Here is a 57,671-nt window from a genome sequence, read left to right on the forward strand (position 1 = left end):
CATGTCTATATGTTAGTAAGTATGATTAAAGAAAAATTTTGATACATTATTATTCAGGCGGTCATTAGACAGGAGCTATCTATGAAAACCGGCATTTTGACCACCTTGATTGCATTATGTTTGCCGGTATCCGTTTTTGCCACCACGCTACGACTGTCCAGCGATATTGATCTTCTGGTACTCGACGGCAAGAAGGTTTCAAGCTCTTTGCTGCGCGGTGCGGACAGCATTGAACTGGATAATGGACCGCATCAGTTAGTGTTTCGCGTCGAGAAAACTATCCATCTTTCCAGTAGTGAAGAACGGCTTTATATCTCCCCGCCGCTGGTGGTGAGTTTTAATACCCAGCTCATTAGCCAGGTGAACTTTCGCCTGCCACGCCTGGAGAATGAACGGGAAGCCGATCATTTCGACACAACGCCGCGCCTTGAATTGTTAGATGGCGATGCGACGCCGATTCCGGTAAAGCTGGATATTCTGGCTATTACTTCAACCGCAAAAACGATTGATTATGAAGTCGAGGTCGAGCGTTATAACAAATCCGCGAAACGCGCTTCTCTACCGCAATTTGCCACCATGATGGCAGATGACAGTACACTGCTTTCTGGTGTTTCCGAACTGGATGCTATTCCGCCACAGTCCCAGGTGCTCACTGAACAACGGTTGAAGTATTGGTTTAAACTGGCAGATCCGCAAACGCGCAATAACTTCCTGCAATGGGCGGAAAAACAACCATCTTCCTGAGATTTTTGTGCCTGTGCGCAGGCTTTTTCGGTCTTTATCTTGCAGCGATAAGTGCTTACAGTAATCTGTAGGAAAGTTAACTATGGATGTAAATTATGGAACTGACGACTCGCACTTTACCAGCGCGGAAACATATTGCGCTGGTGGCACACGATCACTGTAAACAAATGCTCATGAGCTGGGTGGAACGGCATCAACCATTACTGGAACAGCACGAGCTTTATGCGACGGGCACCACGGGTAACTTAATTTCCCGCGCTACCGGTATGAATGTTAACGCCATGTTGAGCGGCCCAATGGGCGGTGACCAGCAGGTGGGCGCATTGATTTCGGAAGGGAAAATTGATGTGCTGATTTTCTTCTGGGACCCACTAAATGCCGTGCCGCACGATCCTGACGTAAAAGCGTTGCTGCGTCTGGCGACGGTGTGGAACATTCCGGTCGCCACCAACGTGGCAACGGCTGATTTCATTATCCAGTCGCCGCATTTCAACGACGCGGTAGATATCCTGATCCCCGATTATCAGCGTTATCTCGCGGATCGCCTGAAATAATATTGCACAGGTGGCAAACGCCACCTGTTTCTTACGGTTTTCTCGCCACCGGCACATCCAGATTTTTCAATATTTCCACAAAGGGTGAAGGATTGTTTTTGTTGAACAGCGCCCATACCCGATGTCGTGCGCGGGTCAACGCAACGTACATTAACCGTCGTTCTTCGGCGTCCGGGAAATCCTCAGCCGGTGGCAGTAGCGCCTCTTCCATAATCGACTCACGTGCCACGGCCGGGAAGCCATCACTCCCCTCCTGCAAGCCAACAATAATCACGTAATCCGCCTGTTGCCCTTTGCTGGCATGAATAGTCATAAAATCGATTTGCAACTTCGGCCAGCGCGTTGCCGCTTTTTCCAGGCTGGCGGGCTTCATGTGGTGGTAACGCGCCAGAACCAGGATGCGCTCTTCCGGTTTAGCGTAACCAGAGAGCTTATCCAGCAACGCATCAAGCTGGCTCTCATCCAATAACGTGACGGCCTTTTTATCGCCAGCGATTAAACTATTTAGCGGCTTTTTCAACTGGCTCGGGTTCTGCTGAATAAACCGATTAGCCACCTCACCGATACGACTGTTAAAACGGTAAGTCGTGTCTAAATCACAGCGATCGCCGTCACCAAAGTTTTCATGGAAAGCCGTGGTGAGCGACATTTGTGCACCGCTGAAGCGATAAATCGCCTGCCAGTCATCGCCAACGGCAAACAACGTCGTCTGACTGTTTTGCTTGCGTAATGCCGCTAACAACGCTGCGCGCTGCGGCGAGATATCCTGAAACTCATCAACCAGAATATGTTTCCACGGGCTGATAAAGCGACCTTTCTCAAGGAGAGCAATCGCCTGATGAATAAGGCCAGAAAAATCGACGGCGTTTTCTGCTTTCAGCGCACCTTTCCAGGCTTTCAGCAATGGAGCCATTAACTTGATTCGTTTGCTGAACAGATCACGGATTTCTTCGGGCGTGCTGGCAATCATTTCTGCCTGTGCACCGCCGTGCATCCGCATCAGACTTACCCAGCGATCGAGGCGAGAGGCAAGACGACGCTGTAATTTTTCATCATCCCAGAAGTTACCTTCTGGCACTGACCACTGCATTTCTTCCGTCAGCCATTGCCGCCAACCCTTCGCCTGCGCTTTCTTCTCGCTGCATTGCTTACGCCACTCAGCAATAAAGAGTTCATGCCGGGCAGCGGTGTCATTTTCCAGTTTGCTGACTGTGGGTACTTTTTTGCTACATTGCTGAATAATATGCAGCGCCAGTGAATGAAACGTGCGTGCGGTAATGTCTTCGGTATGCAGCCGTTCGCGAATACGCTCGTCCATCTCTTCAGCGGCTTTGCGACCAAACGCCAGCAATAAAATTTGCTCAGGGGACGCTTCACCACGCGCCAGCAACCAGCCTGCACGCGCTACCAGCACCGACGTTTTACCGCTTCCTGCGCCTGCCAGCACTAACAGGGAATGTTCGCCATTAACGACTGCCCGAGCCTGTGCCGGATTAAGTGGTGAAGATTCAACCTGACGGAAAAAATCCGCATACTCGTTAAGCATGGCTTCGGTATACGCCTGATTATGCTGCAACCGAGCGCCTTCAATATCTTTCAACCAGGCCTGACATTTGCGCCACGCCTCACGGCAGTTATCGAATTCTTCCAGTCGATTGACCGGCAACGGCAACGCCGACAAAGCCTGGCGGATTTGTTGCTGCGCGCCAGAAGTTTGCTCCCGCGTCAGCCATTTATTATCGTTGGTGCGCGCGGCAATAAGATCCAATTGCTGCTGTAATACACCAGCCGCAATTTCGCTCATCTCTTCGCTCCAGCACCGCCAGAGAGCATCAAGATGACGGTGAAAACGCTGCGTCTCACCCCATTCGGTGCCGTGCAGACGCACTACTTTTTCATCAGACAGTACAAATTCCAGTTCACCCCATACCAGACCGCGTTTACAGTGAATCGCCAGTAATTGATTGAAAGGAATGAGATATTCGTGACGATCGCCGGAGACTTTTATCCCGGCATTGAGGATCACCGCCCGATCGTAAGGGTGCTGTGCCAGACGTTTGCCAAGAGTTGTCGCTTTCAGTTCCATGACTCTGTAGATCCACACGATGTTATTTCTTATCAGTGTAACCGTCAGAGAAAACGTGCTCCAGCCCAAAAAAACGTTACAATTGCCGCCCATTACTGAAAACCACAGTAAAGCGAGGTTTTATGCGTACCGTTTTGAACATTCTGAACTTTGTGCTTGGCGGATTTGCCACCACTCTGGGCTGGCTGTTGGCGACCCTGGTCAGTATTGTGCTGATTTTTACCTTACCGCTGACACGATCCTGCTGGGAGATCACCAAACTGTCTCTGGTGCCTTATGGCAATGAGGCCATTCATGTCGATGAACTGAATCCGGCAGGTAAAAATGTGCTGCTGAATACTGGCGGTACGGTACTGAATATTTTCTGGCTGATTTTCTTTGGCTGGTGGTTATGCCTGATGCACATTGCGACAGGTATCGCACAATGCATTTCCATCATTGGCATTCCAGTTGGCATTGCAAACTTTAAAATTGCCGCTATTGCACTGTGGCCGGTCGGTCGCCGCGTGGTTTCTGTGGAAACAGCTCGTGCTGCGCGTGAAGCCAATGCGCGACGTCGTTTTGAATAACCTAACATTATGGCTTTTATGCTAAGTCCTTTGCTCAAACGCTATACCTGGAACAGCGCCTGGCTGTATTACGCGCGTATTTTTATTGCGCTTTGTGGTACTACTGCATTTCCGTGGTGGCTGGGTGATGTAAAACTGACGATTCCGCTGACCCTGGGGATGGTGGCAGCGGCGCTGACCGATCTCGACGACCGACTGGCTGGGCGTCTGCGTAACCTTATCATTACGCTATTCTGCTTTTTTATCGCCTCGGCCTCGGTAGAATTGCTGTTTCCCTGGCCCTGGCTGTTTGCCATTGGCTTAACGCTCTCCACCAGCGGTTTCATTTTGCTCGGCGGCCTGGGTCAACGCTATGCAACAATCGCTTTTGGCGCGTTGCTGATCGCTATCTACACCATGTTGGGAACGTCTCTGTATGAGCACTGGTATCAGCAGCCGATGTATCTGCTTGCCGGTGCCGTCTGGTACAACGTCCTGACGCTTATCGGTCACCTACTGTTCCCTGTCCGCCCATTGCAGGACAATCTGGCGCGTTGCTATGAACAACTGGCGCGTTATCTGGAACTGAAATCACGCATGTTCGATCCCGATATAGAGGATGAAAGCCAGGCACCGCTGTACGATTTGGCTCTCGCCAACGGGCAACTGATGGCGACACTGAATCAGACGAAACTCTCGTTGCTGACTCGTTTACGCGGCGATCGTGGTCAGCGGGGAACACGTCGCACATTGCATTACTACTTTGTGGCGCAGGATATCCACGAGCGTGCCAGCTCTTCCCATATTCAGTATCAAACGTTGCGGGAACATTTTCGCCACAGTGACGTGCTGTTCCGTTTCCAGCGACTGATGTCAATGCAGGGACAGGCCTGCCAGCAACTGTCACGCTGTATTTTGCTGCGTCAGCCTTATCAACACGATCCACATTTTGATCGCGCTTTTACGCATATTGATGCTGCGCTGGAGCGAATGCGCGATAACGGCGCACCCGCCGATTTACTCAAAACACTGGGATTTTTGCTGAACAATTTACGTGCCATTGATGCCCAACTGGCAACAATTGAATCAGAACAGGCTCAGGCGCTGCCCCATAATAATGACGAAAATGAACTCGCAGATGACAGCCCGCATGGGTTGAGCGATATCTGGCTGCGTCTTAGCCGTCACTTCACGCCGGAATCCGCCCTCTTCCGTCATGCGGTAAGAATGTCACTTGTCTTGTGCTTCGGCTACGCCATCATTCAGATAACCGGGATGCATCACGGGTATTGGATCTTGCTGACAAGTTTATTTGTCTGCCAGCCAAACTATAACGCCACGCGCCACCGCCTGAAGTTAAGGATTATTGGTACGCTGGTGGGTATTGCGATTGGCATTCCTGTGCTGTGGTTTGTGCCGTCACTGGAAGGGCAACTGGTGCTGCTGGTCATTACCGGTGTTCTATTTTTTGCCTTCCGTAACGTGCAATACGCTCATGCAACAATGTTCATTACGCTTCTGGTGCTACTGTGCTTTAACTTGCTGGGTGAAGGTTTTGAAGTGGCATTGCCTCGCGTAATCGATACGCTGATCGGATGTGCCATTGCATGGGCAGCGGTAAGTTACATCTGGCCAGACTGGCGGTTTCGTAATCTGCCCCGAATGCTTGAGCGCGCAACCGATGCTAACTGCCGTTATCTCGATGCTATTCTCGAACAATACCACCAGGGGCGCGATAACCGTCTGGCATATCGTATTGCTCGTCGCGATGCACACAATCGTGATGCAGAGCTGGCGTCGGTGGTGTCGAATATGTCCAGCGAACCGAATGTCACACCGCAAATTCGCGAGGACGCGTTCCGGTTACTGTGCCTTAACCATACGTTTACCAGTTACATTTCTGCCCTCGGTGCACACCGTGAGCAGTTAACTAACCCTGAAATTCTGGCGTTTCTTGATGACGCAGTTTGCTATGTGGATGACGCGCTACATCATCAACCAGCCGATGAAGAACGCGTCAATCAGGCATTAGCTGACCTGAAACAACAGATGCAGCAACTTGAACCACGGGCAGACAGCAAAGAACCTCTGGTTGTACAGCAAGTCGGATTATTGATTGCATTACTACCAGAAATTGGTCGTCTGCAGCGCAGAATTACTCAAGTTCCGCAGGAAACTCCTGTTTCGGCGTAATTGAATCTGCCCATTCTGCAAGCTCCTGGCGGCGTGCCACCGGGAGCGCAGCTTCATGAATACCGAGAATTGCGCCTTCAAGCATAAATAAGATTTTTTCTGTCACCAGACTGTTCTGTTGCCGCAGTCGCAACCAACACATTTTCGCCCCAAGAATACGTAACGCCCGTACATCCTTAATCCCCACTTCCCCAAGAATAGCCTCAAGATGGTAAGACATATTGGGTAAATCTTTCAGCCGTTGCCGGATATTGCGCGTACTTTTCTCTTTAAGCGCAGCGTCCAGAGAATATTTCGACAGGCGCACCAGCTTTTGTTGATTTCGCCATAGGCTTTCATCGACCCGGTAGTAATTGAGGGTAACAAACCGCCCACACTTTTTATATGTCAGCCATACTGGCGGATGTTTTACACAGTATTGTGCACTTTGTTCACAAGCCCGAAGATACAACTCGCCATCAGAAACCATTGCAAATACCGTGTCATCAACGGTCAGACTGTAACTACCAAACAATGATCGATATTCAATGGTGCCCAGCGTAGCCAGGTATTCTTGTGACTTATAGATCCGCTTATAAGAGAAGCTTTTCATAAAATTCCTTTTAAAATCATAATATAAAAGAATGATTCACATTAACGGATCCGTTAAATACGAAAATAGGCAACTTATTATCAAGGGGCAAGATTAATTTAAGTTTTCAGGTCACCAACGACAAAATTTGCGAGGCTCTTTCCGAAATTAGGGTTGATCTTTGTTGCCACCGGATGTACTGTATATTCATACAGTAACTCACAGGGCTGGATTGATTATGTACACTTCAGGCTATGCACATCGTTCTTCGTTGTTCTCATCCGCAGCAAACAAAATTGCGCGTGTCTCCACGGAAAACACAACAGCCGGGCTAATTAGTGAAGTTGTCTATCGCGAAGATCAGCCCATGATGACGCAACTGCTGCTTTTGCCATTGTTGCAGCAACTCGGCCAGCAATCACGTTGGCAACTATGGTTAACACCAAAACAAAAACTGAGTCGTGAATGGGTTCAGGCTGCTGGACTACCTTTAACGAAAGTGATGCAGATAAACCAGCTTTCCCCTTGCCATACAGTGGAATCAATGGTTCGCGCTTTACGCACGGGAAATTACAGCGTGGTGATCGGTTGGTTAACAGATGATCTGACAGAAGAAGAACATGCAGAGCTTGTGGATGCCGCTAATGAAGGTAACGCAATGGGGTTTATTATGCGTCCAGTGAGCACATCCTCTCACGCCACGAGACAACTTTCCGGGGTAAAGATTCACTCTAATTTGTATCATTAAGTAAATTTAGGATTAATCCTGGAACTTTTTTTATCGCCCGTCTGACGATTTCACTCATGGCTAACTTTCCCTGCGGAGGCTTGTCTGAAGCGGTTTCCGCGATTTTATGCTGTAAAGTGTCGTTAACAAAAAAGGTTAAACGCGCCTTATACAAATCTTTTTTTTCATATGCCTGACGGAGTTCACACTTGTAAGTTTTCAACTACGTTGTAGACTTTACATCGCCAGGGGTGCTCGGCATAAGCCGAAGATATCGGTAGAGTTAATATTGAGCAGATCCCCGGTGAAGGATTTAACCGTGTTATCTCGTTGGAGATATTCATGGCGTATTTTGGATGATAACGAGGCGCAAAAAATGAAAAAGACAGCTATCGCGATTGCAGTGGCACTGGCTGGTTTCGCTACCGTAGCGCAGGCCGCTCCGAAAGATAACACCTGGTACACTGGTGCTAAACTGGGCTGGTCCCAGTACCATGACACTGGTTTCATTCCTAACAATGGTCCGACCCACGAAAACCAACTGGGTGCAGGTGCTTTTGGTGGTTACCAGGTTAACCCGTATGTTGGCTTTGAAATGGGTTACGACTGGTTAGGTCGTATGCCGTACAAAGGCGACAACATCAATGGCGCATACAAAGCTCAGGGCGTTCAGCTGACCGCTAAACTGGGTTACCCAATCACTGACGATCTGGACATCTACACTCGTCTGGGTGGTATGGTATGGCGTGCAGACACCAAGGCTAACGTACCTGGTGGCGCATCCTTTAAAGACCACGACACCGGCGTTTCCCCGGTATTCGCAGGTGGTGTTGAGTACGCGATCACTCCTGAAATCGCTACCCGTCTGGAATACCAGTGGACCAACAACATCGGTGACGCACACACCATCGGTACTCGTCCGGACAACGGTCTGCTGAGCCTGGGTGTTTCCTACCGTTTCGGTCAGGGCGAAGCAGCTCCGGTAGTTGCTCCGGCTCCGGCTCCGGCTCCAGAAGTACAGACCAAGCACTTCACTCTGAAGTCTGACGTTCTGTTCAACTTCAACAAAGCAACCCTGAAACCGGAAGGTCAGGCTGCTCTGGATCAGCTGTACAGCCAGCTGAGCAACCTGGATCCGAAAGACGGTTCCGTAGTTGTTCTGGGTTACACTGACCGCATCGGTTCTGATGCTTACAACCAGGGTCTGTCCGAGCGTCGTGCTCAGTCCGTCGTTGATTACCTGATCTCTAAAGGTATCCCGTCTGACAAGATCTCCGCACGTGGTATGGGCGAATCCAACCCGGTTACCGGCAACACCTGTGACAACGTGAAACAACGCGCTGCACTGATTGACTGCCTGGCTCCGGATCGTCGCGTAGAGATCGAAGTTAAAGGCATCAAAGACGTTGTAACTCAGCCGCAGGCTTAAGTTCTCGTCTGGTAAAAAACCCCGCTTCATGCGGGGTTTTTTTCGTCTTCAGTAAAGTAAATAACCCTGGCAAGTTATTCCTTACCCAGTAAGGCCTGCAAATCCTGCTTCAAAGAAGACATTTTATTTGCATATTTCTCTTTGTTTTCCGCATCTTCAATCAGCTGGACAATCGTTTCGGAAAGTGTTTTACCGCGCCGCTGTGCAAGACCTGCCAGCCGTTGCCAGACAATAAATTCCAGATCGATTGATTTCTTACGCGTGTACTGATGTTCCGCATTAAAATGGCGTTTCCGTCTGGCCCGAATTGTCTGCTTCATGCGATTGACCAGCTCTGGATTCATATGCTTGTCAATCCAGCCATTTACCAGCACGGGTTCATTTTCCAGCGATAGCAACACGTCAACGGCTTCCTGGGCGGCACTGGCTTCTACGTAACGGGTAATTAACTCCCCTTCACGGTGTTTCTTCACCAGATACTTCCATTTCCAACCGCTTTCCAGATTTTCAAGTTGTTGATATTTCATAGCGATCTCAATGTTACCGTGTAACTCTTTACAGAATATCAGTTTTTTAACTGTGTGATGAAAAGAATCTCCATCCTGTGAGCTTTCGCGCGCACGACAGGTCTTTTGTCATCGCTTTCCACGTGTGCTGAAGTGCCGGTTACGGTATAATCGCATCTTTGACAACAGACTAAAAAACATCAACTTTGACCATTACGAAACTTGCATGGCGTGACTTAGTGCCTGATACCGAAAGCTATCAGGAAGTATTTGCACAGCCACATTTGATTGACGAAAACGATCCTTTATTCAGTGATACTCAACCGCGACTGCAATTTGCGCTGGAACAGCTACTGCATACGCGAGCATCCTCCTCTTTTATGCTGGCAAAGGCCCCGAATGAGTCTGAGTATCTGAATCTTATTGCCGATGCCGCACGTGCGCTACAAAGCGATGCAGGCCAACTGGTGGGCGGTCATTATGAGATTTCCGGCCACACCATTCGCTTACGTAACGCAGTTAGCGCAGATGATAATTTTGCGACTTTAACGCAGGTTGTCGCTGCCGACTGGGTAGAAGCAGAACAACTCTTTGGCTGCCTGCGCCAGTTTAATGGCGACATTACCTTGCAGCCAGGCCTGGTGCATCAGGCAAATGGCGGTATTCTCATCATCTCTTTGCGTACTCTGCTGGCGCAACCTCTGCTGTGGATGCGGCTGAAAAATATCGTTAACCGCGAATATTTTGACTGGGTAGCGTTTGATGAGTCGCGTCCTCTCCCTGTCTCCGTTCCTTCAATGCCACTGAAGCTGAAAGTCGTTCTGGTCGGCGAACGCGAATCATTGGCCGATTTCCAGGAGATGGAGCCAGAACTCTCTGAGCAGGCTATTTATAGTGAATTTGAAGATACCCTTCAAATTATCGACGCCGAGTCAGTAAGCCAGTGGTGTCGCTGGGTGACGTTCACCGCCAGACATAACCACTTGCCTGCGCCGGGAACTGATGCCTGGCCGGTACTTATCCGCGAAGCCGTCCGCTACACCGGTGAACAAGAAACGCTGCCGCTTAGCCCGCAGTGGATCCTCCGCCAGTGTAAAGAAGTCGCTTCCTTGTGCGATGGCGATACCTTCTCCGGCGAGCAGCTAAACTTAATGCTACAGCAGCGTGAATGGCGCGAAGGTTTCCTCGCCGAACGGATGCAGGATGAGATCCTTCAGGAGCAGATCCTGATTGAAACCGAAGGCGAACGCATCGGGCAAATTAACGCCCTTTCGGTCATCGAATTTCCGGGCCATCCGCGCGCTTTTGGCGAACCTTCTCGCATTAGCTGCGTTGTGCATATAGGCGATGGCGAGTTTACCGATATCGAACGCAAAGCCGAGCTTGGCGGCAACATACACGCTAAAGGGATGATGATCATGCAGGCGTTCCTGATGTCGGAGCTTCAGCTTGAGCAACAGATCCCTTTCTCAGCATCGCTAACTTTTGAGCAGTCATACAGTGAAGTGGACGGCGATAGTGCCTCGATGGCTGAACTCTGCGCCCTGATAAGCGCCCTTGCCGATGTGCCGGTGAATCAGAGTATCGCTATTACGGGTTCAGTCGATCAGTTCGGTCGCGCCCAACCGGTCGGTGGTTTGAATGAGAAAATCGAAGGCTTCTTTGCGATTTGCCAGCAACGTGAGTTAACGGGGAAACAAGGTGTCATTATCCCTACCTCTAACGTTCGCCATTTAAGTCTTCACAGTGAACTTGTGAAAGCGGTAGAGGAAGGCAAATTCACCATCTGGGCAGTAGACGATGTGACTGACGCACTGCCGTTATTATTAAATCTTGTGTGGGATGGCGAAGGCCAGACAACGCTGATGCAAACTATCCAGGAACGTATTGCGCAAGCATCGCAACAGGAAGGACGTCACCGTTTTCCATTGCCATTACGTTGGCTGAACTGGTTTATTCCGAACTGATCGGACTTGTTCAGCGTACACGTGTTAGCTATCCTGCGTGCTTCACTAAAATAAGGCTTACAGAGAACATGGTAGATAAACGCGAATCCTATACAAAAGAAGACCTTCTTGCCTCTGGTCGCGGAGAACTGTTTGGCGCTAAAGGCCCGCAATTGCCAGCACCAAACATGCTGATGATGGATCGAGTGGTCAAAATGACCGAGACCGGCGGTAACTTCGACAAAGGCTATGTCGAAGCAGAACTGGATATCAATCCAGACCTATGGTTCTTCGGCTGCCACTTCATCGGCGATCCGGTAATGCCGGGATGTCTGGGTCTGGATGCGATGTGGCAGCTGGTAGGGTTCTACCTTGGCTGGCTGGGCGGCGAAGGTAAAGGCCGCGCACTGGGTGTAGGCGAAGTGAAGTTCACTGGTCAGGTTCTACCTACCGCGAAAAAAGTGACCTACCGTATTCACTTTAAACGCATTGTTAACCGTCGCTTGATCATGGGTCTGGCAGACGGCGAAGTGCTGGTAGATGGTCGTCTAATCTATACCGCCAGCGACCTGAAAGTCGGTCTGTTCCAGGATACTTCTGCATTCTGATTTAAATCAGGCTACATATTAAAGGCGAAACCTCCGCATTGCGGAGGTTTCTTTTTAAAGAGACAGAATCAGGCCATTACTACCCTGTCCGCCATGGCTTCTCGCCAGCCTCCCAGCCATTGTGACCTTTGATTCAGCGTCTGATAGGGACACATTTCTTTTGAGCGTCCGGCGATGCCGGCCTGATAACCACGTTGATGTGCCCGTTCCAGGCGATCTCGTTTTTGTCTCTTCATGCCTCGTTTCCCTCATACTGGTTTCTGGTGGAAAAGAAAACAGTGATTACTAAATGTGCAATCACAGTTAAGCAATACCGCGAATCATAACTGCCGTCAATGCGCAAAATTCACGCCACTGTCATATTTGTGAGCCATACAGGCATGTTGGTTGTACAAAAAATGTGAAGCGGAACAAGTTTTTCTCGATGGATTAAACAAAAAAACCGCCTCAGGCTACATGCCGGAGACGGTTATATTTACAAATATTTATAATTAAGGTAGACGCTTTATCTCTTGCGCAATAGCAGTGGCTTCCTGACTCCAGACACTGGCCAGCACTTTGACCATTTCATCGTAGCCATCCTGATTTTGCACCCCTTCCAGACGGAACGGTCGTTTGATCAATTGTCCCTGGTGGTTCAACAGCCACTCGCCACTGACAATGACCTTGCCATCATAGCGACCGTTAAACTCCGTTACGGTTACGTTGAGCGTGTCCTGGGCGCTTCCCAGAGGCTGGGAAGCAACCACCCAACCGGGGAGTTGCGTACTCAGATTAGCAACCAGGGTGTTGCGCAACTGTTGATCCAGCGGGCTGGCCCACAGGTTGTTGTTGGCAATCACATACTTCACATCACTGGTCTGATAAACCACCCCATTCCCCGCCAGATAGTCTGGAACAACGACTTGCTCTACCCATAACAGGCGATTGCCCTGGCTGGCGGTACTTTGCGTACCGCTCTGCACAACAGGTAACTGGTAATAGTTTTTATTGATCTCGCCGGAGCTGCATCCGGCCAGCCACAGTGCCGCAATCGTCACTAGCCACTTTTTCATTGTTTCGCCCTCTTCGGCTCTGGATCTTTTTTGTCCTTCGCTTCAAATACCAGCGCGTTACTCTTCTCATTAAGCGTTTTCAGCACCGGTTGCAGTTCACGCAACACCTGATCAAGCCGCTGCATATCCGCCACCATCTTGTTGTAGGCTGCGGAGCCAGGCTGGAAGCCCTGCATACTGCGATTCAGCTCACGCAACGTTGACTGCATATCCGTCGGCAACTGCTGCATCGACTGGCTGGCAAGGATCTTGTTCATACTATCCAGCGTCGCTTGCAGGTTTTTCATCGTGCGCTGGCTTTCAGACAGCGTACTGGTCGCCTGCTCAATCATCGGATTCAACGGCAGCTTGTTGATCTTATCTAATGCTTCCATCAGACGTTGCTGGATTTGCGCCAGACCGCCGCTAACGGTCGGGATAATCTGATAACCATTAAATTCACGAATACCGGTTATTGCTGGCGTATTTGGATAGAAATCGAGATCAACATAGAGCGCGCCAGTGACCAGATTTCCGGTCTTCAGCGATCCGCGTAAACCACGTTTCAACAACTCTCCAAGGTGCTTAACGACATCCGCATTTTCGCCAAGCTGCATTTTCAGCCGTTCCGGTTCAATGCGAATAAGTACCGGAATACGGTAATCATCATTAAATGTCTGACGCATATTCGGCGCAAAGAAAGGTACTTTACTTACTGTACCCAGGCGAATACCCCGGAATTCTACCGGAGCGCCAGGCTGCAAGCCTCGTACCGAATCTTTAAAGAACATCAGATAGTCAATGTGATCGGTGTATAGCGAATCCTGAATGCTCTTCTGGTCGTCATACAAAACGAATGCGGTTTTCGGCGCAACAGGCTGCCCTAAATCCAGACCTTCCGGCACGTCAAAGCTGACGCCGCCGCTGAGTAGCGTTGTCAACGAGCCCATCTCTACGCGCATTCCCGCTGACGTCAGATCAACCGCAATGCCACTATCTTTCCAGAAACGAACATTGCCGGTCACCAACCGGTCATAAGGCGCATTGATGAACAGTTGATAGCTGATATTGCGTTTTTGCGTATCGAAGGTGCTGGTTTCAACCGAACCTACCCGATAGCCACGGAACAGCACCGGATCTCCCGGCGAGAGTTGTCCGGCTTTTTTGCTATCAAGAATCACACGAATACCTTTCGCATCAGGCGGTGCCAGCGGTGGCGAATCGAGCAAATCATAACTTGCCTGTTTGCTGCCTTTCGCCCCCGGTTGCAGTTCGATATACACACCGGAAAGCAGTGTGCCCAGGCCACTAATACCTTCTCGACCTATCTGCGGTTTTACCACCCAGAAGACGGTATCTTTATGCAGCAGCTTCTCCATACCGGCATTCAGGCGCGCTTTGATTTCAACGTGCGTCAAATCATCGGCTAGCGTTGCGCTCTCGACCACGCCGACGTCAACACTACGGCTTTTAATGGTAGTCTTGCCGCCCTCAATCCCTTCCGCATTCGCGGTGATCAGGGTAACTTCCGGCCCCTGATGACTGTAATGATAAAAAAGAACCCACGCCCCTATAAGCGCCGTGACGATAGGAAATATCCACACGGGAGACCAGTTCTTCACTTTCTGGATTTTGGCTTCCCCATTATTAGATTCCATACTGTCAGGACTCCTCATGCACTGATTCAGGTTGACGATCCCACGACAAGCGTGGATCAAACGTCATCGCAGAAAACATTGTCATTATGACGACTAAAGCAAACATTAACGCACCCATTGCCGGATAAATACTCATTAAACCTCCCATACGCACCAGCGCCGAGAGCACCGCAATCACGAAAACGTCAATCATCGACCAGCGGCCTACAAACTCAACAACTTCATAAATTAAATGCATTCTTTCGCTGTCACGCTTGCCGTGCCCTTTGGCATCCCAGCACAACCATGCGATGGCGATCATCTTTAACGTTGGCACCATGATACTGGCTAAAAAGATAACCGCAGCAACAGGGTAAGAACCTTCACTCCACAACAGGATGACCCCGGCGAGAATCGTCGACGGCATCTTCGAACCTAATAAATCGGTCACCATGATGGGTAATAGATTAGCCGGGAGATACAGCATGATGGACGTAACAAGCAGCGCCAGCGTCCATTGCAGGCTATTTCTGCGCCGAACGTATCCTTTCGTGCCGCAACGCGGGCACACCGTTTCATCGGCGGGAAGGATCGCCGTACAGCAAGAGCAAGAGCGCAATCCTTGTCGGATACCCGTAATGCCCGGTTTTAACGGCTTAAGTAGTTCTGGCATCGGCGCAATATCATCCCACAACCAGCGACGATCAACGCACTGGAAGGCGCGCAGTTGCAGCACACAAAATAAACACCAGGGGAGAAAACTGCTGCCCACACCAATACTGCCGTAGGCCATCAGTTTGACGAAACTGACCAGCACACCCGCGAGGAAAATCTCTGCCATTCCCCAGGTTTTGAGTTGAAAGAGCACCCGTGCCAGTTGCTCTTTCAGACGTACCGGTAATTCGGCGCGATTCACCAGAAGCAGAATGGTAATCAGGCAAAATGCAGGAACCAGTTGCACAAACAACAAGAAAAAAGTGCCGAGGCTGGCGTAGTCCTCAGAAAACAGCACGCCCGGAATTTCCAGTAATGTAATTTCACTGGTAACTCCTGCGACGTTCATATTCACAAAAGGGAATAAGTTGGACAGCAACAGCATGAACAGTGCGGCCAACGCATAGGCGGTAGGACGCTGCCGGGGCGCGTCCCACGCAACGGTTAACGTTGTACCACACCGAGGACATGCCGCTTTCTGACCATGCTCAAGGTGGGGTAATTCCACCAGCATGTCACACTGCGAGCATAAGATATGCTTCGCGGCATGATGATGTTCGCACATTGGTACTCCTTAATGATGCGCTATTCTACAGATTGCTGACAAAGTGTCCTTTTTTCATGCCGGATGCAGCATAGGTGCCTTTACCGGTCTGAGAGAATACAAATAGTTTCCCCCATGCCTGATAAGCGTAGCGCATCAGGCAATTTTACCTTTGTCATCAGCCTCTATATCAATCAACTGTTTTGCGATCAGCCACCATTTTTTAACGCTTCAAGATACTCCCAGCGTTCAAAAGCCTGCTCCAACTCCTGCTCCGCAGCAGCCAGATCAGCGAGCACTTTTTGCGTATGTTCATGAGACTGGCTGAAGAAGGAGGCATCCGCCACCTGCGCCTGTAAGGCTTCCAGCTTCGATTCCAGATCTTCAAGCAATTGAGGAAGCTGTTCCAGTTCGCGCTGCAATTTATAGCTTAGTTTGCTAGTGTTGCGTTTTACAGTTTCTGTTTTTGGCGCTGCCGCTTCTTCGGTTTTTTTCACCACAGGCTGTTTAAGCGCCACATACTGTTCTTGCTGACCACGGGCATCATGATAACCGCCAACATAACGACCAATTTTGCCGCCGCCTTCGAAAATCCAGCATTCTGTAACGGTGTTATCGACAAACTGACGATCGTGGCTTACTAACAACACTGTCCCCTGGTAGCTGTCGATTAGCTCTTCAAGCAGTTCGAGCGTTTCGACGTCAAGGTCGTTGGTCGGTTCGTCGAGGATCAGTAAATTGCTTGGCTTAAGGAACAAGCGCGCCAGCAGCAGACGGTTACGTTCCCCGCCAGAAAGCGCACGCACCGGCGTCATCGCTCGTTTCGGATGGAACAGGAAGTCCTGCAAATAGCCCAGCACGTGGCGTGGTTTACCGTTAACCATCACCTCTTGCTTACCTTCTGCCAGGTTATCCATTACCGTTTTATCGGGATCGAGTTCCGCGCGGTGTTGGTCGAAGTAAGCCACTTCCAGTTTGGTGCCGACATGAATACGCCCGCTGTCCGCTTGAAGTTGACCGAGCATCAGTTTCAGTAGCGTGGTTTTACCACAGCCATTCGGGCCAATCAGGGCAATTTTGTCGCCACGTTGAACCTGGGCAGAAAAATCTTTCACCAGTTGCTTGCCGTCAACCTGGTAGCAAACGTCTTCCATTTCGAAAACGATCTTACCGGAGCGGCTGGCCTCTTCCACCTGCATCTTTGCCGTACCCATTACCTCGCGGCGTTGGCTACGTTCACGACGCATCGCTTTCAATGCACGCACGCGACCTTCGTTACGGGTACGACGCGCTTTGATCCCCTGACGGATCCACACCTCTTCCTGCGCCAGTTTGCGGTCGAACTCGGCGTTTTGCAGCTCTTCCACGCGCAGGGCTTCTTCTTTTTCCAGTAAATACTGGTCGTAATTCCCTGGATAGGTCACCAGCTTGCCGCGATCGAGATCAACAATACGCGTCGCCATATTGCGAATAAACGAACGATCGTGGGAGATAAAAATAATCGTCCCGTTAAAGGTTTTCAGGAAACCTTCGAGCCAGTCGATGGTTTCGATATCCAGGTGGTTCGTCGGTTCGTCAAGCAGTAACACGCGCGGATTGCTCACCAGCGCGCGTCCCAACGCCGCTTTACGCAACCAACCGCCGGAAAGTGACGACAGCGCAACGTTAGGATCTAACCCCAGTTGCGCCAGCACTTCGTTGATGCGGTTTTCCAGCTGCCACAGGTTGTGGTGATCCAGCTGTTCCTGAACCTTCGCCAGTTCGTTGAGATTTTTCTCGCTCGGGTCGTTCATCACCAGGCGCGAAATATCGTGATAGCGTTTCAGATATTCCGCTTGTTCTTCAATGCCTTCGGCAACGAAATCATAAACGCTGCCCTCGACGTTACGCGGCGGATCTTGTTGCAAACGCGCAACGATCAAATCTTGCTCATAGATTATCCGACCGTCATCCAGCCCCTGTTCACGGTTGAGGATTTTCATTAACGTCGATTTGCCTGCGCCGTTACGGCCCACCAGACAAACACGTTCGTTATCTTCGATGTGCAATTCTGCGTTATCGAGAAGCGGCGCGTCGCTGAACGACAGCCATGCGCCATGCATACTGATTAATGACATTACTATTCCTTTCAGGCTGCGGTAATCAGCCAGCAGTTGTGGATCTGGCGGTTACGGGCGAAATCCTGGGAGAGCGTTTTTTGCGTAATTTCTTGTGCTTTCAGCCCCAGTTTTGCCAGACCGTCGAGATCCATACGGAAGCCACGTTTGTTGTTCGAGAACATGATAGTCCCACCTGCGCGCAGCAGGCGCTTCAGATCTTTCATCAGAGCCAGATGATCGCGCTGAACATCAAACGCATCTTCCATTCGTTTTGAGTTAGAGAAGGTTGGCGGATCGATAAAGATCAGATCGAACTGTTCATTAGCTTCACGCAACCACGCCAGGCAATCGGCCTGAATCAGGCGATGCGCACGACCGGTTAAGCCATTCAGACGCAGGTTGCGTTCTGCCCACTCCAGATAAGTACGCGACATATCCACCGTGGTGGTGCTGCGCGCACCGCCTAAGCCCGCGTGCACGGTGGCGCTACCGGTATAGGAGAAAAGGTTGAGGAAATCTTTGCCTTTACTCATCTGACCGAGCATACGACGGGCGATACGGTGATCGAGGAACAAACCCGTATCGAGGTAATCCGTCAGGTTCACCCACAGGTGCGCGTTATATTCGGTGACTTCAATAAACTCGCCCTTCTCGCCCAGTTTCTGATACTGATTTTTGCCTTTCTGGCGTTCACGGGTTTTCAGCACCAGTTTGTTTGGCGCAATCCCCAGTACCGAAATGGTCGCAGCGATAATATCGAACAGACGTTGACGCGCTTTGTGCGCATCGATGGTCTTCGGCGGCGCGTACTCCTGCACGACCACCCAGTCGGCGTAGCGGTCAACAGCGACGTTGTATTCCGGCAAATCGGCGTCATACAGACGATAACATTCAATCCCTTCCTGACGCGCCCATTTTTCGAATTTCTTCAGGTTCTTACGCAGACGGTTGGCGTAATCTTCCGCCACCATCGCCGGTTTGCTGTCCGGAGTACTTTCAGCAACGTGGTAATTTTTCTGCACGCAGTCCAGCGGGCCATTTTTCGCCTTGTACTGTTTGTCTGCGCGCAATTGCAGACAACTTAACAAATCCGGTGAGGCGCTGAATAAAGAGAGATTCCAGCCACCGAACTGGTTTTTCATGATTCGACCCAACAGACTATGCAGCGCAATCAGCGCCGGTTCGCTGTCCAGACGCTCGCCGTACGGCGGGTTGCTCAGTACTGTACCATACGGTCCTTTTGGCAGCGGATTGGTCAGTTGCGCGACATCTTTCACGTCAAAAGTGATCAGTTCGCCAATCCCCGCCAGGCGGGCGTTAGTACGCGCACGTTGAATCACCCGCGCATCGCTGTCGGAACCGTAGAAATGAGAGCTGTATTCTGCCAGACCTTTACGAGCACGAGTTTGCGCTTCCGCTTTCACTTCCTGCCAGATGGCTTCGTCGTGCTGCGCCCAGCCGCTAAAGCCCCAACGCCCACGGTGCAAGCCCGGCGCGCGGTCGGTCGCCAGCATCGCTGCTTCAATCAGCAACGTACCGGAACCACACATCGGGTCAAGCAGTGGTGTTCCTGGCTGCCAGCCGGATCGCATCACAATGGCAGCCGCCAGTGTTTCTTTGATTGGCGCAATACCGGCATGGTCACGATAACCACGCAGATGCAAACCATCACCACTTAAGTCGAGAGCGATACTGGCGGTTTCTTTATGTAGCCAGACATTAACGCGGATATCCGGCGCATCGCGATCAACATTTGGTCGCGGCAGATTTTTACGCGTGAAAGCATCAACAATTGCGTCTTTAACTTTCATCGCGCCGTACTGGCTGTTGCGGATAGTGTCATTCAGACCGCTAAAGTGGACAGCAAAGGTCGCGCCAGGATTAAACATCTCTGTCCAGTTGATCGCCTGAACGCCGAGATAGAGGTCTAAATCGCTGTAAACCTTACACTCGCCCAGCGGCAACATAATACGCGAGGCCAGGCGGCTCCACATCAGGCTCTGGTATACAAGCCGCGTGTCGCCCTTGAAATGGACCCCACCCTGAACCACCTGGCATTCAACGGCCCCCAGGTTTTCCAGTTCAGTTTTTAACAGCTCTTCCAGCCCACGGGCCGTACTGGCAAACAGAGAATTCATATCGTCACTTTTACTCTAAGAAAATTGTTGCGCATTATAGCTAATAAGTCCGTCATGTCATAAAGTTGAGGGCTTATTTTCATTTGGGGACCGCACCGTGGCGACATTAACCCGGCTTTTTATTCATCCTGTTAAATCCATGCGTGGCATCGGTCTGACACACGCTCTTGCAGATATCAGCGGGCTGGCCTTCGATCGCATTTTTATGCTGACAGAACCTGACGGTACGTTTATTACCGCTCGTCAGTTTCCGCAAATGGTACGGTTTACCCCTTCTCCCGTGCATGACGGCTTACATCTCACCGCGCCCGATGGTAGCAGCGCGTGGGTCCGCTTTGCCGATTTCGCCAAACAGGACGCACCAACGGAAGTGTGGGGTAACCATTTTACTGCGCGCATTGCGCCAGATGAGATTAACAAATGGTTAAGCGGATTTTTCTCCCGCGACGTGCAATTGCGCTGGGTGGGGCCGCAGATGACGCGGCGCGTAAAACGCCACAACACTGTACCCCTGTCATTCGCTGATGGCTATCCGTATCTGCTCGTCAATGAAGCTTCATTGCGCGATCTCCAACAACGCTGTCCGGCAAGTGTCAAAATGGAACAATTCCGCCCCAATCTGGTTGTTTCTGGCGTAGCCGCGTGGGAAGAAGACACCTGGAAAGTGATTCGTATTGGCGATGTGGTGTTCGATGTGGTGAAACCGTGTAGCCGTTGTATTTTCACCACCGTTAGCCCGGAAAAAGGGCAAAAGCATCCGGCTGGCGAACCATTAAAAACGCTGCAATCTTTCCGTACAGCCCAGGATAACGGCGATGTCGATTTCGGTCAAAACTTAATTGCCCGTAACAGTGGTGTTATCCGTGTTGGCGATGAGGTGGAAATCCTGGCGACAGCACCGGCAAAAGTCTACGGTGCGGCCGCAACGGACGATACTTTCCCTGCGCCCCAACAACCGAATGCGAATGTTGATATCAACTGGCAAGGGCGGGCATTTCGCGGTAATAACCAACAGGTACTGCTGGAACAATTAGAAAATCAAGGGATTCGTATTCCCTATTCTTGCCGTGCCGGCATATGTGGAAGTTGTCGTGTTCAGCTTCTCGAAGGCGAAGTCACCCCGCTGAAAAAATCAGCTATGAGCGACGATGGAACAATTCTTTGCTGTAGTTGCGTACCGAAGACTGCATTGAAACTGAAAAGTTAAACGGCTTGTTCAAGGCTGACGCTGTCATAACTCACATGCGGTCTCAGCCTGTCATTCATAATTTTGATGGCATCACCCAGTTGCATGGCGCGCCCGGCGATAATGACGCAAGGTTGCGCCAGCAGGCACAGTGCGGCATTTTCGCCAGATTCAATAACCAGTAAATTGACCTGCTCATTGGTGTCGCTTAACCAGACACAGGCAGCATCACCTGACGCTGGTGCCCACATTTCGCCATGAGAAACAAAATGCCAGCTTTTCGGCATTTGCGGTTTGAGATAACGAATCGCTACCAGTGCATTAAGCACCAGTTCAGCTTTTTGTTCTTTTGATAAGTTAAGATCGCGGCATTTTTCTTCAAACGTGAAATAGAGCGCGGCGTCATCAACGCAAAATCCCGCAGGAGAAAAAGCATCCGGCGTCAACATTTTACGTGCAAAACGTGAGCGAAACAGCATACCATTGGCTAAATCAAGCATCATTCGATCATGCTCTTCATCGTAATACCAACGCCAGTTATCGTCTGGTTTAATTCGCATATGCCTCTCCTCTACCCTATAAATTCACTGCAACACATTCCATTGTCGCTTTGCTTAATAACCTCAACAAGAAAAGTACAAAATGTCTAAATAAGTAACAGGAATGAATATAAAACAACCAGGGCTGAAAATAAAGCCCTGATTATCTTATAAAGAGAAAGTGAAAGAAATAATTAGATATGAGTAACGATTTCTTTAATCAGCGGCGGCCCTTTAAAAATAAAACCAGAATAAATTTGCACCAGTGAGGCCCCTGCGGCTATCTTCTCACGGGCAGCGATAACCGAGTCAATACCACCAACACCAATGATCGGTAAACGACCATTTAATTCCTGCGACAAGCGGCGAATAATTTCTGTGCTTTTTAATTGTAACGGACGACCACTTAAGCCACCGGTTTGCTCGCAATTTTTCATTCCCTGAACTAAAGAACGATCGAGGGTGGTATTAGTCGCAATAACGCCATCAATATTATGGCGTACCAAACTATCGGCCACCTGGATCAACTCCTCTTCAGAAAGATCCGGCGCGATCTTCACTGCGATCGGCACATATTTATGGTGCATCGCTTGCAAATCATTTTGCTTATTTTTAATTGCCGTTAATAAATCATCCAGTGCTTCGCCATATTGCAGAGTACGTAATCCTGGGGTATTCGGTGATGAAATATTGATGGCGATATATCCTGCATAGGCGTAGATTTTCTCCATACAAATCAGATAGTCATCTTTGCCTTGCTCAACCGGTGTATCTTTATTTTTACCGATATTAATTCCCAGAACGCCATCATAATGTGCTTTTTTAACGTTCTCAACGAGGTTATCAACGCCGAGGTTATTAAAGCCCATACGGTTGATCAAACCTTCAGCATCCACCAGGCGGAAGAGACGTGGCTTGTCATTTCCTGGTTGTGGACGAGGGGTGACAGTGCCGATCTCGATCGATCCAAATCCCATTGCGCCTAAAGCGTCAATACACTCCCCGTCTTTATCAAGACCGGCAGCCAGACCAAGCGGATTTTTAAAGGTCAGTCCCATGCAGTTAACCGGTTTCGCTGGAACGTTCTGTCGAACAAGTGCTTCAAACGGCGTTCCGGTAATGCGACGTAATTGCTGAAAAGTAAACTCATGAGCGCGCTCAGGATCGAGCTGGAAAAGGGCTTTACGAACGAAGGGGTAGTACATGAACTCTCCTGGATTCCCGGTGTGCAAACCGGGTGCGTATTATGTGCGAGTTCGGATCAAAAGGGAATTGACCTGTGGCAAAAAAAGCGCAAACGTTTTCTGAACCTGTTTTAGGGCAGATTTTGCTCCTTCTTTTCACTCAAACCGCCGTAATCATTTATCGTCCGCCAGGAGACCTGGCACTGTGCCACTGACTGGCACCAACTTGTCTGACGCTGACTTTTAGGAGCCACAACCCCCGCGTTGCTTAGCGGTTGACCATTTACGCTAACCTGAATCAAGTTGATGTAGTAAGGCGTGGGGTTAATCAGTTGCACCCCCTGCGAAGTCCGTGACCAGCGTAATTGTTGATAAGCCTCCAACGGATCGCCTTGCAAACCTTCGGGTCGCCAGAACAGTTTAAATACTGAACGCATCGCCACTTTCACGCTTTGATTTTCCACTTTGCCAGAAGGCACGCTGGCAATGCTTAATTCGAATAGCGTTTCACGATCCGCAGGTAATAAATTGCTTTCAGTTTTCAGCAAGCGCAACGTTCCTGTGGTTCCCGGCTTCAACAGAAAAAGCGGCGGAGCTGCCAGTAATGGTGCTGATGTGGCAGGTGCATCTCCCCCCGCCCAGCGTACAGGGCGATTAATTTTACTGTTGATAAGCCAGGATTCCTGACTGGTATTGGTCAGTGAAATCGAAATCGATTCTCTGTCAGCAGGAAAGACAAATCGCGTTCCCCCAACCACAACCCCCGCCTGTAACTCTCCCGCTACCAGCAGGAGTAAGACGACAAAAATAGACAGCGCAAATCTGTTCCAGATATTAGTCATAATGAAGTACAAATGTCGCGCTGGCACTCACATTGCCCGACTGCACACCGCCACCGACAGGTCGCAGTTGCGCATAAAACGTTAATGGCACATTACCGCTATGTAAGCTGTAGTCTTTGCTCGCCTGATTAAGCGGTATCAATATTTTCGCATCATCCAGAATCGCAATAGCCAGCCCACTGGCTGCATCCGTACCACTTTCAATGGACAGCATTTCGCTCTGCATTCCGTCGGGTATTCCTGAAAAGGTGACGTCTACCGTGCTGACATCTGTTCCGCAATCCTGCAAATTAATCATGAAAGATTTCTCCGGACCATAATTCCCATGAGAAAAACGCGTCAGCGAGACATCACCTAACGGTACATTAATTTGCTTGCTATCCTGTGCCAGTACGCACGTGTTACGGCGAAACGATCCACTGATGTTTACCGTGCCATCATGAGCAAACACCGTGCCGCCTCCCGTTAATCCCAGCAAGCACAGAATCAAGATTATCCGTTTCAACATCACTCCTTCACTGGTAAACCAGATCAAAATACAGGACAGCAGTCGCATTACCGCCCGTTGCTCCCGTCTTTGTAGACTTGTAACGCAGTTGATACTTGAGTGTGTTATCCCCTGCTTTTAAGGGGGTGAGCGGCTGTACCTGGTTGAGCGGGATTTCTTGCTGGGTTTGTGCATCGATAATTTGCACGGCAATCCCCGTTGCCATTCCACCGCTTCCGCCTGAGTCGGTTAATTTGAGTAATGTCGGTGCAAGGGAATCAGCTTCGCCGCTAAAAAGGACATCCGCGCCAGTAATACCAGCGGCACAGCCGGTAATATCAATATTCAAATCAGCAGCAGTGCTTACGGTATTCGCGGTCTGAAAATCGCTGATATTAAAATCACCAATATGGATATTTTGTAATGCGCTTTTAGTAGAGACATCGCAGCCCTGATCGACCACATTGCCATAAATATGCATACTGACCTGCTCAGGTCCAGCCGTCCCGACATGTGCATTAAGCAGAGTCAACGACAAGACAACGTACTGAATTATTGTATTTTTCTTCATGTATTCACGCGTCAGTCAAAGTTTATTCTTACCGTCGCCGTGGCTTCAAAGCGCCCGGTTTCCGGTGGTACGCCCGTCGTGCTGACCGGATAAACATTCATTCGCGCGATACTGTCCGCATCATCAGGAATTGAGAGCGGTAGCGTTCCTCCTGCCGGGGAAATAATATTGTTCTGGCTGTCAGTGACTACAACACCGACACCGGGACGTGAAGTCTTAATCGCCTGGGGATAATTGGGATCGCTGGTTGCCGTCAGACTTAAATTAACGTTAACCAGTCCGGAGTTTCCGGTATTACACCTGACAGGAATCGATAGACCTGCGGTATTGGCTCCCAGTGGTTTATGACCCACAACCCGAAAGTTAGCGGCAAATACATCCCCCAAATCCACTTCGATGGTCTCTCCGGCGTTAACAGAGCATGATTCCAAAGAATTGATAGTACCTGACAGGTAATACACCAGAACCGGTGTACCTGTGGCCGTACAGGAATTACCTGCGGGTATGTTGTAACATTCGAATAATCGCGCCAGCGCCATCGGCGGAATGGTTACCGAACCGACAAACGGCTGTAATATTTTCAGGGAAAAACTCCCGCTATTGCCGCTTGCTCCCTGGCCACCTAATCGTTGCCCACCAGGATCGCAAATATGCCATCGGTTGTCAGACCCTGTACCAATATTTTCAAACGGTACTGCAGTTGGAGAATTCCCTTTCACCTGGAGCAATACCTTAGCCGCCAGATAGTCGTTGATTTTGTACCAGCTGTCGCCTAAATAGGGTAACGGTGAATCAGCAGCGAATGCCCACAGACCACTTCTGACATTGTCTTTATCGCAATCACAGGAAACATAATAATCATTCGATTCGTTCCACTGATAAAATTTATCTTTGACCACTCCTGCTGTATTTTCTTCTTCGTCGAGAGTTTTAACGCCAAAATTAACGCCAATATAAGGGTTCCCCTGCGTAACATGGCACTGTCCGGTATAAGCAGCGGCTTGAGCGCCCCAAAGTATTAACACGGCAGCAAAAATCAGTCGTAATAATGAAATAGAATTTATCTGCATATGGCCTCCATACGCGTAATCGCTGAGTTAATTTGCTGTTCGGTTAGTTGATAACTTATTCGGCAAGCCTGATCGGAAGCTTCGCCCCAGCGTACGGTTATCGTTCCCTTCGCCGGTAAACCTGACATATAGAGCGAACCATCATCATCAATAATGCCGCTATTTGTCTGTACGCCATCCAGTGTTGCCATCGCGCCAAAGCGCAGCGGCATACCCTGCTTTGATGTTTTCATTAATACTCTGGCCCCAACATGAGCACTGAATTGCGCCAATACCAGCGCCCCTTTGGTGGGCACCACGTTTACCACTGCATTTTCAATATCCACATTACGTCTCAACGACGCGGCATCGAGCGCAATGCGATTTTCCCGGTAAGAAGTGGCATAAGGGACAACGGTATAGCCGCGCCAGTCGGTTTTCAGGCCAGTGCTGTTTGCCACTCGGGTATTTTCTGCGCCCGGAGCAGCAATCAAAACATTTGTTTCACCCAATGATTGACCCAACGTAATACCGTGCGAATGGGCAACTAAGCCGCCTGAAAGTGCATAATTAAGCTGTTGCTGTCGGGCATTATCGCTGTAGTTATATCCCACTCTGGCATCACCAAACGCACCCTTGTAATCCATGCTGGCGCTGCCGTTGGCGGTTTTTCCTTCGCTGTTATAACCCTGTTGCACGCTATAACTCAGATTACCGTCGTCGAGTAATGTCTCCGTTAAACCCAGGTTTTGCGTTATATGTCCCTCGTTATCGACGCTGGTATTTGAGGTCACCCAGGCGTAATTCTTTTTCGCGGTATAGCTATCATTAGTCTTTGGAAGCAATAAACTGAACGGTAAGGAAAAATTCAGCGCAAATACCTGGTCGGCTTCAGGCTGGCCACGTGATTTACTGTAGTTCCACGATAGTCCCAGGGAAACATCTTTAATTTGCGTGTTATAACCAAACTGTAATAACCGATCCTGTTGATTCGTATGCCAGTATGTCTGCTGACTGCCGCTTAAATAAAACGAACCGTACTCGCCTAATTGCTGGGAGATATTGAGCTGAAGTTTGCCGCGTTTGGTGTAATACAAATTGTAATAACGCGACCACATCGGCGTGTCTTCGTCATCACCGTCATTAAATTCGTAACCATCCATGTGTTTATACATGGTGTCGGAAAGTGTGTAGAAACCGGAAGTAGAATAGCGATAGCCCATCAACTGAAAATTAGTGCCAAACTGGTTAAGCGTTTTGGCATACAGGAAACGATACGACTGACCTTTATGTTCACTTTGATCTGCCAGTGTACTCTTCGCCTGGGTTGCATCGAACGAAATTGCCCCGAAATCGCCGAGGTTAAACCCCATGCCAAACATCGCAGCACGGTAATATTCAGCATATTGCCCACCGCCATACCAGGTCATTCCCCACGGCCCACCCCATTGCAGCGTAGCCTGAGCAAATTTACTTTCTTGTTGGTCATTGCTATTGGTTCTGTATTTCGCCAGTGTCACCGCGTATTTGATTCGCCCCTGACGCTGGAGCAATGGCACGCTGGAAAAAGGTACGCTGTAACTATTGACGCTGCCGTCAGCTTCTTTAATTTCAACCAGCAAATCACCACTAGACGACGTGGAATAGAGATCACTAATTTCAAAAGCACCAGGCGAAACATAGGTTTGGTAGATGGTATAGCCGTTTTGTTTAATTGTTATCTGAGCATTGCTTTTTGCGATACCACGCACCACTGGCGCAAAGCCTTTCAAACTGTCTGGCAGCATATTGTCATCTGACGCCAGTTGCACGCCACGAAAGCTGACGCTATCGAAAAAATCGCCTGCTGTATAATCATCACCCACGGTCAATTCACCTTTTAATGGAATAACTGCCCGCTGCAGGTAGCTGCTGAGATTCTTCCATTCTGCGGGTTGTCCGCTACTACGACTCCATGTTGAATTGTTGCGCAATCTCCACGAACCTAAATTCACGCCACTGTTTAAATTCAGAAAATAGCTGTCACCAGAATCACTGCTTGTACTGCTGTGAATGCTGTTAGCACCGCTAAATGAATATCCCAGTAATAGCGCGTTGATCCCTTCATCCCAACGTTCAGGGGGAACGTAGCCACGAGCGTTACTTTTGATGGCGATTTGCGGTACTGAAATTTCCAGACGGAGTTTATTCACATCAAAGGTCACGCTGGCATCGGGAATAATTTCCGTCAACGGCGCGCACGCTTGTTTGTCCAGTTGTTTAAAAGCCGGAAACGCGTCAGTATTCACGCCCATTGCATCCAGGCTTTCAGTCGTTAAACAGGCAGCAATCCCCTTCTCTGGCGTTATCTCAACAAAATTGACGTTGCGCGTATCTACAATTGTCTGGTTCAGAACAATATCGACACGATAAACCCCTGGCGTTATTTTTTGTCCTTTTTCGAAACGGGACAAATCGGCCACCATTGAGGGATCATCTTTGAAAAAGGCAGGATCGAACCAGGTTTCAGCTTGTGCATTGAACGCCGCCGACACAAACACCACCAGCCCACCAATAAACGATGGCACTCCACCAGAGCTTAACAGGCTGTGTTGTCGTTGAGTTCTATGCATCTCGCTCTCTTAACTGAAGACGACTTACGATTTACAGTTGAGTTGCGGCGTTTCCGCCCCATAGTCATTGATTGTTTGGTACGTTACGCTGCTGTTTTTGGCTCCCTTAGGCAGAGAGAATTGATATTTATCAACGGGGGAGATCATTTGATTTTTAACCGTTTTCCCACCTATTTTCAGGTTTGTAAGGGTAATGAAGTAAGGCGTTGGATTACTGACTGTAATCACGTCGGCTGACGAGGTGCAACGCAGTTTTGCCGGAGCCTCACTAACGGAATACGGTAAACCTTTTGGCCGCCAGAACAGTTTGATAACACTTTGCGTGGCAATCTTCAGGGTATTGCCCTCTTCCCGCTTTGTTGTGGCAGGAACGGCACGCACACTGGTATAGAAAAGGCTTTCCCTGTCTTTTGCTAACGGTGCACCAATATACATAATGCGTAACAGATTCTCATTTGCCGGATTCAGCACAAATAGCGGTGGCGTAATAATAAAATCTGCTGATTTTTTATTATCCGGCGTCATCACCCATGACTGAATAAGATAAGAAACATCAGGACTGGTGTTACGCACGCCAAGTGAAATTTGTTCTTCACTTTCAGAATAAACCAGACGCGTGGCGGCAAGTCCTACTCCACCTTTACCTGCGGCCCAGACGGACATACAGTTTAGTAATATTACCGTTAAACTTACGGTCACAATTCCCTTTGTTATGCAAGTTTTCATAAATAGGTGCTCTTAAAAAATATGAATATCCCCTCCAGAATACTGGAGGGGTACTAATTAATAAAACAATTAATGAGTTCTATTAATAATAGTTAATATGGAAATCAGTTACCGCATTAACATTACCTGAAGTCGCTTTACCCGTAGCGATATAATCAACTTTAAAGGTCACTGTTTGCTCAGCAGAATCCGCTAACTGAATATTTTCAGTTTCCGTACCGGGAGTCACTGTTGTAGTACCATCCGGCATATACATTTGTAGAGCGACATTAGTCGCTGCATCGGTAGAAGCCTGGTTGGCGAATGCTGTAGTCTGTGTGGCGTCAGCCGTACCGCTAAAGGTGAAAGCAGCATTTTTAGTTACAGTAACATCACAGTCTTCTAATGCAATTGGTACATCAGTTTTTACACCAGAGACTGCGCCATTACTTTGCAACTTCGTTGCACTGACATTTGGCAATGTGACTATTGAATCTTTCGTCGCAGCGACCAGCGTGCAGGCAGGTGCGATGACTTTACCATTAAACGTTACTGTACCGTCCGTGATGGCATTATCATCAGCCGCCATAACGCTGGAAGTTGTACATACCACAGTTATAAACGCCGTCAATACACTTTTTTTCATCGTTATCATCCTGATTTCTTCGTAAATATGATAATGCCTATAAATGACATCGCATTTAATAATATCAATAATTGTCCGCTATTTAAACCCGGTCTATTCACCCAAATAAATGACATTTTCTTAACTTATAGATTTAGTGAATATAATTTCATGGTACTCATTGGCAATATATTGATTCAATATAAAACGACAGCCCAATAAATAAATACAAGTGATATTTTAATAACATCCTTTAGTTCATTTTTAGAAAAACATACACAAAAATTATATTTGGCATTTGCTTTTCCCTCCGACAGACTGAGCGAATTGTTATCAATGTTAACAAAACAAGATCAATTGGTTATAAGGAGAGAATATGCGTGTCATCACCCTGGCAGGAAGTCCTCGCTTTCCTTCTCGCTCCAGTTCTTTGCTGGAATATGCGCGAGAAAAATTGAATGGCCTGGATGTCGAGGTTTATCACTGGAATCTGCAAAATTTCTCCCCGGAAGATTTGCTCTATGCCCGTTTCGATAGTCCGGCACTCAAGACCTTCACCGATCAGTTGCAAGAGGCTGATGGGCTGATTGTCGCCACGCCCGTCTACAAAGCCGCCTATTCCGGCGCACTGAAAACGCTTCTCGATCTGCTACCAGAACGCGCACTGCAAGGAAAAGTGGTGTTGCCGCTGGCGACAGGTGGCACGGTGGCTCACCTGCTGGCGGTTGATTACGCACTTAAACCAGTTTTAAGCGCACTAAAAGCCCAGGAGATCCTACACGGCGTATTTGCCGATGACTCACAGGTGCTTGATTTCCAACATAAGCCGCAATTCACGCCGAATCTGCAATCCCGTCTTGATACCGCGCTCGATACCTTCTGGCAGGCGTTGCACCGCCGTGATGTCCAGGTTCCTGACTTTCTCTCTCTGCGAGGTAACGCCCATGCGTAATATTTTTAAACTGGTGCTGGTGGGATTATTCAGCGCCTCTACGCTCGCGATTGCTGCGGAGTCTTCTCCTGAAGCGTTACGGATAGGTTATCAGAAAGGCAGCATCAGCATGGTGCTGGCAAAAAGCCACCAGTTACTGGAAACACGCTATCCGCAAACCAAAATCTCGTGGGTTGAGTTTCCCGCTGGTCCGCAAATGTTGGAGGCGTTAAACGTCGGCAGTATCGATCTGGGCAGTACGGGGGACATTCCTCCAATCTTTGCTCAGGCCGCCGGTGCTGATTTGGTTTACGTCGGTGTCGAGCCGCCGAAACCAAAAGCCGAAGTGATTCTGGTGCCCGAAAACAGCCCGATCAAAACTGTGGCTGAACTAAAGGGCCACAAAGTCGCGTTTCAGAAAGGTTCAAGTTCGCACAACCTTTTACTGCGCGCACTGCAACAGGCCGGGCTTAAATTCACTGATATCCAGCCGACCTATCTGACGCCCGCCGATGCGCGCGCTGCATTCCAGCAGGGTAACGTCGACGCCTGGGCTATCTGGGATCCTTACTACTCTGCCGCGTTATTACAGGGCGGCGTGCGGGTGCTGAAAGATGGCACCGATCTCAATCAAACAGGATCGTTTTATCTGGCAGTCCGTCCCTATGCGGAAAAAAACGGCGCATTTATTCAGGGCGTACTGACAACCTTTAGCGAAGCTGATGCGTTAACCCGCAGCCAGCGCGAGCAAAGTATCTCTTTACTGGCAAAAACGATGGGCTTACCGGCACCGGTGATTGCCTCGTATCTGGATCATCGCCCCCCTACCACCATCAAACCCGTGAACGCCGAGGTTGCTGCTTTACAGCAACACACTGCCGACCTGTTTTATGAAAATCGTCTGGTGCCGAAAAAAGTCGATATCCGTCAACGCATCTGGCAACCCACTCAACTGGAAGGAAAACAATTATGAGTCTGAATATATTCTGGTTTTTACCCACGCACGGTGACGGTCATTATCTGGGAACGGAAGAAGGGTCTCGCCCGGTTGATCATGGGTATCTGCAACAGATTGCGCAAGCGGCGGATCGTCTTGGCTATACCGGCGTGCTGATCCCAACAGGCCGTTCCTGCGAAGATGCGTGGCTGGTGGCGGCATCGATGATCCCGGTGACGCAACGGCTTAAGTTCCTCGTCGCCCTACGCCCAAGTGTGACATCGCCTACCGTAGCCGCTCGCCAGGCTGCCACGCTTGATCGCCTCTCTAATGGACGCGCGTTGTTTAACCTGGTTACAGGCAGCGATCCGCAAGAGCTGGCAGGCGACGGCGTGTTTCTTGATCATAGCGAGCGTTACGAAGCCTCGGCGGAATTTACTCAGGTCTGGCGGCGGTTATTGCAGGGTGAAACCGTCGATTTCAACGGCAAACACATTCATGTGCGAGGAGCAAAACTGCTCTTTCCACCGATCCAACAGCCGTATCCTCCTCTTTACTTTGGCGGATCGTCCGACGTCGCTCAGGATCTGGCTGCCGAACAAGTTGATCTTTATCTTACCTGGGGCGAGCCGCCGGAGCGGGTAAAAGAGAAGATCGAACAAGTGCGGGCAAAAGCTGCCGCACATGGGCGCAAAATCCGTTTCGGTATTCGTCTGCATGTAATTGTCCGCGAAACCAACGACGAAGCCTGGCAAGCCGCCGAACGGTTAATCTCCCATCTTGACGATGGGACGATTGCCAAAGCACAAGAAGCGTTTGCCCGGACGGATTCCGTAGGTCAACAACGAATGGCGGCGCTGCATAACGGTAAGCGCGACAACCTGGAGATCAGCCCCAATTTATGGGCGGGTGTTGGCTTAGTGCGCGGCGGTGCCGGGACGGCGCTGGTGGGCGATGGGCCGACAGTCGCTGCGCGAATCAACGAATACGCCGCGCTTGGCATCGACAGTTTTGTCCTTTCTGGCTATCCACATCTGGAAGAAGCGTATCGGGTTGGCGAGTTGCTGTTCCCGCATCTGGATGTCGCCATCCCGGAAATTCCCCAGCCGCAGCCGCTGAATCCGCAAGGCGAAGCGGTGGCAAATGAGTTTATCCCACGTAAAGTCGCGCAAAGCTAAGGAACAAGATGATGGCAACGCCAGTGAAAAAGTGGTTATTGCGCGTTGCCCCCTGGTTTTTACCGGTGGGCATCGTGGCGGTGTGGCAACTGGCCTCCTCGGTTGGCTGGCTGTCGACGCGTATTTTGCCCTCGCCGGAAGGGGTGGTGACGGCGTTCTGGACGCTCTCAGCCAACGGCGAATTATGGCAGCATCTGGCGATCAGCTCCTGGCGGGCGCTAATCGGTTTTTCCATTGGCGGATCGCTGGGATTGATTCTGGGGCTGATTAGCGGTCTGTCGCGCTGGGGTGAGCGACTACTGGATACCTCAATTCAGATGTTGCGCAACGTGCCGCATCTGGCGCTGATCCCACTGGTGATTTTGTGGTTTGGCATTGATGAGTCCGCAAAGATTTTCCTGGTGGCGCTTGGCACGCTATTCCCCATTTATATCAACACCTGGCACGGGATCCGTAATATCGATCGCGGGCTGGTAGAGATGGCGCGCAGCTATGGCTTATCCGGCGTGCCGCTGTTTATCCATGTGATCCTGCCCGGAGCCTTACCCTCAATTATGGTCGGTGTGCGCTTTGCGTTAGGTCTGATGTGGCTGACGCTGATTGTTGCCGAAACCATTTCTGCTAATTCCGGCATTGGTTATCTGGCGATGAATGCGCGGGAGTTTCTGCAAACGGATGTGGTGGTAGTCGCCATTATTCTTTACGCCCTGCTCGGCAAACTTGCTGACGTCAGCGCCCAATTGTTAGAGCGCGTCTGGCTGCGCTGGAACCCGGCTTATCATCTGAAGGAGGCCACGGTATGAATACTGCACGATTGAACCAGGGCACACCGCTATTGCTCAATGCGGTAAGCAAACATTACGCAGAAAATATCGTTCTGAATCAACTTGATCTACATATTCCGGCTGGTCAGTTTGTGGCTGTAGTCGGTCGCAGCGGTGGTGGTAAAAGTACTCTGCTGCGCCTGTTGGCTGGTCTGGAAACGCCAACTGCAGGCGATGTGTTAGCGGGCACAACGCCACTTGCCGAAATTCAGGACGATACACGCATGATGTTTCAGGATGCGCGTCTGCTGCCGTGGAAATCGGTAATTGATAATGTCGGGTTAGGTCTTAAAGGCCAGTGGCGCGATGCCGCGCGTCAGGCGCTGGCTGCGGTAGGACTGGAGAATCGCGCGTGGGAATGGCCCGCCGCACTTTCTGGCGGGCAGAAACAGCGTGTGGCGCTGGCAAGAGCGTTGATTCATCGACCGGGTTTATTGTTGCTTGATGAACCGCTCGGGGCACTGGACGCCTTAACGCGACTGGAGATGCAGGATTTGATTGTGTCACTTTGGCAGGAGCACGGCTTTACCGTCTTGCTGGTAACGCATGATGTGAGCGAAGCGGTGGCGATGGCTGACCGGGTGCTGTTAATTGAAGAAGGAAAAATTGGTCTGGATTTGACGGTGGATATACCCCGTCCGCGCCGGTTAGGGTCGGTACGATTAGCGGAGCTGGAAGCAGAAGTGTTGCAGCGGGTGATGCAGCGTGGGCATTCTGAACAACCGATTCGGCGTCATGGTTAATATGCCGGATGCGGCGCATAAAACCAGCAGTTTCAACGGGCTTGTAGGCCTGATAAGACGCGTCAAGCGTCGCATCAGGCCGTTGGGCACGGTTGCCGGATGCGGCGTGAACGCCTTATCCGGCCTACAAAACCAGCAATTTCAACAGGTTTGTAGGCCTGATAAGACGCTGCAAGCGTCGCATCAGGCATGTTTGTATCAAGCCAGAGCTTTGGTGATTTTCTCGTACAGATCGCCAGAGAGATTTTCCAGCCCTTTCAACTGTTCCAGCGCCGCACGCATTTTTGCCTGACGTTTGGCATCGTAACGTTTCAGGCGAATCAGCGGCTCAATCAGGCGCGAAGCCACCTGCGGGTTACGGCTGTTCAGGTCGGTGAGCATTTCCACCAGGAACTGATAACCGCTGCCATCTTCGGCATGGAACGCAGCCGGGTTGCTGCCCGCAAACGCACCAATCAACGAACGAATACGGTTCGGGTTGCTCATGGTAAATGAGCGATGCTGCAACAGGCTACGCACCGTCTCCAGCACATTCGCCGCCGGACTGGTGGCTTGCAGGATAAACCATTTATCCATCACCAGGCCGTCCTGATGCCACTTGTCGTCGTACTCCTGCATCAGCGCGTCACGACATGGTAACTGCGCAGCAACCGCCGCCGAGAGCGCCGCCAACGCATCGGTCATATTGTTGGCCTCGTGGAACTGCTTGCTCACCAGCACGTCAGCCAGATGCGTTTCACCAAAAGCGAGGAAACGCAGGCAGGCATTACGCAGAGTGCGTTTCGCAATATCTTCATGCTCAACGCGGTACTCACTCTGGTAATTCGCGTTATAAATAGCCAGCAACTCATCCGCCAGTTCAGTCGCCAGAGTACGGGTGAGAGCTTCACGCACTTCAGCAATGGCAATCGGGTCGATGATATCGAACAGTTCTGCCATTTCATTGACGGAAGGCAGCGTCAGGATTTCTGCCGCCAGCGCCGGGTCAATCTTCTCATCGAGCAATACCGCACGGAAAGCATCGGCAACATGCACCGGCAGAGATAGCGGCTGCCCTTGCTGATGACGGGCGACGTTCAGTTTGATGTAGGTTGCAAGCAGGCTTTGTGCCGCATCCCAGCGAGAGAAATCATTACGCGCATGGCGCATCAGGAAAGTCAGTTGCTGGTCGCTCCACTTATATTCCAGTTTCACCGGCGCAGAAAATTCGCACAGCAGCGCAGGCACAGGCTGGAAGTAGACGTTATCGAAGACAAAGGTCTGTTCCGCCTGGGTGACATTCAATACCGGATTAACCGGATGGCCACCCTTCTGCAACGGAATCACTTTGCCTTCGTTGTCATACAATTCAATAGCAAACGGAATATGCAGTGGCTGTTTTTCTGCCTGATCCGGCGTGGCTGGTGTGCGCTGGCTGATGGTCAGAGTGTACTGCTCGGTTTCCGGATTGTAGTCGTCTTTAACGGTCACAATCGGCGTACCGGACTGACTGTACCAGCGACGGAAATGGGAAAGATCGACATTTGACGCATCTTCCATCGCCTGAACAAAATCGTCGCAGGTCGCAGCACTACCATCATGACGCTCGAAATAGAGCTGCATCCCTTTCTGGAAGTTTTCTTCGCCCAACAGGGTGTGGATCATACGAATGACTTCCGCGCCCTTCTCGTAAACGGTCAGGGTGTAGAAGTTGTTCATTTCAATGACCATATCCGGACGGATTGGGTGAGCCATCGGACTGGCGTCTTCCGCAAACTGCAATCCGCGCATGGTGCGTACGTTGTTGATACGGTTAACTGCGCGGGAACCAAGGTCAGAACTGAACTCCTGATCGCGGAAAACGGTCAAGCCTTCTTTCAGACTGAGCTGGAACCAGTCACGGCAGGTAACGCGGTTACCAGTCCAGTTATGGAAATATTCATGACCGATGACACGCTCAATGTCGAGATAATCTTTATCGGTTGCGGTGTCGGTACGCGCCAGCACATATTTGGAGTTAAAGATGTTAAGACCTTTATTCTCCATTGCGCCCATGTTGAAGAAATCCACTGCAACGATCATATAGATGTCGAGGTCATACTCCAGGCCAAAGCGTTCTTCATCCCACTTCATGGAATTTTTCAGCGAGGTCATCGCCCACGGCGCGCGATCAAGATTGCCGCGATCGACATACAGCTCCAGCGCCACTTCGCGACCGGAGCGGGTAGTGAAGGTGTCGCGAAGTACATCGAAGTCACCAGCTACCAGCGCAAACAGATAGCTCGGTTTCGGGAACGGATCCTGCCACTGTACCCAGTGACGTCCGTTTTCCAGTTCGCCTTGCGCAACGCGGTTACCGTTGGAAAGCAGGAACGGGTATTTAGTTTTATCGGCAACAATTTTGGTGGTAAAACGCGCCAGCACGTCCGGGCGGTCGAGATAGTACGTAATATGGCGGAAACCTTCGGCTTCGCACTGGGTGCAGAGCGCATCGCCTGACTGATAAAGCCCTTCCAGCGCGGTGTTGGAGGCCGGGCTAATTTCATTAACAATCTTAAGCGTAAAACGTTCCGGTAAATTATTGATGATTAGTGCGCCCTCTTCTTCTTTCCAGGCTGTCCACGGCTCATCATTAATATGAATAGAAACCAGTTTAAGATCTTCGCCGTCCAGACGAAGCGGAGCATCTGATGCACCATGACGGACAGCCTGGCTGATCGCGGTAACCACCGTCTTTTGCGCGTTCAGGTCAAAGGTCAAGTCAATATCAGTAATCTGGTAATCCGGCGCACGATAGTCGTGACGGTATTTGGCTTGTGGCTGTTGAGTCATAAATAACCTTTAGCATCTTTTATAGAGTCAGGTGTTCAGTCTATTCCTGTTGCATAAATCTCGCTACGCAGAATCTTCATCTTTTCAGGTACAAACGCTTTTATTGCTACATTTTTATAACATACAGGGCGCAATACCATCGACCATAAAGGTGGCATATGGTGTGATCGGGGTTCAATAAATTGCGAAACAAGGTATACTCCAGCAGTTCCTGAAGATGTTTATTGTACTAAACGCTCCCGTACGAGGACGCTACTGCGCACCTATGACACAATTCGCTTCTCCTGTTCTGCACTCGTTGCTGGATACAGATGCTTATAAGTTGCATATGCAGCAAGCCGTGTTTCATCACTATTATGATGTGCATGTCGCGGCGGAGTTTCGTTGCCGAGGTGACGATCTGCTGGGTATTTATGCCGATGCTATTCGTGAACAGGTTCAGGCGATGCAGCACCTGCGCCTGCAGGATGATGAATATCAATGGCTCTCTGCCCTGCCTTTTTTTAAGGCCGACTATCTCAACTGGCTACGCGAGTTCCGCTTTAACCCGGAACAGGTCACCGTCACCAACGATAACGGTAAGCTGGATATTCGTTTAACCGGCCCGTGGCGTGAAGTCATCCTCTGGGAAGTTCCTCTGCTGGCGGTCATCAGTGAACTGGTACATCGCTATCGCTCACCGCAGGCCGACGTTGCGCAAGCCCTCGATACGCTGGAAAGCAAATTAGTCGACTTTTCGGCATTAACCGCCGATCTCGAGATGTCGCGCTTCCATCTGATGGATTTCGGCACTCGCCGCCGTTTTTCCCGCGAAGTACAAGAAACCATCGTTAAACGTTTGCAACAGGAACCCTGGTTCGTTGGCACCAGTAATTACGATCTGGCGCGTCGGCTTTCCCTCACCCCTATGGGAACGCAGGCACACGAATGGTTCCAGGCGCATCAACAAATCAGCCCGGATCTTGCCAATAGTCAGCGCGCCGCACTTGCTGCGTGGCTGGAAGAATATCCTGACCAACTTGGCATTGCGTTAACCGACTGCATTACTATGGATGCCTTTCTGCGTGATTTCGGCGTGGAGTTTGCCAGTCGTTACCAGGGGCTTCGCCATGATTCCGGCGACCCGGTTGAATGGGGCGAAAAAGCTATTGCACATTATGAGAAGCTGGGAATTGATCCGCAGAGCAAAACGCTGGTTTTCTCTGACAATCTGGATTTACGCAAAGCGGTCGAGCTTTATCGCCACTTCTCTTCCCGTGTGCAATTAAGCTTTGGTATCGGTACGCGCCTGACCTGCGATATACCCCAGGTCAAACCACTGAATATTGTGATTAAGCTGGTGGAGTGTAACGGTAAACCGGTGGCGAAACTTTCTGACAGTCCTGGCAAAACTATCTGCCATGACAAAGCGTTTGTCCGTGCGCTGCGTAAAGCGTTCGACCTTCCGCACATTAAAAAAGCCAGTTAATATCATCAGGGAGCCATAACGGCTCCCTTTTTTGCCTTTTATTCCGAAATCTTTTGTCCCATCTGCGAATTCTGCTTGTCTGATTGCAGATGCCAGGTAACATAGGTATCCCCCCATTGACGGGTGGACAAGTGTTTATTTTTTCCGACTATTAACAGAGAGAATATTATGAGCGTTGTGCCTGTAGCCGACGTACTCCAGGGCCGCGTAGCCGTTGACAGCGAAGTCACCGTGCGCGGATGGGTGCGTACCCGCCGAGATTCAAAAGCTGGCATCTCCTTCCTCGCCGTTTATGACGGTTCCTGCTTTGATCCTGTACAGGCTGTCATCAATAATTCTCTGCCCAATTACAATGAAGACGTCCTGCGTCTGACCACCGGTTGCTCGGTCATTGTGACGGGTAAAGTCGTGGCGTCGCCGGGCCAGGGGCAACAATTTGAAATTCAGGCCAGCAACGTTGAAGTTGCCGGCTGGGTTGAGGATCCAGACACTTACCCGATGGCAGCAAAACGCCACAGCATTGAGTATCTGCGTGAAGTCGCTCACCTGCGTCCACGTACCAACCTGATTGGTGCCGTTGCGCGCGTTCGCCACACGCTGGCACAGGCGCTGCATCGCTTCTTTAACGAGCAGGGATTCTTCTGGGTTTCAACACCACTGATTACCGCATCTGATACCGAAGGCGCTGGCGAAATGTTCCGCGTTTCAACGCTGGATCTGGAAAACCTGCCGCGTAACGATCAGGGCAAAGTCGATTTCGACAAAGACTTCTTCGGTAAAGAGTCTTTCCTGACCGTATCTGGTCAGTTGAACGGCGAAACCTACGCTTGCGCATTGTCCAAAATTTATACCTTTGGCCCGACTTTCCGTGCAGAAAACTCCAACACCAGCCGTCACCTGGCGGAATTCTGGATGCTGGAGCCGGAAGTGGCGTTTGCTAACCTGAACGATATCGCCGGTCTGGCTGAAGCCATGCTGAAATATGTCTTCAAAGCGGTTCTCGAAGAACGTGCTGACGACATGAAATTCTTCGCTGAACGCGTAGATAAAGATGCTGTCAGCCGTCTGGAACGCTTCATTGAAGCCGACTTTGCGCAGGTTGATTACACCGACGCGGTAACCATCCTTGAAAATTGCGGTAAGAAATTTGAAAACCCGGTTTACTGGGGCGTGGATCTCTCTTCCGAGCATGAACGTTACCTGGCAGAAGAACACTTTAAAGCGCCGGTCGTGGTGAAAAACTATCCGAAAGACATTAAAGCGTTCTACATGCGCCTTAACGAAGACGGTAAAACCGTTGCAGCAATGGACGTACTGGCACCGGGCATCGGTGAAATCATTGGTGGTTCCCAGCGTGAAGAGCGTCTGGACGTGCTGGACGAACGTATGCTGGAGATGGGTCTGAACAAAGAAGATTACTGGTGGTATCGCGATCTGCGTCGCTACGGTACTGTTCCGCATTCCGGTTTCGGTCTTGGTTTTGAACGCCTGATCGCCTACGTGACTGGTGTGCAAAACGTGCGTGACGTGATTCCGTTCCCGCGTACCCCGCGTAACGCCAGCTTCTAATTTATTTTTTCCGAGAGCCAGCGCCCGCTGGCTCTTTTCTATTCCCTTCTGTCAAGTTATCTGTTTGTTAAGTCAATCAATCTATTTGCAACCCTGTCACAACAACCTTCCTGTTACGGAATATTTCCACGTAACATTTATGAACAAAAAATAATCCGCATTCTTATTGCGGATTAGTTATTTCTTAGCCAATAGCACAATTTCCATAACTCCTATTGGCTTTCTGGATGTCTGAACGTGTGTTTTAGCGAAGCCACCGAGAGAAATCATCAGAGCGAAAATTTCCGTTTAGCTAAATTTAATATAAGGAAATCATATAAATAGATCAAACTCACTGTAAATATCATTAAAGTCCAATGGAAATATGACGGCGTTCACAAAGTTCCTTAAAATTTACCCTTGGTTACATATTTTTTCTTTTTGTAACTATATCTTTATCTTTGTAGCACTTTCACGGTAGCGAAACGTTAGTTTGAATGGAAAGATGCCTGCAGATACATAAAGACACCAAACTTTCATCAATAGCTCCGTAAATATTTATTGACGAAACTTATTGACGGCAGTGGCAGGTGTCATAAAAAAAACCATGAGGGTAATAAATAATGATGAAGCGCAACATTCTGGCAGTGATCGTCCCTGCTCTGTTAGTAGCAGGTACTGCAAACGCTGCAGAAATCTATAACAAAGATGGCAACAAAGTAGATCTGTACGGTAAAGCTGTCGGTCTGCACTATTTTTCCAAGGGTAACGGTGAAAACAGTTACGGTGGCAATGGCGATATGACCTATGCCCGCCTTGGTTTTAAAGGGGAAACTCAAATCAATTCCGATCTGACCGGTTACGGTCAGTGGGAATACAACTTCCAGGGTAACAACTCTGAGGGTTCTGATGCCCAAAATGGCAACAAAACCCGTCTGGCGTTCGCTGGTCTGAAATTTGCTGATGCTGGCTCAATCGATTACGGTCGTAACTATGGTGTTGTTTATGATGCACTGGGTTACACCGATATGTTGCCAGAATTTGGTGGTGACACTGCATACAGCGATGACTTCTTCGTTGGCCGTGTTGGCGGCGTTGCAACTTACCGTAACTCCAACTTCTTTGGTCTGGTCGACGGCCTGAATTTCGCTGTTCAGTACCTGGGTAAAAACGAACGTGACACCGCACGTCGTTCTAACGGCGACGGCGTTGGCGGCTCCATCAGCTACGAATTCGAAGGCTTTGGTATCGTTGGTGCTTATGGTGCCGCTGACCGTACCAACCTGCAGGAAGCTCAGCCTCTCGGCCAGGGTAAAAAAGCTGAACAGTGGGCTACTGGCCTGAAGTATGATGCGAACAACATCTACCTGGCAGCAAACTACGGTGAAACCCGTAACGCTACGCCGATCACTGGCGGCTTTGCCAACAAAACGCAAGACGTTCTGTTAGTTGCGCAATACCAGTTCGATTTCGGTCTGCGTCCGTCCATCGCTTACACCAAGTCTAAAGCGAAAGACGTAGAAGGTATCGGTGATGTTGATCTGGTGAACTACGTTGAAGTGGGCGCAACCTACTACTTCAACAAAAACATGTCCACCTATGTTGACTACATCATCAACCAGATCGATTCTGACAACAAACTGGGCGTAGGTTCTGACGACACCGTTGCTGTGGGTATCGTTTACCAGTTCTAATAGCAGACCTCTTTGTTAAATGCCGAAAAAACAGGACTTTGGTCCTGTTTTTTTTATGCCTTCCAGAGCAATCTCACGTCTTGCAAAAACAGCCGGCGTTTTCATCAGTAATAGTTGGAATTTTGTAAATCTCCCGTTACCCTGATAGCGGACTTCCCTTCTGTAACCATAATGGAACCTCGTCATGTTTGAGAACATTACCGCCGCTCCTGCCGACCCGATTCTGGGTCTGGCCGATCTGTTTCGTGCCGATGAACGTCCTGGCAAAATTAACCTCGGGATTGGTGTCTATAAAGATGAGACGGGCAAAACTCCGGTACTGACCAGCGTTAAAAAGGCTGAACAGTATCTGCTCGAAAATGAAACCACCAAAAACTACCTCGGCATTGACGGTATCCCTGAATTTGGTCGTTGCACCCAGGAATTACTGTTTGGTAAAGGTAGCGCCCTGATCAACGACAAACGCGCCCGCACGGCTCAGACCCCAGGTGGTACTGGTGCGTTACGCGTGGCTGCCGATTTCCTGGCGAAAAATACCAGTGTTAAGCGTGTGTGGGTAAGTAACCCAAGCTGGCCAAATCATAAGAGCGTATTCAACTCTGCTGGTCTGGAAGTACGTGAATACGCTTATTACGACGCAGAAAAACATACTCTGGACTTCGACGCCCTGATTAACAGTCTGAACGAAGCCCAGGCTGGCGATGTGGTTCTGTTCCACGGCTGCTGTCATAACCCAACCGGTATCGATCCTACACTGGAGCAATGGCAAACGCTGGCGCAGCTTTCCGTTGAGAAAGGCTGGTTACCGCTGTTTGACTTCGCTTACCAGGGTTTTGCTCGCGGTCTGGAAGAAGATGCTGAAGGTCTGCGCGTTTTCGCTGGTCTGCATAAAGAACTTATCGTCGCCAGTTCCTACTCTAAAAACTTTGGTCTGTACAACGAGCGTGTAGGCGCATGTACGCTGGTTGCTGCTGACAGTGAAACCGTTGATCGCGCGTTCAGCCAGATGAAGGCAGCGATTCGTGCGAATTATTCTAACCCACCAGCGCACGGAGCTTCGGTTGTTGCCACTATCTTGAGCAATGATGCGTTGCGTGCTATTTGGGAACAAGAGCTGACCGATATGCGCCAGCGCATTCAGCGTATGCGTCAGTTGTTCGTTAATACGCTGCAGGAGAAAGGTGCAAACCGCGACTTCAGCTTTATCATCAAACAGAATGGCATGTTCTCCTTTAGCGGTCTGACTAAAGAACAGGTACTGCGTCTGCGTGAAGAGTTTGGCGTGTATGCAGTAGCTTCCGGTCGTGTGAACGTAGCCGGGATGACGCCAGACAACATGGCTCCGCTGTGCGAAGCGATTGTGGCAGTGCTGTAAGCGTTAAAACCAACAAAGCCCGCTGAAAGCGGGCTGAGACTGATGACAAATGCAGCATTACCTGATGCGCTACGCTTATCAGGCCTACGCGTCCCCTGCAATATTTTGAATTTGCACGATTTTGTAGGCCGGATAAGGCGCTCGCGCCGCATCCGGCATAAACAAAGCGCACTTTGCCAGAAATCCAGGCCCGCATTGAAAGCGGGCTTTTTTATACGCCTTTACCAGACGGGCATTTCATCTTGCAGGAAGGGATTATGCAGGCGCTCATAACCAAGAGTGGATAATGGTCCGTGACCCGGAATAAATGTCACGTCATCCCCCAGTGGCAGCAATTTATCTTTAATTGAAGAAATCAGTTGATTGTGATCGCCACGCGGGAAGTCACTGCGCCCCACTCCACCTTTGAAAATAACGTCGCCAGAAATGAGCAGTTTTGACTGATTATCAAAGAAGACCACATGACCCGGCGTATGCCCAGGGCAATGTAACACCTGTAAAGTCACATTCCCTATGCTGATAGTGTCGCCTTCGTTCAGCCAACGATCCGGTGTTAGTGGCTGACACTCATCCAGGCCAAACATACGGCTTTGCGCAGGCAAGCCTTGCAGCCAGAACTCATCTTCCTTTTCCGGACCAAGAACCGGCACGCCGTAATGTCGCGCCAGTTCCGCCGCCGCGCCAACATGATCCAGGTGACCATGCGTAAGCAGGATCTGCATTAGCGTCAGGCCGCTGGCATCAACTTCCTGTTTGATTTTTTCTGCATCGCCGCCAGGATCAACCAGTGCAGCCAGGCGAGTTTGTTCACACCAGATCAATGAGCAATTCTGGGAGAATGCAGTGACCGGAATAATACGATAATTCATACTGCCCCTGTTTCGTTAAGCGATTGTTACCAGTGCCGTGCTGGCCCGGTATCAATATGCACAAAGTTACTACGTGGGTAATATCCTACACCACCTGCACGCATAGATAACGCGGCTTTGCGAATATTGCTTAACGCGACACCTTCAATATGGAAATCCATCGCCTGGCCTTTGGTGTGATAGCTTTTCTTCGCTACCCCACGGCTGTGCGCGCGTAGTTCATTGTTGGTATCAATAGAGCGATAACCGGAAATGAGTTGCACCGGTTTGCGGGTGCCTAACAGCCCTTGCAGGCGATACAACTGGTCGAATAATCCTGGGTCGATGGACTTTATTTTGTTCGCGCGGAAATCGCGGAAAAAATGGTTTAGTTTTGCCAATTCTTCCTGAATATAGCCTCTGCCATCGAAAAACTCCGCTTTAATTGACTCTCCGGTATGGAGATTGTTGAGTGTCAAAATACGCGGACGTGGGGTAGAGAGTGTCGCAAACGCAGGGGTCGGCAAGATGGCGGCACCAAGTGCAACGCCACCAAGCGCCAGCAGTTTACGGCGATTAGCGTCGAATTTGTCCATGATAATCAAGTCTACAGGTCAATGTTATCGTTTATATGCACTTCTGGCGCACAAGAGGCACCTTAACCGCCCATAAAGCTAACGTCAAGATGACTCAATCCCAGCAGTAATGGGGGCTACCGAGAATAACCCCCAATCATGCCAATTATTACGACAACTGATTTACCCGAACTACTTCATTTATCTGATTAATTGTTCCGCTTTCGATACAATTTGCGAGCTGGATCGCGCAGGCAGATCATAATTGTAAATATCTGTACGATATTGAGTACGACCGTCTGCACCGACAAACGCGGTCAGGTAGTAGAGATTAACCGGAATCGACTGACGGATATTGACGTAACGGGTATCTCCCTGCTTCAGGGCGTCGGAAATACGCTTGTCATTCCAGCCTGCATCCTGCAATAGCATATTTGCCAGATCAGATGCCTTATTCACCCGCACACACCCTGAGCTTAACGCGCGTGTATCACGCTTGAACAGATTGTGATTAGGCGTGTCATGCAAGTAGATAGCGTCTGAACTCGGCATATTAAATTTATACCGTCCTAGAGAATTTCGTGGGCCAGGAGCTTGCTGGAAGCGGAACGGTAAATTCGACGCAGTAATCGTTGACCAGTCAACCTGCCACGGATCAATCGCTTCTTTGCTGTTCCAGCCGCGCATCACCGTATAGCCATGACTTTCCAGATAACCCGGATCGTTACGCACTTTTGGCAAAATATCTTTGCGTGCCAGCGTCGGCGGTACGTTCCACGGCGGATTCACCACCACATTGTTTAAAGCACTGCTCATCATCGGTGTTTTTCGGTCAGGACGACCGACAATTACCCGCGAGTCCAGCACCTGATTACCGTTCTGGTAATAGACCAAAGAATAGGCGGGTATATTGACCATGATGCCAGTAGAAAGCTCCGCAGGCAGCAAGCGTAAACGCTGGATGTTGAGTGCCAGCACACCTGCACGCTGAGCTGGCGTTACATTTAACCAGTCCCGCGTTGCCGGGCCGATAGCGCCATCTGCCCCCAATCCTTGCCATGCCTGAAAACGTTTAACGGCTTCCACCAGCTCATTATCGTAGGCGGCGCGTACGGCTGGTGCCGGTTTACTGCGAGCCGTAGTTTGCCTGTCCATCGGCTTAGTTTCCGCTGTTTCGACGGCAACGGCGGACGGACTCACGACTGCATCAGCGGGTGTTTCATCGCCAGGGAGCGCAATTTTCGGTCCGCCTTCGAGCATTCCCGTTCGCTGCAAAATCTCGCGCAGTGCTGGTACATCATTACTCCACTGGCCAGGACGCAGCGTTGCTTTACCGGTCAGTTGTGGCCACGGTTTAGTATCGCTGAGTAAGGTCAATAAAGATTCATGCATCGCGGCATATTGCGGATGCTGCGGAGCCAGTCCTGCAATAAACGTTGGCAACTGACCATTATTTAGCGCCACCTGCCATTGGTTAATGACCGAGAGCGGTGGTGTAGAGAGCACATAAGGTTTACTGCTGTACAACCAGCGCGTACCTTTGACCGGAATGTTAGCAACGAAATGGAGATAGCCCAGCATTGCATCCGACAACACTACGTCGCGTGCCAGACCGTTAACGCCAGGATCAGTCAGTAACTCTACCCATTTATTAAACTGCGGCTGAAAACCGGCAATCGCCACTTCCGCCAGTTGCTGCTGGAAGGCTTTTACCGCATCACGGTTTTCCCACATCGGCTGCATGTCACGTGCGGCATACAGCAGTTGAAGCTGGTTAAGATAAACCGGCTTATAACCTGCGGGTAATTGAGATTCGATTTGTGTGCGAGCGTTTTCCGCCGCACCCTCTGGTAGCGGCTGAAGTCCCGCCATAATTGCCGTAGCTTGCGCTTGCGGCAGTGCATCTCCCTGTTCGCTAACAGCCACCGGGTTGTCGCCAGGGATTACTTCAGGCTCATCAGCCTGCACACTGAACAGTGGAGCGAATGTTACGGCCAGACACAAACTCATTGCCGAAAGCCGACGACCACACATCATGTTAAGCAACATCCCTTGCCCCCTGTTTTTATCATACTTTGAATAGCCAGGCTGCTTTTCTCTACTTGCCTGTACAACGCCAATACTCACGAAAGTATGACGAGCAAGCCTGTTACTTATCAGGCTTACCTTCAGTATATAAACACCGACACGTTTTTACACAACCTAATGTAAAGAAGTTTAAAGAAAAGCGCGCCGTAATGCGGCATTTTTTTAGTGCAGAAACGGAGTTTTCGGAAAAAAGGCGACATCGCTGCCGCCTTAATCTTAACTTGCCTGGGAAGACGCTTCGTCAGCTCCTGGAAGCGTTTCAGGAAGCTGCGGCGCAAAGCCACGTAAACCAACCACATGTACGTGCTCGGTATTCTGGAATACCTTACGCACCAGTTTGTAGGTGGTGCCTTTCTCCGGGCTAATATTTTCTGGCGCCGCGATGATGAGCTGCATTTGCAAACGCTCACACAATTCAAACAGCGTGGCGATAGAACGAGCATCCAGTCGCGCTGCTTCATCGAGGAACAACAGGCGGCAAGGAGAAATGTCTTTACCGCGCAGGCGGCGTGATTCATCTTCCCAGCTCTGTACCACCATAACCAGAATCGACATACCTGTACCAATTGCTTCACCGGTAGATAGTGCGCCCGATTCCGCACGCAGCCAGCCATCGGAACCACGGTTAACCTCAACTTCCATCTCCAGGTAGTTGCGGTAATCCAGCAGTTCTTCACCAATGGTCTGCGGTGTGCGCTGGCCCATATCAATCTGCGGGTTAAGGCGCTGATACAGTTTCGCCAGAGCTTCCGAGAAGGTCAGACGGTTGCTGTTAAACAGATCCTGATGTTGTTCATGCTGTTCAGAAAGGACATCCAGCAGCATGGCGTGAGTTTCACGCACGTTCACGTTCAGACGCACGCTGTTCACCTGACCGAACGACACGTTCTGCAATCCCTGGTTGAGCATACGGATACGGTTCTGTTCGCGCTGAATGGTTTTGCGAATAATGTTCGCCACGCTGCGGGAACTGATCGCCAGTTTCTGTTCGCGGGAAGTTAACTCTTCAGTCAGACGGCTAAGTTCGATTTCCATCTGCTCGATAGCTTCCACCGGATCATCGGTACGAATAATATCCTGACGAATACGTTCGCGCAGATGCTGGTAAACCGCCACGAAGAACTGAATTTTACGTTCCGGACGTTTTGGATCTTCCGACATACGCAGCACGTCGCGTAGATGTTCGTTATCCGCTACCGCCAGACGCAGCGCACCTAACGCCTTATCCGACATGGAACGCAAATCATCAGCGGAGAGATAAGCCAGCTCGCGACGATGTAAGCGGCGCTCAACGCCATTATCTTTCACCATGCGCATGACTGCACACCAGCCCGCTTTGGCGGTCACCACCTGCTCGCGCATCTCAAAGTAATCACGTTCCAGCTTGCGCAGTTTGCGGGTCAGGTTGTCCATCTCCGCTTCGCAGAAGGTAAGTGCTTTTTCCAGTTGGTTGCGACGTGAACGGTTATTGCTCAGTTGCGCATGTAATTCGTCACGGCGAATACGCGCCCGTTCTTCTGCCCCGCTATCGGCACGCACACCGATATCCTGCAATTCGCGTTGCAGATCGTTAAGCAGCTCTTTTTTGGTGTCGTAAGAACTTTTCAGCGAGGCCAGTACCTGGTTGTACTGGCTCAACTGCGCTGCGTGACCACGCAACGCTTCACGAGCGCGGGTACGTTCCGCTTCCGCCTGCTCCAGACGCTCACGCAGTTTTTCGTTGAGATCGCTGTTACCGCTGAGCATTTCTGCCGAGTCGGAGTAGCTAAAGTGCGCACGACGCTGCACCACTTCAGTCAGGGCAAATGCCTGCTGACGGGCATCTCGCTGCATTTGCTGGGAGTACGCGTAATCTTCTTTTAACTGTTCGAACTGTTCCGGGTCGCTCTGCAACACCGAAACCATCGGCTCCAGTTTTGCAAGTTGATTACCGAACTGCTGAACAAAACGCGCGGCTTCCTGTGCTTCATCCAGACGTTCACGGATTTCATCGACGCGATCCGCCAGGCTGTCATCAGCCAACAGGTTGAGACGCGGCAGAATGCGGTTTAGCGCCGTAACGCCCTCTTTCGCCTGCTCAAACTGAATACGCTGCTGCTGGTTATCATTTTCATGATTACTCAACGCCCGCTCCAGCTCGACGCGACGGCTGTTGAGTTGGCGGATTTCGGCTTCCGGATCGGACTCAAACGCCACCGCCAGATGGCTGCCGATAAAGCGGCTAAATGCCTGATGCAGACGCTGGGTTTTTTGTACATCAAAGGAGAGCGTAGCAAAACGTTCAGAGAGCACTTCACGCTCGGCATGAAGACTTTCAATACGGCTTTCGCGCGCCGCACGACCAAACAGCGGAACTTCCGGGAAGCGTGAGTAACGCCACTGACGGTCGGCAACTTTCACCACCACCGCTTTTTCCAGCTCATCAACGCTGAACACGCTATCATCGAATGACTGCGGATCACCTTCGATCAGATAGAGATCTTCCGGGCAATCGGTTAAACCTTCCAGTTGTTCGGCAATCTGCGACAGATCCGGCACGACGATCGCGTGCCGAGACGGGCCATATAGCGCAGAGAAGTACGGCGCATCTTCAAGGCTAACGTCGTCATAAATTTCTGACAGCAGCACGCCGCCAAAACGTTCTGCCAGCGCATTCAGGCGCTGATCTTCAGAGCCGCCCGGCTGACTTAAACGCTCAATCTCTTCGTCAACGGCGTTTTTACGCGCGCCCACTTCGTCACGTTCAACAATCGCTTCGCGCTCACGCTCCAGCAACTGTTGCATGTATTCAGTGACGTCCTGACTGGAAGTGAACTCTTCACCGCACTGCTCGCTCAACTGATTGAGGCTGTTTTGCGCCGCCAGCCAAACCGGCGCACGCTGCATCAGACTCTGAATGCGTGATTGCAGTTGTTCCTGTTCCTGACGCAGCGCCATGCGCTCTTCACGGGCGTTAGACACGCTGTCAGAAAGAGAGGCAATGCGCGCTTCCAGTTCCTGATGCAGGGCTTCCAGTTCGTCGATATCGAAATTCTTGCCCTGACGTTTGCAGAATTCTGCCAGCAGTCGTTCGGCTTCTTGCTGCTCGCGCAGACGCTGTTCCAGTTCGCTTAAGCGCATCCGTAGCGGCTGAACCTGTTCTGCCAGGTGGCGCTGATCGACCCCTTCGCGCAGCAGTTCGCGGGCGACCTCCCACGCTTCGTTACGCGCCAGCGGACCGTTGATTGCCACCACCAGTTGATAAGCCTGCTCAAACTGACTGTGCGCGGTTTGCGCCATGCTCATCTTCTGCTCAAGGGAGAGCATTTTTTCGGTCGCTTCCAGCTCTTTTGCCTGGAAGGTTTCCAGCCATTCGGCGGCGCTGTCGGCGGTTAAGTCCGGCAGATGACACAATTCTTTGGCACGATTAAGCGCAGCAATCGCCTGGTTGTACTGGATCGCGCGCGTTTGCTGGACGTCCAGCGCCTGCTGGTAGTCAGCAAGCTGGCTTTTCAGCTCATCCACTTCCAGTTCGGCGGCTTCCGCACGCGCTTCGTTCTCTTCCTGGCGCTCGATGGCTTCTGCCACCACTTCGTTTTGCTCTTCCAGACGGATCTGCAGCTCATCGAGATCCGCTTCGTAACGTTCGATCTTTTCCTGCTGACGCAGTGCAGTCTGCACCAGGTTCAGGTGATCGCTGGCCGCCTGATAATCCGCTTCCAGATCGCCTTCGGCACCGTTGTGCTCTGCCAGCTCACGCGCCATATCGACGTGTTTGTACTGTTCCGCCGCCAGTTGCTGACGCGAAGTATGTAGCTCACGACGAAACTCCAGAGCTTTGTCGAGATGGACACGGCGCTCGTTGGCGTGACGCATGTAGTCCGCCGCCACATAGTTGGTGGCTTCGCTAATCAGATGCTTGAACAAGTCACGGTCAGACTGGGTGACACGAATCGCTTCCAGCGTCATGCGGTTTTCACGCAGCGCCGCTTCCATGTCCTGGAACGCTTTACGCACACCGCTGTTTTCTGGCAGCAGGTAGTCGCGCAGAGAACGGGTAATGGCGCTGGAAATACCGCCGTACAGCGAGGCTTCGATCAGACGATAGAATTTACTACGATCAGAAGCAGAACGCAGACGACGCGCGATGATGCCCAGATCGAACATCAGCGAATGGTAATCGGTGATGGAGTTGAACTGCTTAAACTGCACGCCTTCCATCGCCTCGAGCTTGTCTTTCAGCTCGTTAAGCGGCAGCACGCGCGCCTGACGTTCGTTCAGGGTTTCGGTCACCAGTTGCGTCGGCTGCACCGACATCGGCAAGCCCTGAATGGCAAACGGTTTGATATCAACTTTACGATCGCGCCCGGCAACCTGTTGTAGACGCACACCAACCACCACGCGCTGGTGGCGCGAGTTGATGGTGTCAAGCATCGAATAACAGACCCCCGCTTTTAGCTTACCGTGCAGGCCTTTATCTCGCGAACCGCTGGTAGCCCCGGCTTCCGTGGTGTTACGGAAATGCAACAAGGTCAGGTCGGGGATAAGCGCCGTAACGAACGCCGCCATAGTGGTGGATTTACCCGCACCGTTACCGCCGGAAAGCGTCGTGACCAGCTCATCAAGGTCAAAGGTACGGGCAAAAAAGCCGTTCCAGTTAATCAGCGTCAGTGAGCGAAATTTACCGCGTTCAATCATTATTCTTCCTCTCCGCTATCTGGCTGATTCTCTTCAGTTTCGTCGTTGAGTTGCAGGTGGTTTTCCAGCGACATAGCTTCACCATCGCGAATCAGGCGACGCTGAGCTTCGCGCGGATCGTCGCCCGCACGGACATCCGCACCGAAACGGAACACCGATTCAGTAATGCGGAACTTGCTGCTGTCGTGCCCCATAAACCACACCATGCCTAAGCGGCGCAGACGGTTGAGCGAAGAACGTACTTTTTCCTGCAACTTCTGGCGATCCACGTCCGAACCGGTAGAACGGTTGTTTACCAGTTTCAGCAGTTTCGCTTCATCGGCCAGGGTGAGCAGTTCATCATACAATTCCTGCTGAGTAAAAATCCCCTCGTTCGCCAGCCGTTCCGGGCTGAGATAGAGATAACAGAGGATTTTCCCGACCATCATGTCCAGTTCCGACAATACGGAGCGCGGGATAATAGTGGTAGAACGTGGGCGTAAATAGAAAAAACCTTCCGGCGCGCGAATAAGCTCCACGTTATAACGTGCGTAAAACTCTTCCAGATATTCCTGAAAATCCATCAGGAATGCATGATTATCCAGTTCGTCGAGGCCAATATGACGGCCTGAACGCAGGGCGCTATCCAGCGCCGGAAATAACGGATTCGCCAGCGCCTGCGCCAGCTTAACCGGCATCACTTGTTCAATATTTGTCGATGACATGCGCCTGTACCTTGGCTCCGTAATCATTAATCGGCTGCCATTTCGCAGGCAGTCCGGTGAAATCTGCTTGCGCTACGCCGAGGCGTACCGCCTGATCAATAACAATACGCGCAACGTCAAAGTGACGCGCACGTGGATACTGCGCCAGATATTCGCGTACCACCAGACCAAGATCCAGCGGTACTTGTCTGGTTTTGTACACGGCGAGCTGTTCTTCGATGATCGCCGCCAGTTGTTCGCGGATCTCGTTGAACTCTTCGTACTCTAAATCTGGCGGAAGCTCCCCGGTCACTTCTTCGTCGCGCAGTGCCATCTCTTCGTCACGCATATCCAGCAGACGATCGGCATTCGCGTAAGTCAGCGCCCACGGCTCATCAAAATAGGTTTGTACCGACTGACGTAAACGCTGGGCAAAGACGCGGTTTTTATCCATATCGATAGCAGTACGGATAAATTTGTGTACGTGGCGATCGTAGCCAATCCACAAGTCGATAGATTGCTGTCCCCAGCTGATAATACGATCGAGCTTACTTTGCAGATCGAACACCAGACTATCGACAAAATGCAGATCGTCATGCGTCATGGTCGCATCCTGAATGCGCAACAGGTTAGCCTGCAATTTGTCACCTGCCGCTTCCAGCGTATCCTGCAATTCACGCAGCGTACCGGAGGTTTCTGAAAGCAACAATTCGCAGCTGGAGATCGCCGCCCGCCAGTCTTTATTCAGCAACTGAGCGATGTCATCTTTCACCTGCTGCTGCTGCTCATCCATCAGGCGTTGCGTCAGATCGATGCTGTCGAAAATTTCTGCTACCGAATATTTCAGCGGCGCATAGACATTGCGGTGCCAGTGAAACTCATCACCGCCCTCTTCTGCCGCATCCGCCGCACGCTTCAGTTCGCCTGCAACGATCGACAACTGCATAGAAAGACGCAGCGTAGAAAACTCGCGCTGACGGATATAGTAGTCAGTAATGCCGATGCCGAGCGGCGTCAGACGATATATAGCGTTCCCTTCCGCCTGCTCACTGGTAAAGCGGTTCAGCAGACGTTGACGCACCATGTCGTTGATCGCGTTGTTGGCGCGCACGCCGATGGTTTCGCTGGTTTGCTCAAACGCATCACTCACATGGCGGAATGCATCCACCAGCTCGCCTTCACTCATCTCACCATCCAGACGCTCGCCATTCAGCGTGGCAACCGCCAGCAGAAAAGAGAGTCGGTCTACCGGCAGCGAGATGGAGAAGTCATTTTTTCTGGCCCAGGCAACCAGTTCGGGGACTGTCTGGGAAAATTCACTCATACTTTATCCTTGCTCTGCGGTTTGCGCGCGGTGACATGAATATAACGCCCCAGGCTGATATACGGTTCCTGGCGGCAATAACGCGTTTCTAATTCAAGTAATGCTTCGTAGCAGTCGCGCTGCTGGTGCTTTTCACGCAGATAATCATGAAACACGCGAACGCCGGTTTTACCCATAATTTGCCAGCCAGCTTCTTCCAGCCACTGATATACCTGCGCCGGGTCGCGTGGATAGTCTGGCGAAAGCGTCCGTTTTTTCTTTTTCGGCATTCCCGCCTGCACGTAATCAAAATTTCCTGCGACCATGTTATGCATCAGCAAGCCGTGCGCATTGTAGAACATTAATGACAACATGCCGCCTGGGCGCAACACTGACCACAATGTTTGCAATACGCTGCGGGGGTCAGCCACCCATTCCAGCACCGCATGGAACAATATCAGATCAACGGGCGTTTCCAAATGCGAAGCAACGTCCTGAGCGGCGCAATGTATAAATTGCATGTTGTCGCTCACACCTTTAGCTTCTGCCGCCTGCTTTGCGCGGTCGATCATCTGGGCGGAGAGATCGCATAAAATGACCTGATGCCCACGTTCGGCCATTTTGATCGCAGTCTGTCCTTCTCCACCACCGGCATCCAGCACGCACAGTTTTTGCGGCTCCATATCCACCAGTACACGATCAAGATCCTGCCACAGAATAGCCTGTCGAAGCTGTCCTTTGGTGGTGCCGTAAATGTTACGGGAAAACTTTTCCGCAATGTCATCAAAATTGCGATCCTGCATTGCTTTCTCCACCGGTTGGCTAAGACGTTTTCTGATAAAGGCGCTATTTTGTCACAGCCACGGCGAGAATGAACCCGTCTGGTGTAATATCACTGCCGATCCCTCGCTATATGGTTAAAAAAGGAACCAGAAAGGATGCTTTTTACACTGAAAAAAGTGATTGGCGGTATGCTACTGCCACTTCCGCTAATGTTGTTGATTATCGGTGTGGGTCTGGTGCTACTGTGGTTTAGCCGTTTTCAAAAAACCGGAAAGATATTTATTAGCGCAGGATGGCTGGCGCTTTTGTTATTAAGTTTGCAACCGGTAGCCGACCGCCTGCTGCGTCCCATCGAAAGTACTTATCCGACATGGAATAATGCACAAAAAGTGGACTATATCGTGGTGCTCGGAGGTGGTTATACCTGGAACCCGCAGTGGGCACCAAGTTCAAATTTAATCAATAATAGTTTGCCGCGCCTGAATGAAGGTATTCGTTTATGGCGCGAGAATCCGGGATCAAAACTGATCTTCACGGGAGGCGTGGCAAAAACCAATACGGTGAGTACAGCCGAAGTGGGTGCCAGAGTAGCGCAATCGCTGGGCGTACCGCGCGAACAAATTATTACGCTGGATTTGCCAAAAGATACCGAAGAAGAAGCAGCCGCAGTGAAACAGGCAATTGGTGACGCCCCTTTCCTGCTGGTGACATCTGCGTCTCATTTGCCACGCGCGATGATCTTTTTCCAACAGGAAGGTCTGAATCCGCTGCCAGCCCCGGCGAATCAGCTGGCAATCGACTCACCGCTTAATCCGTGGGAACGGGCAATTCCCTCTCCGGTCTGGTTGATGCATAGCGACCGAGTCGGCTATGAAACGCTTGGTCGCATCTGGCAGTGGCTGAAAGGTTCGTCAGGCGAGCCAGGGAAGGAGTGATTTTGATGCCAGATCGAAGTTGCGCCGGCTAAACCGTCCGGTATTGACCAGTTGCGCAACTTCATCCCATAACACATACAGCCAACGCCGCCAGATGAACGACTCCGCCACTGGCGCACGTTGCAGGTAACTCCAGAGTAAATCTTCTGCCAGAGTGTTATCCATCAACCGGAACAACTCATACTCACGTGGCGCCCAAAGCATGAGGCCTGGCCCTACCATCGCCAGTAACTGATCGCTACGAGAATCTTTCAACATGCTGCGCAAACAGAAATTGCCATGGATCAGCACACAATTGTCGTTAAATCCTTCAAATAATGCCGGAAGACATTCGCGGGTGCGGAACAGGATACGCTTATCCTGCATCGTTAATCCGGTGTTATGGAACTGATTGAGCGTGGTCCATAGCACTTCAACATGTTGCCGATACCATGAGGGCCAGAAATTTTCCTGAGTATTGTCGACTGCACCGACGCAACCGCGACTGTCCTGTCGGTGCCAGGCCAGCAGAGCTTCAACAATTTGCTCTTTCAGATGATCCCAACGTTCCGGTGTACGCGCGGGTGCTTCCACAGAAACACCACGCATCCGCTCCAGTAACAGGACATCGGGGCCAGGATGTTCTTCATGTGTCATCACGCCATAGATGGTTGGCATACGAATAGTCCCACTGCGTGCCAGCATGGTGGTTTTCCATGCCAACTGGCGGGCTTGTCCTGGCGTACTAAAGCTTCTCGCCATTAACGGCATTGGGTTTCCCTGGCTGTCATACAAAGCCCACAACGCCGTATCTGCTTTTTCATTGACGCACTCAATACGACTGAGTTTTTCGCCAAGTAAATGGCTTAATTCGGCACGCAGCTGTTCCATTCAGATTACCCTCATAAAAGCTACTGCCTTCATAATGAGCGCCAATGTAAAAGATGTCACCTGAATGAGATCAATTGTTGAAAAGAAAAATGAGGAAAATCGTAACGGTACGACACTCCCCCACAATCAGGTGGAGTGTCGTGAAATTAGCTTAGAGCATTTCAGCGCGAACGCGCTCGAGATCTTCAGGGGTATCCACTCCTGTACCAGGAACTTCCTGGGCAACAGCAACGTGGATTTTTTCGCCATACCACAGTACGCGAAGCTGCTCTAACATTTCGATGTGTTCTAACGGACTTGGCTGCCAGTTGACATAACGACGGATAAAGCCTGCACGGTAGCCATAAATACCAAGATGACGCAGGAAGTTATCACCAACGGTTTCCAGACCTTTTGCAAAACGGTCACGATCCCACGGAATGGTGGCACGCGAGAAGTAAAGCGCATAACCTTCAGCGTCAAGCACCACTTTAACCGCATTCGGATTAAAGGCTTCTTCCGCACTGTGGATAGGTACAGCAAGGGTTGCCATGCCTACTTCACGCTGGGCGAGATTATCAGCAACCTGACGAATGATTGTCGCAGGGATCATTGGCTCATCGCCCTGCACATTAACAATCACCGTGTCGTCGCTGAACGCGCATTTTTCGACAACTTCCGCCAGGCGTTCGGTGCCTGACTGATGATCGGCGCGCGTCATGCACACTTCCCCCCCAGCAGCTTCAACAGCGCGGGCAACATCTTGATGATCGGTTGCGACAATGATGCGATCGGCTCCTGACTCGCGGGCGCGGTCAAGAACATGAACGATCATCGGCTTACCGTTAATATCGACCAACGGTTTACCTGGCAGACGCGTAGAAGCGTAGCGTGCAGGAATAATCACCACAAAACTCATGATTTACTCTCATCAGCAGTCAGCACGCGGGCTTCCGTTTCCAACAGCACTGGGATGCCATCGCGCAGCGGGAAAGCCAGGTTATCCAGTTTGCAGATCAGTTCTTGTTTTTCCTGGTTATACCAAAGTTTGCCGTTGCAAACCGGGCAGGCAACGATTTCGAGCAGACGATGATCCATAGTTCCTCCAGATGGATCGGGTTATGAATGCATAAATCTTATCATAATCATTTATGCTCAGGGGGCTATTTCCCAGCCTGTGCGGCAATCACTAAAGAGACCGTGTGGGCAGCCCCCTAATGTCACTCGCGTTGCCTGCTGCCAGCCAGCAAAATCTGTAATCGCCTGGCGCAATCCTTTTTGAAGAAAAGCAGTCAGTTTGATGCCATCCTGTAACCAAAGGGAGATAACTTCAAGGACGCCCGTCTGGCGATGCATTTTGGCATCCATTCGCCCGACTAATTGTCCACGATGCAGTAACGGCAGAACGAAATAGCCATACTGACGTTTCAGTGCCGGCGTGTAGCATTCCAGCCGGTAGCTAAAATCAAAGAGTTGCTCTGCACGTTTACGATCCCAGACGACAGGGTCAAAGGGTGACAGTACAGTGCTATGCGTCGCGGTG

At 50.5% G+C, this 57,671-nt stretch carries 49 protein-coding genes (1 of these 49 only partly in view); 19 read left to right on the forward strand and 30 right to left on the reverse strand.

Features of this window, described 5'->3' with window-relative positions:
* The first annotated feature begins 81 nt into the window (after nt 1–81).
* Complete coding sequence (locus A7589_RS17335; RefSeq protein WP_000847774.1) at nt 82–744, forward strand: DUF2057 family protein; 663 nt, start codon at nt 82–84, stop codon at nt 742–744.
* Between the two features lie 95 nt (nt 745–839).
* Entirely contained in the window at nt 840–1,298 is a 459-nt protein-coding gene (gene mgsA / locus A7589_RS17340) for a methylglyoxal synthase (protein WP_000424179.1), read from the forward strand.
* A 31-nt stretch (nt 1,299–1,329) separates the two neighbouring features.
* On the opposite strand, the gene helD is transcribed toward mgsA, so the two are convergent.
* Nucleotides 1,330–3,384: a DNA helicase IV gene (gene helD / locus A7589_RS17345; RefSeq protein WP_010355454.1), complete on the reverse strand. Its 2,055-nt coding sequence runs from the start codon at nt 3,382–3,384 to the stop codon at nt 1,330–1,332.
* Nucleotides 3,385–3,506: 122 nt separating this feature from the next.
* On the opposite strand from helD, the gene A7589_RS17350 reads away from it, so the two are divergent.
* Together A7589_RS17350 and yccS are read left to right on the forward strand one after the other, a co-directional pair.
* Entirely contained in the window at nt 3,507–3,953 is a 447-nt protein-coding gene (locus A7589_RS17350; RefSeq protein WP_001261238.1) for a YccF domain-containing protein, read from the forward strand.
* Between the two features lie 9 nt (nt 3,954–3,962).
* Nucleotides 3,963–6,125: a YccS family putative transporter gene (gene yccS, locus A7589_RS17355; protein ID WP_000875031.1), complete on the forward strand. Its 2,163-nt coding sequence runs from the start codon at nt 3,963–3,965 to the stop codon at nt 6,123–6,125.
* On the opposite strand, the gene sxy is transcribed toward yccS, so the two are convergent.
* Complete coding sequence (gene sxy, locus A7589_RS17360) at nt 6,088–6,717, reverse strand: CRP-S regulon transcriptional coactivator Sxy (protein ID WP_108188932.1); 630 nt, start codon at nt 6,715–6,717, stop codon at nt 6,088–6,090. The two genes, yccS and sxy, sit on opposite strands and share 38 nt — an antisense overlap.
* 217 nt (nt 6,718–6,934) lie before the next feature.
* Here sxy and sulA point away from each other — a divergent pair, with 217 nt between their 5' ends.
* Together sulA and ompA are read left to right on the forward strand one after the other, a co-directional pair.
* Entirely contained in the window at nt 6,935–7,444 is a 510-nt protein-coding gene (gene sulA / locus A7589_RS17365) for an SOS-induced cell division inhibitor SulA (RefSeq protein WP_000288696.1), read from the forward strand.
* A gap of 355 nt (nt 7,445–7,799) precedes the next feature.
* The gene (ompA, locus tag A7589_RS17375; protein ID WP_016158018.1) at nt 7,800–8,852 is read left to right on the forward strand and encodes a porin OmpA; all 1,053 of its coding nucleotides are present in this window, start codon (nt 7,800–7,802) and stop codon (nt 8,850–8,852) included.
* 74 nt (nt 8,853–8,926) lie between these two features.
* On the opposite strand, the gene matP is transcribed toward ompA, so the two are convergent.
* Nucleotides 8,927–9,379 (reverse strand): macrodomain Ter protein MatP, encoded by a 453-nt coding sequence (gene matP / locus A7589_RS17380; protein WP_000877169.1) that lies wholly within the window; start codon nt 9,377–9,379, stop codon nt 8,927–8,929.
* 185 nt (nt 9,380–9,564) lie between these two features.
* Between matP and A7589_RS17385 the strand changes: the two genes are divergently transcribed.
* Nucleotides 9,565–11,325 (forward strand): AAA family ATPase, encoded by a 1,761-nt coding sequence (locus A7589_RS17385; protein ID WP_000156538.1) that lies wholly within the window; start codon nt 9,565–9,567, stop codon nt 11,323–11,325.
* A 68-nt stretch (nt 11,326–11,393) separates the two neighbouring features.
* A complete protein-coding gene (gene fabA / locus A7589_RS17390; RefSeq protein WP_000227927.1) occupies nt 11,394–11,912 on the forward strand; it encodes a bifunctional 3-hydroxydecanoyl-ACP dehydratase/trans-2-decenoyl-ACP isomerase in 519 nt (172 codons plus the stop codon).
* A 68-nt stretch (nt 11,913–11,980) separates the two neighbouring features.
* Here the strand turns inward: fabA and rmf are convergent, their stop codons facing one another.
* The 6 genes from rmf to rlmKL form a co-directional block, all read right to left on the reverse strand.
* Nucleotides 11,981–12,148, reverse strand: a complete 168-nt coding sequence (gene rmf, locus A7589_RS17395; protein WP_000828648.1) for a ribosome modulation factor — start codon at nt 12,146–12,148, stop codon at nt 11,981–11,983.
* Nucleotides 12,149–12,403: 255 nt separating this feature from the next.
* Nucleotides 12,404–12,967 carry a membrane integrity-associated transporter subunit PqiC gene (gene pqiC / locus A7589_RS17400; protein WP_000759127.1) on the reverse strand — a complete coding sequence of 188 codons (564 nt, stop codon included), beginning with the start codon at nt 12,965–12,967 and terminating at the stop codon, nt 12,404–12,406.
* A complete protein-coding gene (pqiB, locus tag A7589_RS17405) occupies nt 12,964–14,604 on the reverse strand; it encodes an intermembrane transport protein PqiB (protein WP_000445526.1) in 1,641 nt (546 codons plus the stop codon). The genes pqiC and pqiB overlap by 4 nt, the downstream gene beginning before the upstream one ends.
* 4 nt (nt 14,605–14,608) lie before the next feature.
* Entirely contained in the window at nt 14,609–15,862 is a 1,254-nt protein-coding gene (gene pqiA, locus A7589_RS17410; RefSeq protein ID WP_105282675.1) for a membrane integrity-associated transporter subunit PqiA, read from the reverse strand.
* Between the two features lie 188 nt (nt 15,863–16,050).
* Nucleotides 16,051–17,958: an ABC transporter ATP-binding protein gene (locus tag A7589_RS17415; RefSeq protein ID WP_000053105.1), complete on the reverse strand. Its 1,908-nt coding sequence runs from the start codon at nt 17,956–17,958 to the stop codon at nt 16,051–16,053.
* An 11-nt stretch (nt 17,959–17,969) separates the two neighbouring features.
* A complete protein-coding gene (gene rlmKL, locus A7589_RS17420; RefSeq protein WP_108188933.1) occupies nt 17,970–20,078 on the reverse strand; it encodes a bifunctional 23S rRNA (guanine(2069)-N(7))-methyltransferase RlmK/23S rRNA (guanine(2445)-N(2))-methyltransferase RlmL in 2,109 nt (702 codons plus the stop codon).
* Between the two features lie 97 nt (nt 20,079–20,175).
* On the opposite strand from rlmKL, the gene ycbX reads away from it, so the two are divergent.
* Entirely contained in the window at nt 20,176–21,285 is a 1,110-nt protein-coding gene (ycbX, locus tag A7589_RS17425) for a 6-N-hydroxylaminopurine resistance protein YcbX (protein WP_000224256.1), read from the forward strand.
* Here ycbX and zapC read toward each other — a convergent pair.
* The 9 genes from zapC to A7589_RS17470 form a co-directional block, all read right to left on the reverse strand.
* Nucleotides 21,282–21,824 (reverse strand): cell division protein ZapC, encoded by a 543-nt coding sequence (gene zapC / locus A7589_RS17430; RefSeq protein WP_001220664.1) that lies wholly within the window; start codon nt 21,822–21,824, stop codon nt 21,282–21,284. The two genes, ycbX and zapC, sit on opposite strands and share 4 nt — an antisense overlap.
* 173 nt (nt 21,825–21,997) lie before the next feature.
* Nucleotides 21,998–23,008 carry a quinone-dependent dihydroorotate dehydrogenase gene (gene pyrD / locus A7589_RS17435; RefSeq protein WP_010355464.1) on the reverse strand — a complete coding sequence of 337 codons (1,011 nt, stop codon included), beginning with the start codon at nt 23,006–23,008 and terminating at the stop codon, nt 21,998–22,000.
* A 110-nt stretch (nt 23,009–23,118) separates the two neighbouring features.
* The gene (locus A7589_RS17440; RefSeq protein WP_010355466.1) at nt 23,119–23,829 is read right to left on the reverse strand and encodes a fimbrial chaperone; all 711 of its coding nucleotides are present in this window, start codon (nt 23,827–23,829) and stop codon (nt 23,119–23,121) included.
* Entirely contained in the window at nt 23,822–24,337 is a 516-nt protein-coding gene (locus A7589_RS17445) for a fimbrial protein (protein ID WP_000919390.1), read from the reverse strand. Before A7589_RS17445 ends, A7589_RS17440 begins: the two co-directional genes overlap by 8 nt.
* Nucleotides 24,338–24,344: 7 nt before the next feature.
* Complete coding sequence (locus A7589_RS17450) at nt 24,345–24,887, reverse strand: fimbrial protein (protein ID WP_077630320.1); 543 nt, start codon at nt 24,885–24,887, stop codon at nt 24,345–24,347.
* An 11-nt stretch (nt 24,888–24,898) separates the two neighbouring features.
* A complete protein-coding gene (locus A7589_RS17455) occupies nt 24,899–25,957 on the reverse strand; it encodes a fimbrial protein (RefSeq protein ID WP_001166723.1) in 1,059 nt (352 codons plus the stop codon).
* Entirely contained in the window at nt 25,948–28,548 is a 2,601-nt protein-coding gene (locus A7589_RS17460) for a fimbrial biogenesis usher protein (protein ID WP_050544773.1), read from the reverse strand. The genes A7589_RS17455 and A7589_RS17460 overlap by 10 nt, the downstream gene beginning before the upstream one ends.
* Nucleotides 28,549–28,572: 24 nt before the next feature.
* The gene (locus tag A7589_RS17465) at nt 28,573–29,274 is read right to left on the reverse strand and encodes a fimbrial biogenesis chaperone (protein WP_016158009.1); all 702 of its coding nucleotides are present in this window, start codon (nt 29,272–29,274) and stop codon (nt 28,573–28,575) included.
* Nucleotides 29,275–29,356: 82 nt separating this feature from the next.
* Nucleotides 29,357–29,899, reverse strand: a complete 543-nt coding sequence (locus A7589_RS17470) for a fimbrial protein (RefSeq protein WP_000750302.1) — start codon at nt 29,897–29,899, stop codon at nt 29,357–29,359.
* Between the two features lie 355 nt (nt 29,900–30,254).
* Between A7589_RS17470 and ssuE the strand changes: the two genes are divergently transcribed.
* Genes ssuE through ssuB form a run of 5 tightly spaced genes read left to right on the forward strand, consistent with a single transcriptional unit; the run spans nt 30,255 to nt 34,491 of the window.
* The gene (gene ssuE, locus A7589_RS17480; RefSeq protein ID WP_001263940.1) at nt 30,255–30,830 is read left to right on the forward strand and encodes an NADPH-dependent FMN reductase; all 576 of its coding nucleotides are present in this window, start codon (nt 30,255–30,257) and stop codon (nt 30,828–30,830) included.
* Complete coding sequence (ssuA, locus tag A7589_RS17485; RefSeq protein ID WP_001244252.1) at nt 30,823–31,782, forward strand: aliphatic sulfonate ABC transporter substrate-binding protein SsuA; 960 nt, start codon at nt 30,823–30,825, stop codon at nt 31,780–31,782. The genes ssuE and ssuA overlap by 8 nt, the downstream gene beginning before the upstream one ends.
* The gene (gene ssuD, locus A7589_RS17490) at nt 31,779–32,924 is read left to right on the forward strand and encodes an FMNH2-dependent alkanesulfonate monooxygenase (protein ID WP_000055821.1); all 1,146 of its coding nucleotides are present in this window, start codon (nt 31,779–31,781) and stop codon (nt 32,922–32,924) included. The genes ssuA and ssuD overlap by 4 nt, the downstream gene beginning before the upstream one ends.
* Nucleotides 32,925–32,935: 11 nt before the next feature.
* On the forward strand, nt 32,936–33,727 hold the full coding sequence (gene ssuC / locus A7589_RS17495) for an aliphatic sulfonate ABC transporter permease SsuC (protein WP_000235192.1): 792 nt from the start codon (nt 32,936–32,938) through the stop codon (nt 33,725–33,727).
* Nucleotides 33,724–34,491, forward strand: coding sequence for an aliphatic sulfonates ABC transporter ATP-binding protein (ssuB, locus tag A7589_RS17500; RefSeq protein ID WP_001090492.1), 768 nt, complete (start codon nt 33,724–33,726; stop codon nt 34,489–34,491). The genes ssuC and ssuB overlap by 4 nt, the downstream gene beginning before the upstream one ends.
* A 198-nt stretch (nt 34,492–34,689) precedes the next feature.
* Here ssuB and pepN read toward each other — a convergent pair whose 3' ends face one another.
* Nucleotides 34,690–37,302, reverse strand: coding sequence for an aminopeptidase N (pepN, locus tag A7589_RS17505; RefSeq protein WP_000193881.1), 2,613 nt, complete (start codon nt 37,300–37,302; stop codon nt 34,690–34,692).
* 265 nt (nt 37,303–37,567) lie between these two features.
* Here pepN and pncB point away from each other — a divergent pair, with 265 nt between their 5' ends.
* The 4 genes from pncB (at nt 37,568) to aspC (ending at nt 43,387) form a co-directional block, all read left to right on the forward strand.
* Entirely contained in the window at nt 37,568–38,770 is a 1,203-nt protein-coding gene (gene pncB / locus A7589_RS17510; RefSeq protein WP_010349583.1) for a nicotinate phosphoribosyltransferase, read from the forward strand.
* Nucleotides 38,771–38,938: 168 nt separating this feature from the next.
* Nucleotides 38,939–40,339 (forward strand): asparagine--tRNA ligase, encoded by a 1,401-nt coding sequence (gene asnS / locus A7589_RS17515; RefSeq protein WP_000117892.1) that lies wholly within the window; start codon nt 38,939–38,941, stop codon nt 40,337–40,339.
* Between the two features lie 602 nt (nt 40,340–40,941).
* Nucleotides 40,942–42,012, forward strand: coding sequence for a porin OmpF (gene ompF / locus A7589_RS17520; protein ID WP_000977931.1), 1,071 nt, complete (start codon nt 40,942–40,944; stop codon nt 42,010–42,012).
* A 184-nt stretch (nt 42,013–42,196) separates the two neighbouring features.
* Nucleotides 42,197–43,387, forward strand: a complete 1,191-nt coding sequence (aspC, locus tag A7589_RS17530) for an aspartate transaminase (RefSeq protein WP_000462677.1) — start codon at nt 42,197–42,199, stop codon at nt 43,385–43,387.
* A gap of 221 nt (nt 43,388–43,608) precedes the next feature.
* Here aspC and gloC read toward each other — a convergent pair whose 3' ends face one another.
* The 7 genes from gloC to cmoM form a co-directional block, all read right to left on the reverse strand.
* Nucleotides 43,609–44,256 carry a hydroxyacylglutathione hydrolase GloC gene (gloC, locus tag A7589_RS17535; protein WP_001109464.1) on the reverse strand — a complete coding sequence of 216 codons (648 nt, stop codon included), beginning with the start codon at nt 44,254–44,256 and terminating at the stop codon, nt 43,609–43,611.
* Nucleotides 44,257–44,282: 26 nt separating this feature from the next.
* Nucleotides 44,283–44,831: a peptidoglycan L,D-endopeptidase MepK gene (gene mepK, locus A7589_RS17540; protein WP_001516120.1), complete on the reverse strand. Its 549-nt coding sequence runs from the start codon at nt 44,829–44,831 to the stop codon at nt 44,283–44,285.
* 180 nt (nt 44,832–45,011) lie between these two features.
* Nucleotides 45,012–46,859, reverse strand: coding sequence for a L,D-transpeptidase (ldtD, locus tag A7589_RS17550; protein WP_108188934.1), 1,848 nt, complete (start codon nt 46,857–46,859; stop codon nt 45,012–45,014).
* A gap of 255 nt (nt 46,860–47,114) precedes the next feature.
* Nucleotides 47,115–51,575: a chromosome partition protein MukB gene (mukB, locus tag A7589_RS17555; protein ID WP_000572686.1), complete on the reverse strand. Its 4,461-nt coding sequence runs from the start codon at nt 51,573–51,575 to the stop codon at nt 47,115–47,117.
* Nucleotides 51,575–52,279 (reverse strand): chromosome partition protein MukE, encoded by a 705-nt coding sequence (mukE, locus tag A7589_RS17560; protein ID WP_010344468.1) that lies wholly within the window; start codon nt 52,277–52,279, stop codon nt 51,575–51,577. The genes mukB and mukE overlap by 1 nt, the downstream gene beginning before the upstream one ends.
* Nucleotides 52,260–53,582, reverse strand: coding sequence for a chromosome partition protein MukF (gene mukF, locus A7589_RS17565; protein ID WP_001288859.1), 1,323 nt, complete (start codon nt 53,580–53,582; stop codon nt 52,260–52,262). Before mukF ends, mukE begins: the two co-directional genes overlap by 20 nt.
* Nucleotides 53,579–54,364, reverse strand: a complete 786-nt coding sequence (gene cmoM / locus A7589_RS17570) for a tRNA uridine 5-oxyacetic acid(34) methyltransferase CmoM (protein WP_010349584.1) — start codon at nt 54,362–54,364, stop codon at nt 53,579–53,581. The genes mukF and cmoM overlap by 4 nt, the downstream gene beginning before the upstream one ends.
* Before the next feature lie 135 nt (nt 54,365–54,499).
* Between cmoM and elyC the strand changes: the two genes are divergently transcribed.
* Nucleotides 54,500–55,279, forward strand: coding sequence for an envelope biogenesis factor ElyC (gene elyC / locus A7589_RS17575; RefSeq protein WP_000899558.1), 780 nt, complete (start codon nt 54,500–54,502; stop codon nt 55,277–55,279).
* Here the strand turns inward: elyC and A7589_RS17580 are convergent.
* The 4 genes from A7589_RS17580 to ycaQ all read right to left on the reverse strand — a co-directional run.
* Nucleotides 55,256–56,149: a YcbJ family phosphotransferase gene (locus tag A7589_RS17580; RefSeq protein ID WP_000436929.1), complete on the reverse strand. Its 894-nt coding sequence runs from the start codon at nt 56,147–56,149 to the stop codon at nt 55,256–55,258. The two genes, elyC and A7589_RS17580, sit on opposite strands and share 24 nt — an antisense overlap.
* A gap of 151 nt (nt 56,150–56,300) precedes the next feature.
* Nucleotides 56,301–57,047, reverse strand: coding sequence for a 3-deoxy-manno-octulosonate cytidylyltransferase (gene kdsB, locus A7589_RS17585; protein WP_000011586.1), 747 nt, complete (start codon nt 57,045–57,047; stop codon nt 56,301–56,303).
* Nucleotides 57,044–57,226 carry a protein YcaR gene (gene ycaR / locus A7589_RS17590; RefSeq protein ID WP_000350069.1) on the reverse strand — a complete coding sequence of 61 codons (183 nt, stop codon included), beginning with the start codon at nt 57,224–57,226 and terminating at the stop codon, nt 57,044–57,046. The genes kdsB and ycaR overlap by 4 nt, the downstream gene beginning before the upstream one ends.
* 57 nt (nt 57,227–57,283) lie before the next feature.
* Nucleotides 57,284–57,671, reverse strand: partial view of a crosslink repair DNA glycosylase YcaQ gene (gene ycaQ / locus A7589_RS17595; protein WP_000174808.1) — the final stretch only. 839 nt of this gene lie beyond the right edge of the window; 388 of the gene's 1,227 nt are visible here — the last part of the coding sequence; the start codon falls outside the window, past its right edge; its stop codon occupies nt 57,284–57,286.

Source organism: Escherichia sp. MOD1-EC6475 (assembly GCF_003046645.1).
Classification (GTDB): Bacteria; Pseudomonadota; Gammaproteobacteria; order Enterobacterales; family Enterobacteriaceae; genus Escherichia; species Escherichia ruysiae.

Coding starts and splice junctions, on each gene's coding strand:
- A7589_RS17335 (WP_000847774.1), top strand. CDS start 82: ATGAAAACCGGCATTTTGACCACCTTGATTGCATTATGTTTGCCGGTA.
- mgsA (WP_000424179.1), top strand. CDS start 840: ATGGAACTGACGACTCGCACTTTACCAGCGCGGAAACATATTGCGCTG.
- helD (WP_010355454.1), bottom strand. CDS start 3,384: ATGGAACTGAAAGCGACAACTCTTGGCAAACGTCTGGCACAGCACCCT.
- A7589_RS17350 (WP_001261238.1), top strand. CDS start 3,507: ATGCGTACCGTTTTGAACATTCTGAACTTTGTGCTTGGCGGATTTGCC.
- yccS (WP_000875031.1), top strand. CDS start 3,963: ATGGCTTTTATGCTAAGTCCTTTGCTCAAACGCTATACCTGGAACAGC.
- sxy (WP_108188932.1), bottom strand. CDS start 6,717: ATGAAAAGCTTCTCTTATAAGCGGATCTATAAGTCACAAGAATACCTG.
- sulA (WP_000288696.1), top strand. CDS start 6,935: ATGTACACTTCAGGCTATGCACATCGTTCTTCGTTGTTCTCATCCGCA.
- ompA (WP_016158018.1), top strand. CDS start 7,800: ATGAAAAAGACAGCTATCGCGATTGCAGTGGCACTGGCTGGTTTCGCT.
- matP (WP_000877169.1), bottom strand. CDS start 9,379: ATGAAATATCAACAACTTGAAAATCTGGAAAGCGGTTGGAAATGGAAG.
- fabA (WP_000227927.1), top strand. CDS start 11,394: ATGGTAGATAAACGCGAATCCTATACAAAAGAAGACCTTCTTGCCTCT.
- rmf (WP_000828648.1), bottom strand. CDS start 12,148: ATGAAGAGACAAAAACGAGATCGCCTGGAACGGGCACATCAACGTGGT.
- pqiC (WP_000759127.1), bottom strand. CDS start 12,967: ATGAAAAAGTGGCTAGTGACGATTGCGGCACTGTGGCTGGCCGGATGC.
- pqiB (WP_000445526.1), bottom strand. CDS start 14,604: ATGGAATCTAATAATGGGGAAGCCAAAATCCAGAAAGTGAAGAACTGG.
- pqiA (WP_105282675.1), bottom strand. CDS start 15,862: ATGTGCGAACATCATCATGCCGCGAAGCATATCTTATGCTCGCAGTGT.
- A7589_RS17415 (WP_000053105.1), bottom strand. CDS start 17,958: ATGTCATTAATCAGTATGCATGGCGCATGGCTGTCGTTCAGCGACGCG.
- rlmKL (WP_108188933.1), bottom strand. CDS start 20,078: ATGAATTCTCTGTTTGCCAGTACGGCCCGTGGGCTGGAAGAGCTGTTA.
- zapC (WP_001220664.1), bottom strand. CDS start 21,824: ATGCGAATTAAACCAGACGATAACTGGCGTTGGTATTACGATGAAGAG.
- pyrD (WP_010355464.1), bottom strand. CDS start 23,008: ATGTACTACCCCTTCGTTCGTAAAGCCCTTTTCCAGCTCGATCCTGAG.
- A7589_RS17440 (WP_010355466.1), bottom strand. CDS start 23,829: ATGACTAATATCTGGAACAGATTTGCGCTGTCTATTTTTGTCGTCTTA.
- A7589_RS17445 (WP_000919390.1), bottom strand. CDS start 24,337: ATGTTGAAACGGATAATCTTGATTCTGTGCTTGCTGGGATTAACGGGA.
- A7589_RS17450 (WP_077630320.1), bottom strand. CDS start 24,887: ATGAAGAAAAATACAATAATTCAGTACGTTGTCTTGTCGTTGACTCTG.
- A7589_RS17455 (WP_001166723.1), bottom strand. CDS start 25,957: ATGCAGATAAATTCTATTTCATTATTACGACTGATTTTTGCTGCCGTG.
- A7589_RS17460 (WP_050544773.1), bottom strand. CDS start 28,548: ATGCATAGAACTCAACGACAACACAGCCTGTTAAGCTCTGGTGGAGTG.
- A7589_RS17465 (WP_016158009.1), bottom strand. CDS start 29,274: ATGAAAACTTGCATAACAAAGGGAATTGTGACCGTAAGTTTAACGGTA.
- A7589_RS17470 (WP_000750302.1), bottom strand. CDS start 29,899: ATGAAAAAAAGTGTATTGACGGCGTTTATAACTGTGGTATGTACAACT.
- ssuE (WP_001263940.1), top strand. CDS start 30,255: ATGCGTGTCATCACCCTGGCAGGAAGTCCTCGCTTTCCTTCTCGCTCC.
- ssuA (WP_001244252.1), top strand. CDS start 30,823: ATGCGTAATATTTTTAAACTGGTGCTGGTGGGATTATTCAGCGCCTCT.
- ssuD (WP_000055821.1), top strand. CDS start 31,779: ATGAGTCTGAATATATTCTGGTTTTTACCCACGCACGGTGACGGTCAT.
- ssuC (WP_000235192.1), top strand. CDS start 32,936: ATGGCAACGCCAGTGAAAAAGTGGTTATTGCGCGTTGCCCCCTGGTTT.
- ssuB (WP_001090492.1), top strand. CDS start 33,724: ATGAATACTGCACGATTGAACCAGGGCACACCGCTATTGCTCAATGCG.
- pepN (WP_000193881.1), bottom strand. CDS start 37,302: ATGACTCAACAGCCACAAGCCAAATACCGTCACGACTATCGTGCGCCG.
- pncB (WP_010349583.1), top strand. CDS start 37,568: ATGACACAATTCGCTTCTCCTGTTCTGCACTCGTTGCTGGATACAGAT.
- asnS (WP_000117892.1), top strand. CDS start 38,939: ATGAGCGTTGTGCCTGTAGCCGACGTACTCCAGGGCCGCGTAGCCGTT.
- ompF (WP_000977931.1), top strand. CDS start 40,942: ATGATGAAGCGCAACATTCTGGCAGTGATCGTCCCTGCTCTGTTAGTA.
- aspC (WP_000462677.1), top strand. CDS start 42,197: ATGTTTGAGAACATTACCGCCGCTCCTGCCGACCCGATTCTGGGTCTG.
- gloC (WP_001109464.1), bottom strand. CDS start 44,256: ATGAATTATCGTATTATTCCGGTCACTGCATTCTCCCAGAATTGCTCA.
- mepK (WP_001516120.1), bottom strand. CDS start 44,831: ATGGACAAATTCGACGCTAATCGCCGTAAACTGCTGGCGCTTGGTGGC.
- ldtD (WP_108188934.1), bottom strand. CDS start 46,859: ATGTTGCTTAACATGATGTGTGGTCGTCGGCTTTCGGCAATGAGTTTG.
- mukB (WP_000572686.1), bottom strand. CDS start 51,575: ATGATTGAACGCGGTAAATTTCGCTCACTGACGCTGATTAACTGGAAC.
- mukE (WP_010344468.1), bottom strand. CDS start 52,279: ATGTCATCGACAAATATTGAACAAGTGATGCCGGTTAAGCTGGCGCAG.
- mukF (WP_001288859.1), bottom strand. CDS start 53,582: ATGAGTGAATTTTCCCAGACAGTCCCCGAACTGGTTGCCTGGGCCAGA.
- cmoM (WP_010349584.1), bottom strand. CDS start 54,364: ATGCAGGATCGCAATTTTGATGACATTGCGGAAAAGTTTTCCCGTAAC.
- elyC (WP_000899558.1), top strand. CDS start 54,500: ATGCTTTTTACACTGAAAAAAGTGATTGGCGGTATGCTACTGCCACTT.
- A7589_RS17580 (WP_000436929.1), bottom strand. CDS start 56,149: ATGGAACAGCTGCGTGCCGAATTAAGCCATTTACTTGGCGAAAAACTC.
- kdsB (WP_000011586.1), bottom strand. CDS start 57,047: ATGAGTTTTGTGGTGATTATTCCTGCACGCTACGCTTCTACGCGTCTG.
- ycaR (WP_000350069.1), bottom strand. CDS start 57,226: ATGGATCATCGTCTGCTCGAAATCGTTGCCTGCCCGGTTTGCAACGGC.